Here is a 53688-nt window from a genome sequence, read left to right as displayed (position 1 = left end):
CGCCGCTCGTGCGGTGTTCTCTGAGCGGAGCCGTCGCGCGAGCTCGCAACTTTTCGCCAACTAATCCCAACGAAAGGACCGCGTTATGATCAATCGACGACACATTCTGGCAACGACGCTGTCGCTTGCGACGGCCCTAGCTGCACCCGCGCGCGCCGAGGACAAGCCGGCGGAAATCCGCATCGGCACGCAGAAGGGCGGCTTTTTCCCGGCGGTGCGCCAGCGCCAGACACTGGAAAACGCCTTCAAGCCGCTCGGCATCGAGATCAAGTGGATCGACTTCCAGTTCGGTCCGCCGCTGCTGGAGGCCATCAATGTCGGCAGCGTCGATTTCGGCTATGTCGGCGACTCCCCGCCGATCTTCGCGCAGGCCGGCGGCGCCAGGATCCGCTACGTTGCCGCGGTGAAATCGGACGGCAACACCCAGACGATCATCGTACCGAAGGATTCGGCCATCAAGACGCTCGCCGATCTCAAGGGTAAGCGCGTCGCCTTCGGCAAGGGATCTAGCGCGCATAATCTGCTGGTCGCTGCGCTCGAGAAGGCCGGCCTGTCCTGGTCCGACATCACGCCGGCACCGCTTGCCCCGGCGGATGCGACGGCCGCCTTCATCAAGGGCTCGGTCGACGCCTGGTCGATCTGGGATCCGTATCTGGCGCTCGCCGAGCTGAAGGAGAACGCCCGCGTCATCGCTTTCGACAAGGACGTGCACAGGCCGAATGCGTTCTACATCGCCAACACGGATTTCGTTGATAAATATCCTTCGCTGGTGGCGAAGCTCAACACCACCTTCGCCTCCGAAGGGGTCTGGGCCAACGAACACCACGAGGACGTCGCCAAAGCGCAGGCAGACGCGACCGGCGTCGACATCGAGGCGGTCAGGCGTTTCGTGGATCGCTCCAACTTCCGCGTGGTGCCGCTCGACGCCGAGGTGGTCAGGAGCCAGCAGGCGGTCGCCGATCGTTTCGCAAAGTTGGGCCTGATCCCGAAGCCCGTCAACGTCTCCGACATCGTCTGGAAGTGGACGCCCGGTTCTTGAACCGGCGCGACTGATCAGCTCCGGCGGCGCGCGCGGGTGCGTGCCGCCTTCTTGGCAGCAGCGGAGCGAACCTTGGCGCCCTTGGTGTGGCTTGCCTTTCGCGCGGCGGCCGAGCGGGATGCTGCGGTTCGACGGCTTGCAGCACGCTTGGCCTGTTTCGACAGCGCGCCGCGCGATGCGGTGGAGCGCGGCTCCTTCTTCAGGACGTTCGTGACGGCGCGCGACACTTTTGGCCGACGCTTCGGCGTGCGCTTGCCCTGACCGACTTCGTAAGCGTATTTGGCGCTGCGGCGTGTCGATTTCTTGGTTCGACCTTTGCGCGGCGGCGGCAGATCGACGCCGGCGCGGCGCGCCTCCGAGAGGCCGATGGCAATGGCCTGCTTGGTCGAGCGTGCGCCGTGCTTTCCTTTCCTGATCTTGTCGATCTGGTCCTTGACGAATTCGCCGGCCTGCGTGCTCGCAGATTTTCCGGCGCGCTTGTCCTGCTTCGCTTTGCGGATGACTTCTTGACTTGGCATGCGGCGAGTTCCCTCAAGATGCAGGGATGTCTCACGGCAACGCGCAAAATGATCGATTGATCCTTTTCAGTTCCTTAAAGCCGCCAGCAGTTCATCAGGGCGCTCAGCCATGATCATGTGCCCGGCGCCCCGCACTACGACAGTCTTCGCATGCGGAATGGCGGCCGCAAGCGCCTTGCCGGCCTTGGCCGGTGTCATCATGTCCCGTTCGCCAAGAATGAGCGTGGTCGGCACCTTCACGCTCGCGGCAGCGGTCAGCGCGTTCGCATAGGCATTGCAGGCGGACAGATCCCTAAAGAGCACGCCCGGCTCGCAAGCCTTCAGCACGGCCTGCGCGCCGCCATGCATCCACAGGCCCGGCGCGAGGCTGCCGCCGAGTTCGGCGTTGAAGCCGAGGCCCCAGATCGAGACCATGTCGTTGGCATCCTGCGAGTTGGCCTCGGCGGCCTTCAAAAGATCCGGGCCGACCGTCATGGTCGCGGCGGTGCCGATCAGGCTCAGCGCGGAGACCTTGCCGGGATGGCGGGCTGCCGTTTCCAGTGATATCAGCGATCCCATGGAATGGCCGATCAGATGCGCCCTTGCGCTTCCCGCCGCATCCAGCAGCGCGGCGGTCCAGTCGGCCATCTCGGCGATATCAGACAGCGACGGTCCGGCCGAGCGGCCATGGCCGGGCAGATCAGGCGCCAGCACGCCAAAGCCGTGATGGGCGAACCAGCGCGTGTGCAGCGCCCAGGTCGAATGATCGAAGCCGGCGCCGTGGATGAAGACGACCGTGGGCAGGGACTTGTCGAACTCGCGGCCGCCGGTTGCGGCGAACACCTCGGTGCCGTTGACGGAGAGCTTCATGGCTTAAACCTTCTGCGAGATGCGGAGCGCCTGGGCGAGATCGTCGATGATGTCGCTTGCCGTCTCGATGCCGACCGAGAGCCGCACCAGCTCCTCGCCGATGCCGGCGGCCTTGAGCTGCTCGGCATCCATCTGCTGATGCGTGGTCGAGGCGGGGTGGATCACCAGCGACTTGGCGTCGCCGACATTGGCGAGATGGCTGATCATGCGCAGCTGCTCGATAAATTTGCGGCCCGCGGGCCGGCCGCCCTTGATGCCGAAGGAGACGATGGAGCCGGCGCCGCGCGGCAGCAGCGTCTTGGCAAGCTGATAGTCCGTGTGATTTTCCAGCGAGGGATGCAGCACCCAGTCGACGGCCTTGTTGGCCTTGAGGGCCTCCAGTACGAGATGCGTGTTCTGCATATGCCGGTCCATGCGCACGCCGAGCGTCTCGACGCCTTGCAGCAGCTGAAATGCATTGGTCGGCGACAGGCAGGCGCCGAAATCGCGCAGGCCTTCGGTGCGGGCGCGCATGATGAAAGCCGCGGTACCGAATTGCTCGTCGAAGACGATGCCGTGATAGCCGCCATAGGGCTCGGTCAGCACGCCGAATTTGCCGGACCCGCGCCAGTCGAACCGGCCGCCGTCGATGATGGCGCCGCCGATCGCGATGCCGTGGCCGCCGATCCATTTGGTCGCCGAATGCATGACGATGTCGGCCCCGAGCTCGATCGGGCGGCTGAGATAGGGCGTGGCGAAGGTGTTGTCGATCAGCAGCGGTATCTTCGCCTCATGCGCGATCGCCGCGACCTTGGGAATGTCGAGGACTTCCAGCCCGGGATTGCCGATGGTCTCGCCGATCACGAGCCTGGTGTTCGGCTTGATCGCGCTGCGGAACGCGTCGAGGTCGCGCGGCTTGACGAAGCTCGTGGTGATGCCGAAGCGCGGCAGCGTGTGCGCCAGGAGGTTGATGGTGCCGCCATAGAGCGAGCTCGACGCGACGATGTGGTCGCCGGCATTGAGCAGCGTCGCGATGGCCAGATGCAGCGCGGCCATGCCGCTGGCGGTGCAGATCGCGCCGACGCCGCCTTCCAGCGCCGCAAGCCGCTCCTCCAGCACACCCGTGGTCGGATTGGAGATGCGCGTATAGATATGGCCAGCGCGCTCCAAATTGAACAGCGCCGCGGCGTGATCGGAATCCTGGAACACGTAGGAGGTGGTCTGGAAGATCGGCACCGCCCGGGCGCCGGTTGCGGGATCTGGATGCTGGCCCGCATGCAGGCTCAGGGTCTCGAAGGCAGGCGGTTTCGGCGCGGGCATGCGTGGCCTCGTTGGTCGATCGGTGGAGGTGGTTCTTGTGCCACAAAATGGCATGCGGCGTCAGCCCATTGACAGCGCCGCCTAACCTCGGATCGCCTGCTCGATGATCCCAGCCTCGCGCAGCAATATCTCCGCGACCTCCTGCTCGCGGCGGGGGCCGAGCCTGGTGCGAACGGCGGAGACCGTCATCGCGGCGGCCGGCCGGCCGTCCGGCGTCTTGATCCAGGTCGAGATCGATTTCGTGCCCTGCACGAGGCCGATCTCCCGCTTGCCGTAGCCCAGCCGTCTTGCGGCCGTCACCTCGCCCATCACCGTCGCCACATCGGTCCGGTAGGCTTCGAATCGCTTCTCGTTGGCTGCGACGATTTTGCGCGCGTCCTGTGCCGGCATCGCGGCGAGGATCGCGACGCCGGCGCTTGAGACGCCGAGCGGCCGGCGCGCGCCGACCTCGATCGACAGCACCTGGATCGGATAGACGCCGATCCTGCGGTCGACGCACAGCGTGTCGTTGCCGGTGCGCACCGTCAGGAACAGCGTGTCGCCGATCTCGGTCGAGGCGCGTCGCAGCGACGGATTGGCGGCAACCAGGAGCCGCGACGGCCGGGGACGCGCGAGCGCCAGCTCCGGCACCTGGTTGCCGATCGCGTAGCGGCCAGTCCGCTCGTGCCGCTCGACGATGCCTTCCTCGATCAGCACGTGGACGATGCGATGCACGGTCGGGCGGGTGAGGCCCGTGGCCCTAACCACCTCGGCCAGCGGGACGCCGTCTTCGCGCCCTGCGGCCAGAATGCGCAGCACGGCGAGCGCGCGGCGGATCGCCTGCGCGCCCTCGCGCGGTTCCGTTGCATTGCGAGCGAGTGCCGTTCTGTCCATAATATGGACAAGAACGCCACAATTCCCTCGACAGAACAAGCACGCATTTGAAGATTGCGCCGAGGTCGGATTGCCCCGCACGACGTCAGGGCACCGAAGGAATTTAGAAGCGCTGCTGGGAGGTTAACATGAGAATAATCTGGATTGGCATTGCCGCCGTGGCGGCGATGCTGGCGGGGCCCGCCTCTGGGCAGGAATGGCCCGCGCGCAACGTCAAGCTGATCGTGCCGTATCCGGCCGGCGGCAATGTCGACAGCGCCGCGCGCATCATCGCCGACAAGCTCCAGGAAAAGCTCGGCCAGCCCTTCGTCATCGAGAACAAGGCCGGCGCCGGCGGCATGATCGCGGGCGAGGCCTTCGCGAAATCCGCGCCCGACGGCTACACGCTGTTCGTCGGCGCCAACGGCCCGGTGCTGTTCGCGACCGAGATCAACAAGCGCGAGGCCTATAATTGGAAGAAGGACTTCCTGCCGATCTCGACCATCTCGATGACGCCGCTGGTGCTCGAGGTGCATCCCTCGGTACAGGCGACGAGCTTCAAGGAGTTCATCGACCTCGCCAAGCGCGAGCCCGGCAAGCTGACCATGGCCTCGCCCGGCCCCGGCACCACCAACCACCTGCTCAGCGAGCTGATGCAGTCGAACCTCGAGCTGCAATGGGTCACGGCGCATTACCGCGGCAACGCGCCGGCGATCAACGATCTGCTCGGCGGCCAGGTGCAGTTCGCATTCGACCAGCTCACGGTCAGCCTCCAGCACATCAAGGCCGGCCTGTTCCGCCCGCTCGCGGTCACCAGCCCGCACCGCCTGAAGTCGCTGCCTGATGTGCCGACCTTCGCCGAGCTCGGCTACAAGGATTTCGACGGCCAGACCTTCACCGGCCTGTTCGCGCCCGCGGGCACGCCGGCACCAATCGTCGAGAAGCTGCACACGACGCTGGTCGCGATCTTGAAGGACCCGGCCATCGCCGACAAGTTCGAGAAGCTCGGCGGCGAAGCGACCGCGATGACGCCCGACGAGTTCAAGGCCTATCTCGTGCGCGAGGACGCCAAATGGATTCCGGTCGTGCGCAAGGCCAACATCAGGGCTGATTGATCGATGCGGATCGACCCCACCGAGCTCGGCGCGGAGCGCATCTACCGGCTGATGACCGGCATCGTGGTGCCGCGCCCGATCGCTTGGGTCACCAGCCTGTCGCGCAGCGGCGTGCTCAACCTCGCGCCGTTCAGCGCCTTCACCTTCGTCTCGCAGAAGCCGCCGATGCTGGCCATCAGCGTCGGCCGCAAGGGCGCCGACTACAAGGACACCGCGCACAACATCCTCGATACCGAGGAATATGTGATCCACATCGCCGATACGCCGCTGATGAATGCGGTGCACGACTCATCGGTCGAGCATCCGCCTGAAATCAGCGAGGTCGAGCATCTCGGTCTGGAGACGATGCCCTGCGAGCGCATCAAGGTGCCCAGGCTCGCCGCAGCTCCCGTTGCGATGGAGTGCCGCTTCCGGCAGTGCCTCGAATTCGGCGATGCCAAGAGCCGGCTCATCGTCGGCGAGGTCGTGATGTTCCACCTGCGCGACGGGCTCGTCAATGACGGCAAGGTCGAGACCAAGGCGCTCGATCCGATCGCGCGCATCGGCGGCCCGCGCTACGCCCGGCTCGGCGACATCGTGACGCTCAACACCGTGTTCCAGACGCCCAAATCAAAAGACTGAGTGCGCGGGCCGGTCATCCCGCCCAGCCGCCTCGAGATCATCGGAGGAAATGACAATGCGAGTGCTGAGCTATCTCCTGGACGGAGAGCCGCGCTACGGCGCGGCCGTCGACGGCGGCGTGGTCGATCTGACCGGGCGCATCGGCCGCGACTATTCCGATGTGAAGGCGCTGATTGCGGCCAACGCCCTCGCCGACGCGCAGGAAGCGGTCGCCGGGCAAAAGCCGGACCACGCGCTCGACGAGCTCGTCCTGCTGCCGCCGGTGCTGGCGCCGGAAAAGCTCTGGTGCATCGGCGTCAACTACGCCGAGCGCAATGCGGAATACAAAGACGATTCGGACCTGCCCAAATATCCCAGCCTGTTCGTGCGCAGCATGTCCTCGATGACCGGCTCCGGCCAGCCGCTCGAGAAGCCCAAGGTTTCCGACCAGCTCGACTACGAAGGCGAGCTCGTCATCGTGATCGGGCAGGGCGGCCGCCACATTCCGCGCGACAAGGCGTGGTCGCACATCTTCGGCATGACGCTGTGCAATGAGGGCACGATCCGCGACTGGCTGCGCCACGGCAAGTTCAACGTCACGCAGGGCAAGAATTTCGACCGCTCCGGCAGCATCGGCCCGTGGATCGTCACGTCGGACGAGCTCGATCCGCGCGGTCCGCACGACATCGTCACGCGCGTCAACGGCGAGGTGCGGCAGCAGGACACCACCGAGCGGCTGATGTTTCCGTTCGATTTCCTGATCTCCTATCTCTCCACTTTCGCGACGCTGAAGCCCGGCGACATGATCGTGACGGGCACGCCGACGGGCGCGGGTGCGCGCTTCGATCCGCCGCGCTGGCTCAAGGCGGGTGACGTCGTCGAGGTCGAGTCGAGCCGCATCGGCGTGCTGCGCAACACCGTGGCCGCGGAGCAATAGACGATGCTGGATGCCGCCACGATCGAACGCCTCGCCGCGCGCCTCGACGAGGCCGAGCGCACCAAATCGCTGATCCCGATGTTCACGAAGGAATATCCCGACTTCGGCATCGAGGATGCCTATGCAATCCAGCGCGCCTGGACCAAGCTTCAGCTCGGGCGCGGCCGCGTCATCAAGGGCCACAAGATCGGCCTGACCTCGAAGGCGATGCAGAACGCGGTCGGCATCAACGAGCCCGATTACGGCGTGCTGTTCGCCGACATGTTCTACGCCGACGCGACGCCGATCCCGTTCGACCGCTTCCACGCACCGCGGATCGAGGTCGAGCTCGCCTTCGTGCTGAAGGCGCCGCTGCGCGGGCCCGACTGCACCATCTTCGACGTGCTCAACGCCACCGACTACGTCACGCCCGCACTCGAAATCCTGGAGACGCGCATGCATCGCGTCGACCCCGAGACGGGCAAGACGCGCAAGGTGATGGACACGATCTCGGACAATGCCGCGAATGCGGCGCTGGTGCTCGGCGGAAGGCCGTTCCGCCCCCTGGATGCGGATCTGCGCTGGATCGGCGCGCTGCTGTTCCGCAACGGCGAGGTTGAGGAAACCGGGCTTGCCGCGGGCGTGCTCAATCACCCGGCGAGCGGCATCGCCTGGCTCGCCAACCGCCTCGCGCCGCATGACGAACATCTCGCGGCCGGCGAGGTGGTGCTGGCGGGCTCGTTCACGCGCCCGGTCGACATCCGTCGCGGCGACACCTTCCATGCCGATTACGGCGCGTTCGGCTCGGTGTCGTGCCGGTTCGTTTGAAGCAATAACAAGCAGGGAGCGCACCATGACGGGTCACCAGCGGCGCAGGAGCATCCACATCGGCGGCTTCAAGCACGTCAACCCCATTCCGAACGCCTGCCGCATCGGCAATCTCGTGATGTCGGGCGTCATCCTCGGCCGCGATCCCGCGACCAATGCGATGCCCGAGAGCCTCGACGCCCAATGCGCCAACATGTTCGCGCATATGAAGGCGACGGTGGAGGCCGCCGGCGGCACCACCGACGACATCATCAAGATGACGGTGTGGCTGAAGGACCGCTCGCAGCGCGGGCCCGTCAATGTCGAGTGGCTGAAGATGTTTCCGGACGAGCATTCCCGGCCCGCGCGTCACGCGCTGCCGATGGACAACATGGACGGCGGCGCGCTGGTGCAGTGCGACTTCACCGCCGTGATCGACTGAAGGAGCGCCTGCATGCCGACCTATCTGCCGTTCGATCCCAATCCGCGCCGCCCGGTCAAGGCTCCGCCGCCGAAGACCATCGACAGCCAGTTTCACGTGCTGGGCCCGATCGAGAAATATCCGGAGCGGCCCGGTGCGGCCTATCGGATGCCGACCGCGACCTGGGAAGCGGCGCTGCGCATGCACAAGCAGCTCGGCATCGAGCGCGGCATCATCGTGCAAACCACCACTTACGGCGCCGACCATGCCGTCGTGCTCGACGGACTCAAAGCGATGGGCCCGAACTATCGCGGCTGCGCCAACGCGCTGGTGTTCGCCGAGGCGAACGATTCTTATCTCGCCAGGCTGCATGACGCCGGCGTCCGCGGCGCCCGCTTCAGCTTCCGCCAGGAGCTCGGCGCGGTGCTGTCGGACGCCGATTTTGCGCGCGCCATCGCCCGCATCCGCGAGCTCGGCTGGTACGCCAAGATCCAGCCGGAGAAGGACGGCATCATGTCCAGCGTCGCCAAGTACGAGAACCTGGACGTGCCCGTGCTGATCGACCACATGGCGCGCCCTGATCCGGAAGCCGGCAAGGCCGATCCGAATCTGCGCAAGATGCTGGAGCTGCTCGCCAAGGGCAATTTCTGGGTCATGCTGTCGCTCGGCGAGAAAACCTCAAAAGCCGGCGCTCCTTACGACGACGTCATCCCGATCGCGCGCGCCTATATCGAGGCCGCGCCCGACCGCTGCGTCTGGGCCAGCGACTGGCCGCATCCGGTCTCGGTGAAGCAGCCGCCGAACGATGCCGATCTGCTCGAGCTGATGTACCGCTACGCGCCCGACCAGGCCGAGCTGGAGAAGATTCTGGTGCACAATCCGGCCAGGCTGTTCGGGTTTACGGATTAGACGGCCCCGCCGTCATTGCGAAGAGCGAAGCGACGAAGCAATCCAGACTGTTTCCGCGGAGGCAGCCTGGATTGCTTCGCTTCGCTCGTAATGACAAGCACGATCCCGCTCACACCGCCGGCTGTTTCGCCAACCTCTCCCGCACCTCCGCCGCGATCTCGAACGAGCGCAGTCGCGCGGAATGGTCGTAGATCTGCCCCGTCGTCATCAGCTCGTCCGCTCCGGTCTCGGCAATCAGCGCCTTCAGCCTCTCTTCCACCGCGGCGGGCGAGCCCACCGCCGAGCACGATAGCGACTGCGCAACGCCAGCCTTCTCCGCCGGCGACCACAGCGTGTCCATGTCGTCGACCGGCGGCGGCAGCGGGCCGGGCGTGCCGCGGCGCAAATTGATGAACTGCTGCTGCAGCGATGAGAACATCCGCCGCGCCTCTTCGTCGCTGTCGGCCGCGAACACGTTGACGCCGATCATCGCATAGGGCTTGTCGAGCTGCGCCGATGGCTCGAAGCGCGCGCGATATTCGCGTAGCGCCGGCATCATCATCTGCGGCGCGAAATGCGAGGCGAAGGCGAAGGGCAGTCCGAGCATCGCCGCAAGCTGCGCGCCAAACGTGCTCGATCCCAGGATCCACAGCGGCACCTTGGTGCCCATGCCTGGCACGGCGCGGATGGCCTGATTAGGCTGCACGTCGCCGAGCAGCGCCTGCAATTCCAGCACGTCATGCGGAAAATTCTCGGACGTGGTGGCGAGGTCGCGCCGCAATGCACGCGCCGTGAACTGGTCGGTGCCCGGCGCGCGGCCGAGCCCGAGATCGATCCGCCCGGGATAGAGCGATTCCAGCGTGCCGAACTGCTCGGCGATGACCAGCGGCGAATGGTTCGGCAGCATGATCCCGCCGGAGCCGACGCGGATCGTCTTGGTCCCGCCCGCGACATGCCCGATCACCACCGACGTCGCCGCGCTCGCGATCCCCGTCATGTTGTGATGCTCGGCAAGCCAGAACCGCTTGTAGCCCCATTTCTCCGCATGCTGGGCGAGATCGAGCGAGTTGCGAAACGCCTGCGACGCGTCGCCGCCCTGGCGAATGGGCGCGAGGTCGAGCACGGAAAAGGGGATCATGTGGGAAACCTGACGTGAGGGGATCTGCGCGGCGAGGCGCGTAAGGACACATGTAGTGTCAGGAAGACACTCTCGCTTGAAGGTTCGGACAGCCCCCGTCCCCGTTCACAACACTGTTATTGCGACCCTTGGCGCCCTTCGTCGCAACTGGGCGTTTTGCGCCTGTTGTTGTAGCCTGCGGAGGCAGCCGCAGGGGTGCCAGGAGGAACCGACATGACCACGGTATTCAACCGCCGCAATCTCCTCGTCGCCGGCGGCTCCGTCCTCGCAACCGGCGTCTTGGCATCCGCCGTTCCCGGCCTCTTGTTGCCCGCCCGTGCGGCAGGCCTCGCGCCGACCGAAACGATGTCGGGTGGAGCGAACAACTATCGAAAGGGCGCGGCGATCGTGGAGCGGATCGGCAAGGGCGGCTTCTGGATGAGCGGCACCGTCCGCCGTGCCGGCGATGGCGCGCCGCTCTCCGGCCAGCGCATCCAGATCTGGGCGCACACGGTGGAAGGGCAGGAGCACGAGCCGCAGAGCCACGGCGCCACGCTCACCGACAAGGACGGCAAGTTCCGGCTCGAAATGCCGCAGATCATTCCCATCTTCGGCCAGCCGCACGGCCACCTCGCCTATGACAGCGGCGAGTTCAAGACGGTGTTCCTGCGGCCGGTGATGCGCAGCGCAAAGGAAACCAGCCTCGAGGCGCACTTCGTGCTGCAGCCGGCCTGATCGGGCCAGCGAATGACGGGGTGGAGTTCGGCGCGGGGGATCCTGATCTGGGTCGCCCTTGCCTTGGCCATCGGCGTGCCGGTCGCGCTGGCTGCGACCAGCGAGCAGCTCGCTTGGCGCGGTCCGGTCTACATCCTCGCCGGCTTCGCCGGGATCATCGCCCTCGGTCTCGTGCTGATGCAGCCGCTGCTGATCGGCGGATATCTGCCGGGCCTGTCGGCCTATCGCGGCCGGCGCGCCCATCACTGGATCGGCGGCACGCTGGTGCTGGCTGTGGTGATCCACGTCGCCGGCCTCTGGATCACCAGCCCGCCCGACATGATCGATGCGCTGACCTATGCATCGCCGACCCCGTTCTCCCCCTTCGGCGTCACCGCGATGTGGGCCATCTTCATCGTCGCGCTTCTGGCGCTCCTGCGCCGGCGATTGGGCCTGCGGCTGCGAACCTGGCGCATCATCCATATTCCGCTTGCCATCGTCATCGTCGCAGGCAGCGTGGTCCATTGCCTCTTGATCGAGGGGACGATGGAGACGATCTCGAAAGCGGCACTGTGCGTGCTGGTGGTTATGGCGGCCGCAAAGGTGATGGCCGATCTTTGGCGGAGGCGGACGCTCCGCGGCGAGGGTGTCGCACGGCAGTAGAGTAGGCCAATGCGGGCCAAGGTCCACCAGACACTTTCCCGATCCCAACCTTTGTGCGCAGAATGAGCGCGTCAAGGATCGTCATCGGGCCGGGAGGATCTCGACATGGCAGAGCAGACAATTCGTTTCGACGACGGTGCCGCCTACGAGCAGATGATGGGAATTTGGAGCCGCTTCGCCGGCAATATATTCCTTGACTGGCTGGCACCTCCCGCGGGCTTGCGGTGGATCGACATCGGTTGCGGCAACGGGGCCTTTACTGAGCTGTTGGTCGAGCGATGCAGTCCCGCCGAAGTCCAGGGTATCGATCCCTCGGCGGAGCAACTCGCTTTTGCACGTACTCGGCCCGGCGCGCGCGTGGCAAATTTTAGCCAGGGCGATGCCATGGCCCTCCCTTTCGCCGATGGCAGCTTCGATGCGGCTGTGATGGCGCTGGTTCTCGTGTTCGTTCCGGATCCCGCCAAGGGTATCAGCGAAATGGTGCGAGTCGTTGCTCCCGGCGGCGTCGTCGCGACGTATATGTGGGACATGTTGGGCGGCGGCTTTCCGCTTGATCCGATCTACGAGCAGATAAAGGCCATGGGTCTTGAGGCGACCCGTCCGCCGCGGATGGACGCGTCCCGGATGCAAGCGTTGCAAGACCTGTGGATCGGAGCAGGTCTGGAGGAGGTGCAAACGCGAGAGATCACCGTGCACCGGACTTTCGCAGATTTCGATGATTTCTGGATCACAGGCCTGAAGTCTCCCGCGCTTCGGCCTACCGTCGCCGCGATGAAGCCCGGCGAGGTCGAGATGCTCATCTCACGCGTCCGTGCGAACCTGCCGGCGGGGGCCGATGGCCGCATCACCTGTAGTGCGCGCGCGCACGCGATCAAGGGGCGCAAGCCCGGATAGCTCGCAGCGCGGAGGATGGTCATGGCTGTCAGCGCTCCCGACCTGAAAGCGTTCCTGCTCGCGACGCCATTCTTCGGCGGCCTTTCGGACGGAAGCCTCGATCTCCTCATCTCGATGCTGGTCGAGCGCCGCTTCGATGCCGGCGCGAGCGTCGTCGCGGAAGGCGAGCCGGGCCGTTCGATGTTCATCGTCAGGTCCGGTCGGCTGGCGGTGAGCAAGCGGACGCAGGCGGGAAGCGTCATCCGCATGTCCGTTCTGGAGCGAGGCGATTTCTTCGGCGAGATGACGCTGATCGAAATGCAGAACCGCTCCGCCACCGTAATCGCGGAAAGTGCGACGGTGCTGTACGAGCTGACCGCGCAGAATCTCTACGCCTGCTACAAGGCCGACGTCCACGCCTATGTGATCGTCCTGCAGAACATCAACCGCGAGCTAAGCCGGCGGCTGCGCCGGGCGGATGAGCGGTTCACCGCGCGTCAGGTGCACGGCGACGATTGACGATGCGTAGGATGGGTAGAGCGCTGGCGAAACCCATCGTTTTTGGTCGCGCTGTAAGGAGGTGATGGGTTTCGCTGCGCTCTACCCATCCTACGAGCTGCGCTCCGGCGCATAAATTGCTCGCACTCATCCGGCGCGCCGGCGCCTCGATACGGCTACAGCAACGCCATCGAATGCAGCGAGTTCCGATGAAAGCCGAAGGCAACAATGCCGGAAAGAAGCAACGCGGTCCCAATCACGATCAGGCAAAACGCAAGCACTATCGGAGCCCCCTGGTTCGTCATGAATGACAAAGACGATAATGGATAAAATTTTACCGACAATCGAAAGGAAGTATTAACCTTACCTGCGCCGGCCGATCGCGACCCGTCGGGCAAAACACCTAGGGCCCCGTCAAGTCCCCGCCTCAAAATATTCTACTTTACCGAAATTCGGTTTTGGCGTGTGTATCGCCCATCCCGGCCCACCAAGAGGGGCGATCTCGAGGTCGTCTTGATCGCGAGCCGGGCTTGCGGTGGACGCGGCAGCGTCGGCATGAGATTGGGGCGGGCAGGGCGGGTAGTCCCTGTGAGCCCGACACCCGCGTGCGGACGAGCGGCGCTGTTCAGTTCGTCGCGCCGACATTTCGATGGCGATGTGCACAATGCCGTCGAACCCTGTGGCGCCGACGAATGCGCGTACGGCAAAACCGTGTGGTCCTGGCCGTCGTTGCTACGGTCAAGCCTTTCGCGGAGATGCGAGCGAGCCCAACCGGGCAGACTGCATCAAATCGCGGGGCGAGGGAGGCCAGAAGGAACTCGGCTCCCGGGAGAGCACGGCATAAGCCGTCCGACCATCGCGCAGGGAAGGCCGAGTGATCGGCACCACCTGTATGCTGCTGTGCGGTTCTTCCTGCGTGTGCATTTCGCGCAGCAGACCGCGGGTGCCTGTCGGCACCCGGCCTTCCCTGCGCCCTCTTCAAGGAAGAGGGTCAAGGAAACGGGCAAAACTCGGGCGCTTCCAGCCGCGAGAACGCTGCGTCATGTGTGGACATCAGAATGACCGAGCGCTTGCGCCTCGCCTCGTGCGCTTTCTCAGCGACGCGCCGCAATCGCAGTCAGCTCCAGCTTGACGCCCGGGCCGAGATCCGCAACGCCGAGCGCGGCGCGCGCCGGCAGATGGTCCGCGGTGAAATAGCGCTTCCACACCTGGTTGAGCGCGGCCTTGTCGGCGAGATCGGTCACGAAGATCGTCACCTGGAGAACGCAGGAGAGATCGGAGCCGGCCCCTTCGAGCAAGGTCTTCAACTGGCGCAGCACGTCGTCGGCTTGGCCCGCCATGTCGAGGGCGGTATCCTCGGGAACGATGCCGCCGAGATAGAGCACGCCATTGTGCTCGACGATCTCGTGGAGCAGTCCTTCATAGGGCAGGGAACGTTTGATCACGATGGCATCCGTACGGTGTTGCGCACGCTTCAATGGGGGGAAAGCTGGTGCTGCCGGACAGGATTGAACTGTCGACCTCTCCCTTACCAAGGGAGTGCTCTACCACTGAGCTACGGCAGCAAATGCTGGCACAGAATCGGGCCGCGACCGGGCCCGCCAAGCGGGGCGATGGATGCCACAAGGCCCCCTCATGTGCAAGCTTGGCGGCCCCGTCAAATCGAGAAAATCGGCGGCGTTGCGGCCGGAATCGGCCTGTTTGCCCCGAAATGACCGATTTTGGACGATTTTGGTCCCGCTGATGTCCCAGCCAACTGGTCAGTTGGCCGTGCCGGCGGATTTGGCCCATTTTGAAGTTCGCACGATCAGCTTCGCAGGCCTCCTGAGCTGTCGTATTCCTTGGGCATGCTACATGACGATCTGGATGAGCCCAGAGATGACCGACGACACCGATAAAGCCGCGGCACGCGGCCAGGACGGGCGGCAGGACCGGCTGAAATCGGCCCTGCGCGAAAACCTGAAGCGGCGGAAGCTGCAGGCGCGCGAGCGCGCCGCAATGACAGGCCCCTCGCAGAACGACGATGGTTCCCTAGATGAGGGGGCCGCCGGCAAGACCGGGAATTGAAGTCCGGCAATCGAAGCTCGGCGATCGGGGCCGGCTCGAATTTTTTTGGAGTGCATGACAGTGGCCATGGGGCAGGACGAACAGCAACGAACCGACCGCGACGCGCAGATGGCGCGGTTCACCCGCCCCGAGCAGACCTTTCCGGCGCTGACGCCGGCCGAGATCGAGCGCATCAGGCATTTCGGCGAGGTCCGCAGCTACCAGGACGGCGAGTTCCTGTTCGAGACCGGCAAGCCCGGTCCCGGCATGTTCGTCGTGCTGAAAGGCCATGTCGCCATCACTCAGCGCGACGGGCTCGGTCATGTTACCCCGGTGATCGACCAGGGGCCGGGACAATTCCTGGCCGAGCTCAGCCAGCTCTCCGGACAGCCGGCGCTGGTCGACGGCCGCGCCGAGGGCGATGTCGAGACGTTGGTGCTGCCGCCGGACCGGCTGCGCGCGCTGCTGGTGGCCGAGGCCGAGCTCGGCGAGCGCATCATGCGCGCGCTGATCCTGCGCCGGGTCAATCTGATTCAGGGCGGCGTCGGCGGCCCGGTGCTGATCGGCCCGTCGCATTCGGCCGGCGTGGTGCGCCTGCAGGGCTTTCTCACCCGCAACGGTCAGCCGCATCATCTGCTCGATCCCGAGCATGACACCGACGCCGCCGAATTGATCGCGCGCTATTCGCCGAAGCCGGAAGACTGGCCGCTGGTCGTCGCCGCCGACGGCACGGTGCTGCGCAATCCCAACGAGACCGCGCTTGCCCGTGCCATCGGCATGATCGGCGGGGCGAAGGGGGATCGCATCTACGATGTTGCCGTCGTCGGCTGCGGTCCGGCCGGGCTCGCCACCGCCGTGTACGCGGCGTCCGAAGGTCTGTCCGTCGCCGTGCTCGACATCCGCGCCTTCGGAGGCCAGGCCGGCGCCAGCGCACGCATCGAGAACTATCTGGGCTTTCCGACTGGCATTTCCGGTCAGGCCCTGACCGCGCGCGCCTTCACCCAGGCGCAGAAGTTCGGCGCCGACATCATGATCCCCGTCACGGTGAAGTCACTCGATTGCACGCGCAAGGACGGCGCATTTTCGGTGGCGCTCGACGGCAGCGATCCCTTGCGCTCGCGCGCGGTGGTGGTCGCGAGCGGCGCGCGTTATCGCCGGCCTGAGATCGAGAACCTCGACAAGTTCGAGGGACGCGGCGTCTGGTACTGGGCCTCGCCGGTCGAGGCACGGCTCTGCGCCGGCGAGGAGGTGGCTCTGGTCGGTGCCGGCAATTCGGCCGGGCAGGCGGCCGTGTTTCTCTCGGGCCATGCCAAAAAAGTGCTGATGATCATCCGCGGCGGCGGCTTAGGGGCCAGCATGTCGCGCTATCTCATCGAGCGCATCGAAGCGACGCCGAACATCGAATTGATGTTCAACACCGAGATCACGGCGCTCGAAGGCGATGAGGCCTCGCTGCTGCGGCGCATCCGGTGGAAGAGCCGGCTGTCGTCGGATGAGGACGCTGCCGACATCCGCAATCTCTTCCTGTTCGTCGGCGCCGATCCCGCCACCGCCTGGCTCGACGGCTGCGGCGTCACGCTCGATCGCGGCGGCTTCGTCGTGACGGGCGCGCAGTCCGAGCAGAACCAGGGGCGGCTCGTGGCGCCGCTCGAGACCTCCGTGCCCGGCGTCTACGCCGTCGGCGACGTCCGCTCCGGCTCCGTCAAGCGCGTCGGCGGCGCCATCGGCGAAGGGGCGCAGGTCGTGGCGTCCCTGCACGGCTATCTCGGCGACGCCGCAAAACCGGCGCTTTAGGCAAGGACAAGACAAGCGAATGGCAAGCGGAATCCGGCTTGCCATACGCGCCGTATCCTGGAGACTATCGCCTCGTCGCGAGGCTAATGGCGCGTCGAAGAACAAAGATTCACACGGGAGGACCAAATGGCCGAAATCGTCGTGCTCTACAAGACGCCCAAGGATGCTGCCGCCTTCGACAAATATTATGCCGAGACCCACATTCCCCTCGCCAAGAAACTTCCCGGCCTGAAGAAATATGCCGTTAGCAAGGGACCGGTCGCCTCCCCCGCTGGTCCCTCCGGAATCCACCTCGTCGCGATTCTCACCTTCGACAGCGTCGCCGACATCCAGGCGGCGTTCGGCAGCCCGGAAGGCAAGGCGACCGGCGCCGACGTGCCGAAATTCGCCAGCGGCGGTGCCGATCTGCTGATCTTCGACACCAAGGAAGTTTGAAGCAACGATTCAACTTTCGTCGAAAGCCTGAGCGCTCGTAGCCCGGATGGAGCGAAGCGTAATCCGGGACAGTACGATCCAAGCGCGAGAACCCGGATTTCGCTGCGCTCCATCCGGGGTACAATCTGCTGTCGATCCATGACAGCACTGCAAAAATCCGGGCAGGCGTTGTCAATTCGCACGACCGCGCATGGCTTGTTGCGCTCATGCGGCGATAGCGCATGTGGCAATCCGATGAGGACCGTAATACTACTCTCGTCATCTCAATGCTGAGAGTAGGAGAGATGCCATGATGCTTGGATTGAGCCTGCAAGCCCTGACGCTGATCCATGTCATCATCAGCCTGATCGCCATCGCTGCTGGCCTCGTGGTGATGTTCGGCCTGCTCGGCTCGAAGCCGATGCCGGCCCTCACCGCGACCTTCCTGCTGTTCACCATTCTCACCAGCGCCACCGGCTTCCTGTTTCCGTTCAAGGAGCTGTTGCCCTCGCACGTCATCGGCATCATCTCCCTGGTGCTGCTCGCCATCGCCTGCTTCTCGCTCTACAGCATGAAGCTCAAAGGTGTCTGGCGTCCGGTCTACATCGTGACCGCGATGATCTCGCTCTATTTCAACGTGTTCGTGCTGGTGATCCAGTCGTTCCTGAAGGTGCCGGCGCTCGCCGCGCTCGCACCCGCCGTGCCACCGGCGCCGCCATCGGGCCCGGTCTTCGCCGTGGTGCAGGGCATCGTGCTGGTGTTCTTCGTCGTGCTCACCATCGGCGCCTGGCGCCGCTACAAGCCGATGGCGTTTGCCTGATCGCCCAATCTCTCGTCATTCCGGGGCATCGCGCAGCGATGAGCCCTGGTGCGCAATCGCGCACCTGAGAATCTCGATCAGCAATCTCCAGATTCCGGGTTCGCGCTGGTGCGCGCCCCGGAATGACCTTATCTATTCAAAGGAGTCCACAATGCCCACCATCACCACCAAAGACGGCGTCGAGATCTTCTACAAGGATTGGGGCTCGGGCCAGCCGATCGTGTTCAGCCATGGCTGGCCGCTGTCGTCGGACGATTGGGACGCGCAGATGCTGTATTTCGTCGCGCGCGGCTATCGCGTGATCGCCCATGACCGCCGCGGCCATGGCCGCTCGGCGCAGGTCGCCGATGGCCACGACATGGACCATTATGCCGACGACCTCGCCGCGCTCACCGCGCATCTCGACCTCAAGAACGCCATTCACGTCGGCCACTCCACCGGCGGCGGCGAGGTCGTGCACTACATCGCGCGTCACGGTGAGAGCCGGGTGGCGAAGGCCGCGATCCTCTCGGCGGTGCCGCCGCTGATGGTGCAGACCGCAGCCAATCCGGGCGGCCTGCCGAAGAGCGTGTTCGACGATCTCCAGAAACAACTCGCCGCGAGCCGCACGCAATTTTACCGCGACCTCCCCGCCGGCCCGTTCTACGGCTACAACCGTCCCGGCGCAAAACCGTCGGAAGCCGTGATTCAGAACTGGTGGCGCCAGGGCATGATGGGCGGCGCCAAGGCGCACTACGACGGCATCGTCGCGTTCTCTCAGACCGATTTCACCGAGGATCTGAAGAAGATCAACGTGCCCGTGCTGGTGATGCATGGCGACGACGATCAGATCGTGCCTTACGCCGATTCCGCGCCGCTGTCGGCCAAGCTGCTGAAGCAGGGCACGCTGAAAACCTACAAGGGCTTCCCGCACGGCATGCCGACCACGCACGCTGAGATCATCAACGCGGACCTGCTGGCATTTTTCCAGGCGTAAAGCTTCGAGAAGATGGGGCTCGCGGTCGGAGCTGCGAGCCCCATGAGACCGTTCCGATGAAAGTCATCGTCTTCGGCGCGACGGGTATGGTCGGGCAGGGCGTCTTGCGCGAATGCCTGGTTGATCGCGGCATCGACCGCGTGCTCGTGGTCGGACGCAGCCCGACCGGCGTGCGCAACGCCAAGTTGGCCGAGATCACCCACGACGATTTCACGGACTATTCGGCGATCGAGGCGGAGCTCACGGGCTTCGATGCCTGCTTTTTCTGCCTCGGCGTCTCCTCGATCGGCATGAGCGAGCAGCGCTACCGTCACCTGACCTATGATCTCACGCTCGCCGCTGCGACAGCGCTGGCGAAGCTCAATCCGCAGATGACGTTCGTCTATGTCACCGGCGCCGGCACCGATTCCAGCGAGCAGAGTTCGCGGATGTGGGCGCGGATCAAGGGCAAGACCGAGAACGATCTGTTCAAGCTGCCGTTCAGGGCCGCCTACATGTTCCGGCCCGGTGCGATCCAGCCCCTGCACGGCGCCCGGTCCAAAACCGCCTGGGTGCAGGCCGTGTATACCGCAACCTGGCCACTCTGGTCGGTGCTGCGCCGGATCGCGCCGTCGCTCGTGACCTCGACCGAGCAGATCGGCCGCGCCATGATCCGCGTCGCCCGGGAGGGATATAAGCGGAAAGTCCTGGAGATGGAGGATATCAATGGCCTCTAGGCCGCTGCCTCGTTAGCTTGTCGCGGAAATTTCGGCGCCCGCGTGCGTTGAGTCCCCCCATCCTGAAGGAGGAGCGCCGGCGATGTCTCCCCAGCTCAAACTGATTGCACTGGACGCCGACGATCTCGCGGTCATCTCGACCCATGTGCAGGACGCCCGTGTCCAGGCCTCCGACATCATCTGGCGGCAGAACGAGAAGCGGCTCGTCGTCGGCATGAGCCGGCTGGACTGGGAGCAGACGCTGGAAGGCGAGACCGAGCCGCGCCGCCTGGTTGCCGCGCTCCGCTTCGACCGCGTGCTCGCCTGCAAGTCGCGCAATATCGACCTCGCCGCGCCAGACAAGCTTCTGGACCTCGTCGGCATCGAATTTCACCCCCGGGACGGCCGCAACGAGGAGCCTGGCGGCAGTGCCCTGCTCTTGTTTGCCCAGGGCGGCGCCATCCGCCTCGACGTCGAATGCCTGGAATGCGAGCTGACCGACCTCGGGGCGGACGCGCTGGGAACGGGCGTGGGGATCGAGGGGGAGGGGTGAGGTGGACCCCAGCGCCGGGGCGACAGCAGTGGAAGGGTTGACGGCGGGTGGCCGTCGCGCCATTGAGCAGGGGGGCGGGTCAGCCAGCCCGCTCTCCAAAAGCCCAGCCAAAAGACCATCATAAAATGCCCGTTCGTCTCGACCGCAGCAGCGCCGATTTTGACCAGCGATTCTCGGCCTTCCTCGCCGCCAAGCGCGAGGTCTCGGCCGATGTGGAGGCCGCCGCGCGCGCGATCGTTGACGACGTTGCCAAGCGCGGCGATGCGGCCCTGCTCGAGGCCACGCAGAAATTCGACCGGCTGACGCTGGATGCGGCGTCCCTGCGCGTCACCGCCGCCGAGATCGATGCTGCGACGAAGGCCTGCGATGCCGCGACGCTGGGCGCGCTCCAGCTCGCGCGCGACCGCATCGAGACCTATCACCGGCGTCAGCTTCCGGCGGACGAGCGCTTCACTGACCCGCTCGGCGTCGAGCTCGGCTGGCGCTATACCGCGATCGAATCCGCCGGCCTGTATGTGCCCGGCGGCACCGCGGCCTATCCGTCCTCGGTGCTGATGAACGCCGTGCCCGCCAAGGTCGCCGGCGTCGCGCGCCTGGTCATGGTGGTGCCTTCGCCTGACGGCAAGCTCAACCCGCTGGTGCTGGCGGCCGCCCATCTCGGCGGCGTCACCGAGATCTATCGCGTCGGTGGTGCGCAGGCCGTGGCCGCGCTCGCGCACGGCACCGCGACCATCGCGCCGGTCGCCAAGATCGTCGGCCCCGGCAATGCCTATGTCGCCGCCGCCAAGCGGCTGGTATTCGGCAAGGTCGGCATCGACATGATCGCCGGCCCCTCCGAGGTGCTCGTCATCGCCGACGACACCGGCAATGCCGACTGGATCGCGGCAGACTTGCTGGCGCAGGCCGAGCATGACGCGAGCGCGCAGTCGATCCTGATCACCGATTCCGCACGGCTTGCCGCCGACGTCGAGAAGGCGGTCGCGGCGCAGCTCAAGACGCTGCCGCGCGCCGCGATCGCCGGCGCCTCGTGGAACGATTTCGGCGCCATCATCATGGTGAGAAATCTGACCGATGCCATCCCGCTCGCGGACGCCATCGCCGCCGAGCATCTCGAGATCATGACTGTCGATCCCGACGCGCTCGCTACAAAGATCCGCAACGCCGGTGCGGTGTTCCTCGGCGCTCATACGCCGGAGGCCATCGGCGACTATGTCGGCGGCTCCAACCACGTGCTGCCGACCGCGCGCTCGGCGCGATTCTCCTCAGGCCTATCGGTACACGACTTCATGAAGCGCACCTCGATCCTGAAATGCGGCCCGGACCAGCTGCGTGCGCTCGGCCCTGCCGCGATGACGCTCGGACAAGCGGAGGGGCTGGATGCCCATTCGCGCTCGATTGGATTGCGCCTCAATCTGTCATGACAAAGCCGCCCGAACAGGACGACTCGACCAATCGCATCGTCGGCGTCACGCTCGACGAGGACTCGATCGGCCGTTCCGGCCCGGACATCGAGCATGAGCGCGCGATTGCGATCTACGACCTGATCGAGCAGAACCTGTTCGCGCCCGACGGCGCGGAGGGGCAGGGCCCGTTCACGCTGCATATCGGCATCACGGGCAACCGCCTGATGTTCGACATCCGCCGCGAGGACGGCACGCCCGTCGTCGCGCATCTGTTGTCGCTGACGCCGTTCCGGCGGATCGTGAAGGACTATTTCATGATCTGCGACAGCTATTATCAGGCGATCCGCACCGCGACGCCGGACAAGATCGAGGCCATCGACATGGGTCGCCGCGGCATCCATGACGAGGGATCGCGCACGCTGCAGGAGCGTCTGAAGGGCAAGGTGCGGGTCGATTTCGAGACCTCGCGCCGGCTGTTCACGCTCATCACCGTCCTGCACTGGAAAGGCTAGTCGCGGATGGCTGCGCCCCCACGCGCAAGCAATCCGCAGTCCGTGCTGTTCGCCTGCGCGATGAACAGCGTGCGATCGCCGATGGCCGAGAGCCTGTTGCAGCACATGTTTCCGCAAGGGCTCTACGTCAAATCGGCCGGGACCAGAAAGGGCGAGCTCGATCCGTTTGCGGTGTCCGTGATGGCCGAGCTCGGCCAGGACATCTCCGCCCACAAGCCGCAGACCTTCGAGGAGCTGGAGGACTGGGAGGGGTTGAACTTCGACCTCATCATCACGCTGTCGCCTGAGGCGCACCACAAGGCCCTGGAGCTGACGCGGACCCTCGCGGCCGATGTCGAATATTGGCCGACCATGGATCCCACCACCATCGAAGGCAGCCGCGACCAGAAGCTCGCCGCCTATCGCGAGGTCTGCGATCAGCTGTTGATGCGCATCCGCCGGCGATTCGCGAAGGTGGGCGCGGCGAGCGGGTAGCAAGCGGCGTTCGTAACACCCGCGTCACAGACTAAGGGCACACGCGTGATGGCAAGCTCGAATCACCAAACCTTTAGGTTCCCGGGTTGTGAAATCAGCCCCCTTCCGATAGGTTCCGCGCGCAATTCACCCCGCTTCATCCCCCAAATCACCTGATGCTCGGCCGCCCCAAATTCGTACTTGCCTCCGGTTCGCCGCGTCGGCTGTCGCTGCTCAACCAGGCCGGCATCGAGCCGGACGCGCTCCGGCCGGCCGATGTCGACGAGACGCCGAGGCGGGGCGAGCTGCCGCGCGCCTGCGCCAACCGGCTCGCCCGGGCCAAGGCCGATGCGGCGCTCAAATCGGTGCAGCTGGATGACGAGCTGCGCGGCGCCTTCATCCTCTCCGCCGACACCGTTGTCGCGGTCGGCCGCCGCATCCTGCCCAAGGCGAACCTCGTCGACGAAGCGGCGCAGTGCCTGCGGCTGCTGTCGGGCCGCAACCACCGCGTCTACACCGCGATCTGCCTCGTCACGCCGCGCGAGGCCTTCCGCCAGCGCCTGGTCGAGACTCGCGTCCGCTTCAAGCGCCTCTCGGAGGACGACATCCAGGCCTATATCGGCTCCGGCGAATGGCGCGGCAAAGCCGGCGGTTACGCGGTGCAGGGCATCGCCGGCTCTTTCGTGGTGAAGATGGTGGGCTCCTACACCAACGTCGTCGGGCTGCCGCTCTACGAGACCGCCACGCTGCTCGGCGGCGAGGGCTTTCCGATCCGCTTCGGCTGGCTCAATGCCACCACCGCGGTGTGAGCCGGCAAGCCTGCGGCGCAAATCGCGAAAACAACCCCATTGCACCGTAGAATGGCGCTACCGCATGCCGGCGCGCTGGAGCGGGTGGAACCCGTTTGCCGGCACGCGCTTGAATCGCCCTACTCAATGTAAGCTGCAGCGACCATGAACGATCATGTCAAACCGCCCGCCGCCCCGCTCAAAACCTGCCCGATCTGCGGCAAGCCGCAGTCAGAGGCTACCCGTCCCTTTTGCTCGCCGCGCTGCCGCGACGTCGACCTGAACCGCTGGCTGAAAGGCTCCTACGTCATCCCCGGCCGCGACGATGAAGTGGACGACGTGGAATAGATGAATAATATCAATATTTTGTCTTAGCGAGCGCCTCTCCGCCCGCCAGCCGCGAAAACCCCGCCCGACCTTGTGCACAGCCGGGCCGCGCCCGGCGAAGCCTCTTGGCGAAGCCGGGTGGACAGGCCGCCCCGAGCCCACTATAAACCGCCCGCTCGATGGGCTTTGGCCCCTCTCTTCGAGCACGCCCAGGTAGCTCAGTTGGTAGAGCATGCGACTGAAAATCGCAGTGTCGGTGGTTCGATTCCGCCCCTGGGCACCATGCCCGTGACGTCGGACGTCCGTGAGATGTGGCTGCTCCTGAGGCACGACCCTCGTTCGCTATACGTGACCCGCGGCGGCTGATATGATCCTTGGACGGTAAACGGCAGCTCGCCACCATACTTTTCCTGCGATGCCGGCCTTCTGATCGAACCTCGATCCCGCTCGCGCCCTTTTGCCTCGATAGAACGCTGAACAAATCGTCAAGGCTGCCGCGTCCCCGCTCACATTGGGAGATGTGCCATGGCTGCGTCTGACTGGCGTCTCGAAGGCGAATGGTTGAAGAACTGCACCTGCGCGTTTGGCTGCCCCTGCGATTTCAATGCACGGCCGACCCAAGGCTATTGCAAGGGAATGGTCGCCATGCGGATCGCCAAGGGACATTTCGAAGGGACCAGGCTCGATGGTCTCTGCTTTGCGATCACGGTCGATTTCCCAGGGCCGCTGCATGAGGGCAATGGGACAATCCAGCCCATCATCGACGAACGCGCCACGGCGGAGCAGCGTCAGGCGTTGTTCGATATCTTTTCCGGCAAGCATTCGGCCGAAGGCACGCTTTTCCAGATCGTCAGCATGATCGTTACCAAGATCCACGATCCGGTGTTCGCACCGTTCGAGTTTTCCTTCGACAAAGCCGGACGCGTCGCAAAACTCGTTGCCAAGGGCGTGCTCGAGACTGAAGTCGAGCCGATCAAGAATCCGGTCACCGGTGATCCGCACCGCATTCAGGTGGTCATGCCGGAGGGATTCGAACATCGGGCGGCCGAGGTCGCATCCGCCAACATCCGCTCGACCGGCGCTATCCTGTTCGAGGCCCGGGGTACGCATAGCTCGCTCGCCAATGTCGTGCAGACGCCCGAGGGGGTTGCCGCATGATACGGCGCTGACACCGACACAAAACCTCGGTGTCAGCTCCTTATCGCTTGGACAAGTCGATGCACGGGCGCTCGATACTGGAACACCTGCTACACCGCGATCGGCTGATCGTCGCGATCGGGACCGTAACAGTGGTGGCGCTCGCCTGGGCCTATCTTGCCGCGGGCGCCGGCATGGACACCGAGATGATGGCCGACATGCCGGACATGGCGCCGATGCCGTGGACGCCGTTCTATGGCGTGCTGCTGTTCGTGATGTGGTGGGTGATGATGGTCGCGATGATGGCGCCGAGCGCGGCGCCCACCGTTCTCTTGTATGCGACCGCCAAGCGCAAGCAGGAGACGGCCTCCCGCGCCGCAATCGATAGCTGGATCTTTCTCGCCGGCTATCTCGTGACGTGGGCGGGGTTCAGTCTCGCTGCGGTCCTGGTGCAAGGAGCGTTTGAACACTTCGGATTGCTGTCGATGGCGATGGCAAGCACCAGCGCGCTTCTGGGCGGCTGCGTTCTGATTGCAGCAGGGCTTTATCAGTTCACGCCTTTCAAGCAGGCGTGCCTGCGCTACTGCGAGAGCCCGCTGTTGTTTCTCAGCCGACATTGGCGGCCCGGCACGCGCGGCGCATTGCGAATGGGACTTCGCCACGGCAGCTACTGCGTCGGCTGCTGCTGGTTTCTGATGCTATTGCTGTTCGTCGGTGGCGTGATGAACCTGGCCTGGATCATCGGCATCGCGCTCTATGTCGCCGGCGAGAAGCTGCTGCCGTTCGGCCGAAGATTGAGCTATGCGGCAGGGGGCATCCTCATCCTGTCCGGCGCGATTGTTCTTGCGCGCGCGGGATGAGGCCGCGCAACGGCCACGCGGGAAAAACAGTGCCTGCCCAATATGCAAATACCGCCCGGTTGCTCAATAGCGGGCTAACCTCCGTGATCATACGGGCGTCGCAAGCCCAAGAATTGAGCTTGATTCCAACCAAAACTTAAGGATGTCTTGACTAGCTTCGGGCCAGGGAGAGGCCCGCGTCCCGTTTCCGGCCGTGGCCGTCCCTGTGCAATCGAGACGGAGAGAGGCGGTGCTGTTTCCGGCAATGCGCATTGTACTTCCTCTGCGGTCGACGCGGGAGCGGGCATGATGGTGCTCGGGAGAGCAATCCGCAGGGCGGCGCAGACGATCTTGCGCAATGCCCCGCTGCAGGTCGCATTATTCTTCCTACCGCTGGTCTGGATCGGCTACTTCGCGATCACCTCATCAGAGCGGGCGGACGCAGTCGAGCAGGCGCGCTCGCACGGCGACAGCGTCGCCGAACTGTTCGAGGAAAACACCGAACGCATCTTCGAGCGCGTCGATCAGTCATTGCTGGTGGTACGAGCGCTCTACGCCCAGGATCCGCTCACCTTCAGCTTGAAGTCATGGTCGGACAAGGCCCGCATTGCGACCGGCGACGTGGTTCAGTTCGCGCTGATCGGATCGGACGGATACATGATCGAGACGACCGCGGGCTATTCCGGCCCGCCGCTTTATCTTGGCGACCGGGAGCACTTCATCAGTGTCACGGCGCAAGCGGACGATCGCCTCTACGTCGCCAAGCCGGTGCTGGGAAGGGCCTCGAACAAATGGACGATCCAGCTCGCAAGAAAGTTGTTCGACCTCGCGCGGAATCCGGCCGGGGTGGTCGTCGGCTCGATCAGCGTCGACGTGGTCGGCAAGTTCTACGACACGGCAAAGCTCGGCGTGGGAGGAACGCTGGTGCTCAGAAATGCCAACTACGTCGTGCTCGCCGCCCGGGGCGTGGACCAGGGCTCTGTGCTCGGACAACGCGCACCCAGCCGCGTTGAGCGCGAGCTCGGTGACGGCTTCTATGTGCAATATTGGAACGAGAACCGACCGAACCGCAGCGACCGGCTGATCACGGCGCGCAGGTCGCGCGCCTTTCCGCTCATCTTCACCGTCGGCATTTCGGAGCAGGAGATTTATTCTCGCTCCGCCTTTAGGCAGAAGGTCTATCTCGGCGGCGCGCTGCTGCTTACGTTCATTATCCTCGCCGCGACGACGTTCCATTGGCGACGGCAGCAAGCGCTGGATCGCGCTCACCGCGAACGGCGCGATCTTGCCAGCAAGTTCGAGGATGCGCTCAGGAATCTCCCCCAGGGCTTGAGCATGTTCGATGGCCGTGACCGCCTGATCGCATTCAACCGGCAATGGCTCGAACTCTATGGCCTCCTGCCGGAAGACATTCGGATCGGCATGCATTTCCGGGATGTATTCGCAAAACAGACCGCCGTGCTCGACGTCGAGGCCTATCTCGTCGATTTGAAGAACCGGCTCGCCGGGTCGGAGCAGATCTCGAACACCGTGCAGTTTCCCGATGGACGGGTCGTCTACATCTCCTACGGCCGGCGCGAGGGCGGCGGCTGGGTCGCTACTCATGAGGACATCACCGAGCGCAAGGCGTCGGCGGACCGCATCGAGCGGCTGGCGCATTACGACAGCCTGACCGGCCTTGCCAACCGCAACCTGTTCAAGGAGCGCATCGACGAGGCGCTGGCCCGCTTGCGCCGGCCGGAGCCTGCGTTCGCGGTACTCCTGCTCGACCTTGACAAGTTCAAGTCCGTCAATGATGCGCTCGGCCATCAATGCGGCGACGCGTTGCTGAAGCAGGTGGCCGACCGAATCAAGGCGCAGATTCGTGATGCCGACACGGCGGCGCGAATTGGCGGCGACGAGTTTGCCGTGATCGTGGCCGCGACGCGCGACGGCGCTGCAAGCCTAGCCGAGCGGCTGATCCAGGCCATTGCTGAGCCCTATGACATCGATGGCCATCCCGTCGTGATCGGCTGTAGCATTGGCCTTGCGCTCGTGCCCGAGCACGGTACCAGGGTCGATGAGATCCTTCGCAACGCCGATCTTGCGCTCTACAGGTCGAAGAATGCCGGCCGCAGCTGCTTCCACCTCTATTCAGCGGAGCTCAAGGCGGAAGCGGATCAGCGCAACGTGCTCGAGATCGAGCTGCGCGAAGCGATCTGGCGCGATGAGATGGAGGTGTTTTATCAGCCCGTGATCGAGCTCGGCACCGGCCGGGTAAAGTCGGTCGAAGCCCTGGCGCGCTGGCATCACCGCACCAGGGGCTACATTCCTCCGGCTGAGTTCATTGCGGTTGCGGAGGCGGGGGGCTTGATCGTCGAACTCGGCAATCAGGTGCTTGCCCGGGCCTGCCGCGATGCGATGAGCATGCCGGCCGACGTTAAGGTCGCTGTCAATCTCTCTGCCCTGCAATTTGCCAGCACCAATCTGGTCGACACCGTAGCGTTTGCGTTGGCGCAGAGCGGCCTTCCGCAAACCCGGCTCGAGCTCGAGATCACCGAGAGCGTATTCCTCGCCGACACCGAGGAGAACCTCAAGACGCTCCAGCGCCTCAAGGCGCTCGGCGTCTCAATTGCCCTCGACGATTTCGGTGTCGGATACTCGTCTTTGTCCTATTTGACGGCCTTTCCTTTCGACAAGGTCAAGATCGACAAATCGTTCATCGACAGGATCGATCGCTGCGAGACCGTCGCCGTGCTGAAGTCCATCGTGCAGCTCGCGAAGACCTTGAAGCTCTCGATCGTCGCCGAGGGGATCGAGGCCTCCGAGCAGGTTAAGCGGCTCCAGTCACTCGGCATCCCGCTCGGCCAGGGATTTCACTTCAGCAAGCCCGTGCCGCTCGCTGGCCTGTCGTGGCAAGCCCCCCCGGCGCGACGGAAACGGCGGGCGGCGTGAGCTGAATACCCTCCGGCGTTGTCATCATCGTCGCTGCCTAAGAGTAGGAAAGCCGAGCAGGTGAAGCCAACTTGGAAGCACGCAAGACGTGATGGTCCCCTGGCACGTTCAGCTTCCGCTGAGCGCCGAAGGGCCGCACCGTGCGGAGCGGATTCCGCCCCCAATCGCCCCGCCCTGTCTGGCACTCTGCTTGCTCAATCGTGACCAAAGCCGGGCTCAGTGGAGAGGCCCGTTTCAGATTGAGGCAAAGCGATGCAGGAAGTGTCCCGTTCTGGTGCTGTTGGCGAACTCAAACTCGATGCGTTGATCGCGGATCTGTGGTGGCGCGTCCGGCTCATCAACACCGACATTCTCGAGGAAGAAGCCCGAGCCGGGGTGTTCGACGCGAGTCAGCCGACATACCCGCTGCTCGCGCTGAACCTTCGCGCGCGACGCGACAATCTGGTGTCGACGATCGGCGTGCTCGAGCAGCGCGCGAGATCGATGTCGGAAGCGGCTTGAGAGCAGTCCTTGGTCGCGCCGGCATCGTCAGCCACGTCGCCGGTGATGCCGGATTGATCTGTCGCGGGACCAGAGTTGTCGGCTGGTTGTAGGAGATCCAACTTCAACTTTCATGCGAATGCGATATCCTCGTCATGGAGGGCGGAATGGACCGTCCTCTTGTTGGGAAGGACATCGTCATGACGTTTCCGTTACGCCTGATTGCGCGTCCCGCTCTCGCCGTCTCATCGATCACGCTGCTCGTGTGCTCCCTCGGTGGCACGGCAATGTCGCAACCGACGCCGGCAGGTGCCAACATCGAGCTTCCTGGCGTCACGGTCGAAGCGCCGAAGCACATCGCGAGGCCTCACAGGCCACTGCGTTCTGCGGTCGGCCGCAGTACCAAGTCTGCCGCAATCTCACCGACGCAGGCAACGGTCGCACCGCACTCCGAGGCCGCGAAGCTTGCCAAGCTCGCCGCCACCACGAACAATTGCGTCGGCGGCTGCCAGTCGAGCTTCAAGTCGGGCGACAAGCCATGGGTCGGCTGTAACGTATCGGGCGGCGTATACTCGGCAACATGCCGCAACGTCGGCAATTACAAGAGCTATGACGAGTGCAAGGAGGCGGGTCGGCTCACCGGCTGGCGGTCGGGCGAGACATCGGCGTATTGCAGCAGCGTGGCGATCGTGGCGGGCTGGCGTTGAAGTGGACGCGCGGAGCGCGGCTGAAAGCTAACGGATCGCGACGGAGCCGAACCAGGCTGGCTCGGCTCATCTTCGCCAGCTCCGCGACTCCGGCGCCCGTCTGCACGTAGCGCCTAAGCCCATTCGCAATTGTGAGACTCGCGCGTGAGCCGCAGACGCGCCTCCATGCTATGGCTGCTCTCGTAAGTCTTGCGCGAGGACATCCATGCTTCCCCTTCCTGCCGACATCTTCACCGAGCCCGAGCACGTCTCGCCCGACGGCCTTGCCAATCTCGGCCCGCTTCGCCCGCTGGCTGGCAGCTGGCAGGCGAACAAGGGTATCGACGTCAATCCGAAGGCGGCGGGACCGGAGCGGCGCACCTTCATCGAGCGTATCCGCATGGACCCGATCGATCCGCAGGCCAACGGGCCGCAGCTGTTCTACGGGCTGCGCTATCACATCCACATCAACACGCCCGAGGAGGACATCACCTTCCACGACCAGGTCGGCTATTGGCTGTGGGAGCCGGCGACCGGGCTGATCATGCAGACGCTGGCGATCCCGCGCGGGCAGGTGCTGCTCGCCTCGGGCAAGGCCGGACCGGACGACAGGAAGATCTCCGTCAGCGCGAAGCGCGGCGACACCGCTTACGGGATCTGCTCGACCGATTTCCTGGAGCAGGCCTTCCGCACCGATTCCTATCGCTGCGACATCAGCTTCAACGAGGACGGCAGCTGGACCTATCTGATCCAGACCGAGTTGTTCGTGCGCGGCGCGCCGTTCAATCACCGCGACACCAACACGCTCGAGCTGGTCGCGCCGCCAAAGCTCAATCCGCTGGCGGTGATCCTGAACGATCGCGCCAAGGCGGGTGGGTCGGCGGCTTGAGATTCGGAGAAGCACATGAAGCCTTACGTCGTTTGTCTCATGCATTCGAGCCTGGACGGCCGCACCCATCCGAGCCGCTGGCGGCCGAAGGGTGCGGGCACGGACTGGTTCGAGAAGATCCATGACGAACTCGGCGGCGATGCCTGGGTGATCGGCCGCGTCACTGGCTCGGAATTTGCCAAGGGCAAGCCGTACCCGACCGAAGCGCGCGAAAAATTCCGCGCGAAAACTGGTTGGTCCGACGCGATGCGAAAACCTATGGCGTCGTTCTCGATGCGCAGGGCAAGATCGGCTGGGGCCGCTCCGACATCGGCGGCGATCCGATCGTCGTGGTGCTCACCGAAAGCGTGCCGGATTCGCATCTCGCGGGGCTCCGCGGCGAAGGCGTGTCCTACATTTTCGCCGGCAAGTCCGAGATCGATCTGGCGCTCACGCTGGACATCCTCGGCCGCGAATTCGGCGTGAAGCGCCTGCTGGTGGAGGGCGGCGGCGTTGCCAATGGCGCGTTCCTGCGCGCCGGCCTCATCGATGAATTCAATCTGATCCTCAGCCCCGCCATCGACGGCGCGAAGGGTGCACCCTTCGTGTTCGACTCGACGGAAGCGGACAGCGACAAGCGTGCACCACTCGCGGCGATGACGCTGGAGAGCACGCGTCAGCTCGGCGGCGGTGTCCTCTTGCTGCGCTATCTGATCCAGAACGATCCGCAAGCCGGGGCCAGTTGAGCGCCGGCATGTCGCAACAATCGGAGCACATCGTCATCGTCGGCGCCGGCGCCGGCGCCGCCGGGCTGACGGCGGCGCGGGAGCTGGCGCGCGCGGGCCGGCGCGTGACCATCCTGGAAGCGCGCGAGCGCTGCGGCGGGCGCATCCATCCGCTGTCGGCCTCGCAGTTCGGCTACCCCGCCGATGGCGGCGCCGAGTTCGTCCATGGCGAGGCGCCGGTCACGCGGGCCTTGCTGCGCGAAGCCGGGTTGTCCCTCCGGGAGATCGCAGGCACGCAATGGAGCTTCGACGGCATGGGCCTTTCACGCGAAGACCGCCACGATCTGCATGGGGCGGAGCTGCAAGCCATGCTCAGGGTCTTGAAGGACGATCTCCCTGTGGCCGATTTCCTGCGCCGTCATTTTGCCGGAGCGGACTATGCACCGCTGCGCCAATCGATCGAGCGCATGGTCGAGGGCTATGACGCGGCAGACCCCGAGCGCGCCTCGACGTTGGCGCTGCGCGAGGAGTGGATGGATGGCGGTCACGCGCCGCAGGCCCGCATCGAGGGCGGCTATGGCGCGCTGATCGACGTTCTGGCGGCCGAATGCCGCTGCCTCGGCGTTGCGATCCGGCTCGGTTGCACGGTGTCGGCGATCGAGGAGGAGGGCGGTGCCGTGGCGATTCGCTGCGCCGGCGACGACGGGCTGGCCGGCGATCGCGCGATCCTCACCGTGCCCCTGCCTCTGTTGCGCGAGATCGCGCTGCCGCCGAGCGCGCGTGCGAGGGCCGCGGCCGCCGACGACATCGGCTTCGGCAACGTCATCAAGATCCTGCTCCGCTTCACGCGACCATGGTGGCGCGACCAAGGCGAATATCTCGCCGACATGACCTTCCTGCTCTCGGAGGAGACGATTCCAGTGTGGTGGACGCGATATCCGGACCAGCATCCGCTGCTCACCGGATGGTTCGGCGGCCCGCGGACGGCGGAGCTGTCGCGTCTTGATCCGCAAGGACTGATCGCGGCCGGGCTCGATTCGCTCGCCGCCATCTTCAAGCTACCGCGCGAGGTCATTGCACATGACCTCATGGCGTCGGCGGCGATCAATTGGACGCACGATCCCTTCGCCCGCGGCGCCTATTCCTGGGCAACACCACGTACGCGGCAGGCGCAGGCGGTTCTTGCGCGCGCCGACGGGATGATTCTGTTTTCCGGAGAAGCGCTCTATCGCGGCCGTGACATGGGCACGGTTGAAGCGGCGCTGGCGAGCGGCCTCGCGACGGCGGAAATGATGCTGAGGCGATGAGAAAAAGGCCCGCATCTCTGCGGGCCTCCTGTCTCTCGGCTGCGTCTGGCTTACCAGCGTCCGCCGCCGAAGCTGAACGTCACGCCGGGACCACCGCCGTAGTAACCGTACGGACCGCCGCCGTAATAACCGTGGTGCCGCGGGTAATACCCATAGCTCCGATAATAGGGCCGGTAGTGGCTGTGATGGTGCCGCCAATGATGGCGGTGACCATGCCAATGATGATGCCTGCGGTGTGCGCTGATGTCGGTCGTCTGGCTTTCCTGCGCGGTCTGCTTCGCGCTGGAACCACCGGCCGCGTTCGCCGCTGATCCGCCGGCGAGCGCCGCAGCACCGACGGCAAACGCGACAAAGAGATATTTCATGTCATCACTCCAGTTGAATGTCGTGTGACAACAGATGAGCATCCGGCGCGTTCCGGCCAGTGCGGGCGTCGAAACGACGCAGAGTGCGACGTTCATGTGAATGAACGGAGTCTCGCGGAGGTTTATTGCCGCATCCTGGCGTGTTGTCGCCATCACTTCGTCGCGAATGAGGCAACCATCTCGGGCATCCCTCACGGATGCGGATCGGGAAAGCCGTGGCGCTCGGAGAGCGCGGCGAGAATCGCATCCTTGTCGGCGATGAAGGCGCGGCCCTGATGGCTGCCGGTCTGGTACTGCGACGTCGCGCCATCCGCCAGCACGAGCAGCGGCAGTAATTGGTTCTGTTCGCCGACCAGTGCGATCACGGCTTGCCGCGGCCGCGCCCAGGCGATGCGTTCGACGTCGAGCTTGCTGCGAGCGACGGAAACGAGGCGAGCACGCCCTCCATCAGCGCGCAATGCCAGCAATAGAACCGTTGGCCCGGATAGGCGGGATCCTCGAAATCGGGGCGCAGCAGAAACAGGCGATCGCGCATCATGGTTGGTCCCGTGGCATCACCACGATCGTACACACTGATGCCGGCAGAGCATGCCGCTACTTGAAAGGATCCTGGATCGACGGCGCCGACTGGCGGATGCGGCGCACGCTCACGGGGGTGCCATCGGAGACGAACAGGAGCTCATATTTGCGGCCCTCGCTGTCGGTCGCCGAGCAGGTGACGTCGTTCACCTTCCTAGCGGCGAAATTACCGGTCTGGCGGCAGACCCCGGTGGAGGTCTGCTGCGCCGGTACCGGCAGACCGTCGACCTTGGGGCGGTCCTTGGAGTTGAGCAGCATGCGGTCGACCGGCAGCTCATAGGAATTGTCGTCGGCGCGCTTGCCGTTCTCGCCGGAGAACGACACCACGTGATTGGCGTCAGTGGGATCGTCGACCGCGACCGCGAAATTGACCCGGCCCTTATCGCCGTGGGCGTAGGCTACCGTCCTACACGCCAAGGTCCGCCCGGCGATCTTCAGCGTCTTGCAATGGCCGGACATCAGCGCCAGCAGGTCAATAAAGTCGTTCTGCTGCGCCGGCGGGTTGTTGACCGGGATGGGAGCAGAAGGCTCGGCAAAACAAGGGCTTGCCACGGCGAGAAGGGCAACACCAAGGACCGGCCAGCGGAGGCGCATCGGAGGGCTCACATGCCAGGGAACCATGGAAAAGTTCCGTTCGATAACGATCGAACCACAAATTGGTTGCGATCCCGTTTTTCTTGCTGAACCCGATTGGAATACCACCGCGCCACCTCAAAGCGATTTGCCGAAATCGCCCAGCCCCACCCGTCGTCACTTGCCGTCAGTCTGGTGTTTTTTTCGTGGCAGAGCCTAGCCCATCGCGGCCTGCCAGCGCCGATCGCGCAGGGAGGGCCGGCGATGCAGGCGGGCCTCCAGCAGGCCGCGAGCGCGAGGCAGCTCGCCGCTGCGCATGAGAGCGACGATATAGGTGTCCTCAATCAGCTCGCGCTGGGCATGACTGCCGCCGATGCGCACGACGTCGGTGAGAACCGGCGCGAGCACCTGCACGCAGGCCGCGTAGTCCTCATCCGCGAAGGCCAGAAGCGCGCGGCAGATCGCTGGCACCACCGGGCCGGCCGGCAGCTTGCCCTCCGCCAGCCGCTGTTCGATCACGGCAAGGCGCGCGGCTAGGGCTTCGTGGTTCTGCGTTGCCGCGGCAAACAGCGCCATGTGGACGTCGGCGAACGGCAAGCCGGATTTCGGGAATAGCTTTTGCGCAGCGGCGTCGGCATCGCGCCAGAGCGCGTCTGGCACGGCGTGGCCGTAGGCCAACAGGCGCCACAGCAGCGAGGCGCCGTCTGTGACCACATTGAGCGGCGGCGCCTGCGTGACTGACGGCTGGAGCACGTCGGCATAGATCGAAAGCGCCCGCGCCGCATCGCCCTGTTCGAGCGCGCCGAGGGCCTGGTGCCAGCGGATATGGCCGTGCAAAATTCCGGCGCGGTCGTAACCGGGGATCCAGTCGTCGACGAGGCGATCGGCCGCCTCGATCGAGCCGTCCTCGAACATCGCATGCAGCACGGCATGCGCGGCGTGGGCATTGGCGCGGCGCAGATTGAATCCGCGCTCGGTAACGCCACGGCCACGCGCAACATCGCCATTCTCAGTCATCGCCCAGCCATACATGGTGAGAAACCACCAGTCCTCGCCATAGTGCTGCGCGACGCGCTCGCACAGCTCGTGCCGCGCGCGGTCGTGATCGGCCATGCCGGAGAAGGCGAACAGGCCGAAGGCGCCGAGCGGCAGCGACAGCACCACTGCATCGCGCGGCCATGCCTCGACATGTTCGCGCATCGCCGCAATCGCCTCGGGCAGCCGCCCCTCGATCGCCAGCGCCAGCGTCTCGACATGCGAGCGCTCGCGCTCCGTGCCGCGCCGCGCGACGAGCTTGCGCGCGACCGCCGCCTTCTGCCGTGCGAGATCGCCCTGCTGGTAGAACGCGTGGACGCGAGCGCGGGCGATATGGGCCAGCGCGAAATCCGGATCGATTGCAATCGCGCGCTCCAGCGCTTCCGCCGTGCCGGTCCACCCCGCGAGCATGAGGTCGACGCCCTCGCGATAGCTGGATGCCGCCTCGTGCGCAGAGGTCGAGAGCGGAAGGCCCAAACGATCTTCCAGCGGCATGGCCGTCTCCTCGGTTCACGCCGTCCGCGCGCGGCGGCCTTCGATCGGGTAGGCAGGATCGTTGTAGCCCGGTGTCGAGGGATGGCCCGGCACGACCAGGCGATCGACCAGGCGTTCGTCATCCGCAGTGAAGCGGTAGTCGAGCGCGCGGATATAATCGTCCCACTGCTCTTCGGTGCGGGGGCCGGCGATGATGGAGGTCACGAACGCGGAGTTCAGCACCCAGGCGACCGCGAACTGGCCGGCGGTGATGCCTCTCTTCTCGGCGTGGGCTTTGATCTCCTGCGCGAGCTGAAGCGATTCCGGCCGCCATTCGGTCTGCATCATGCGAGTGTCGTTACGACCCGCGCGCGTCTCCTTGTCCGGCGCAGCATCGGGCTTGTACTTGCCGGTGAGGACGCCGCGCGCCAGCGGGCTGTAGGGCACGATACCGAGACCGTAGTAAGAGCAGGCCGGAAAATGCTCGACCTCGGGCATGCGGTTCATCGCGTTGTAATAAGGCTGGCTCACCGCGGGCCGGTCGATGCCGAGCCGGTCGCAGATGTTGCAGATCTCGGCGACGCGCCACGCGCGGTAGTTCGAGACGCCGAAATAGCGCACCTTGCCGGCGCGGATCAAATCACCCATCGCGCGCACCGTCTCTTCCAGCGGCGTCGCATGGTCTTCCTTGTGCAGATAGTAGACGTCGATGTGGTCGGTGCCGAGCCGCGTCAGGCTCTCGTCCGCGGCCTGCAACACCCAGCGCCGCGACAGCCCACCGCGATTGGGATCTTCACCCATGGGATTGGCGAGTTTTGTCGCGAGCACCCAGGCGTGGCGGTTGCTGGCGATGGCGCGACCGACGACCTCTTCGGACGCACCCTTCGAATAGGCATCCGCCGTGTCGATGAAATTGATGCCGGCATCGCGTGCCTTCGCGATGATGCGCCTGGAGCCGGCCTCATCGGTCGGCCCGCCGAACATCATGGTGCCCAGACAAATCGGCGACACTTTCAGGCCGCTGCGGCCGAGCTGGCGGTATTGCATGGGCTGTCCTTGCTGCTTCTGCTGACAACAGCATAGCTGTCTCACTCCGTCATTGCGAGCGCAGCGAAGCAATCCAGAGATGCATCCGCGGACAGATGCTGGATTGCTTCGCTGCGCTCGCAATGACGGTGAGGGTACGCTCGGGCCCATACTCGACGACAGCGGTGGGTGTGGTTGGCCGCGGCGGCAGCCAGACCGAGCGCCTATCCCGGCCCCTTCAGGATCTTGAACACGCCGTTCGCCATCACGATGCAGCGGTCGTCCACCGTCACTTCGGTGCTCATGAAGATCAGGCTGCGCGTCGAGCGCACCACGCGCGGGCGGGAGATCAGGATGTCGCCGATCTGTCCGGCCTCGACGAAATGGGTGTCGAGCTGCACCGTCGCCAAGTACTCCTTGCCGGAGACGTAGCGGGCGGACATGCCGCAGGTGCGATCGGCGAAGGTCATCATCACGCCGCCCTGGACCATGCCGCGGCGATTGTGGTGCTTGTCTTCGGTGGCAAGCGCGAACTCGTATTGGCCGCCGACCTTGCGCTCCCACAAGGGGCCGATCAGGTGCAGGAAGCCCGTGGTCTCCAGGATGCTCCAGCCCTCTGATTTCAGCCTTGCGGCGGTTTTGTTGGTCATCCCGTCGTCCATTGCTCTGCTTGCGAGCTCATTTCATCGAGGCCGGACGTGGTGTAGTCAAGCATCATGAGACCGTTCGAAGATGCCACACGGCGGAATATCGCTGATGCCTGCGCCGCCTTCGCGCGCCTGCCGGAGGGCAACGCGCCGTCGTACTTGAAGCGCGCCGCGGTGGCGGTCGCGCTGACGGCAGCAGACGAGGGCGATGACACTGCATTGCTGCTCACGCTACGCGCGTCGCACTTGCGCGCTCATCGCGGCCAATGGGCCTTGCCGGGCGGGCGCTGCGATGCTGGCGAGACGCCGATCGAGGCCGCGCTGCGCGAACTCGACGAGGAGCTCGGTCTTCGCCTCACCAGCGCCGACGTGCTCGGCACGCTCGACGATTATCCGACCCGCTCCGGCTATCTGATCACACCTGTCGTGGTCTGGGCCGCCGACAGCGCCGCGATCAGGTCGAACCCGGACGAAGTCGCCTCCGTCCATCGCATCGCGCTCACCACGATCGAGCGCGAGGACGCCTTCGACTTCATCGCGATCCCCGAGAGCGCGCGACGCGTGATCCGCTTCCATCACCAGACGAGCCTGATCCACGCGCCGACGGCGGCCCTGATCTACCAGTTCCGCGAGGTGCTGGCAGGGCGACACACCCGCGTGACCGAGCTGGAACAGCCGGTTTTCGCCTGGAAATGACATGGTAAACGGCACGTTAACGTGACGGTTACCGGATGCCTGCTAAGACGGCGGCATGCATCGTTCGATTCGACATCGCCTTGCGCTGGTTCCACTCGCGCTCGTCCTGCTCGCGCCTGCCGCGCGGGGCCGTGAGGCCGACGCGCTGCCGCCGGCCGTCCGCAATGCCAATGCCCAGCTGCTGTCGCAGTTCTTTGCGCAAGGCGGGGCCTCGCCCGCCGTGCTCGAATATCGCCGCAAGCTGGCGGAATATCAGGCGGCGCGCGCGGCCTTCGACGCCGAGGCCGGCGCCTATTGGAGCCAGATCTCCGAGAAGCGTCGCGGCCGCAACGCCAAGCGCCGCAGCGGGCAGCAGATCACCCTCGACGACTACGTGCTGGAGCATCCGCCGCTCTACAACGGGCCGAAGCGGCCGGTGAACCCGGAGCCGGAGGAAACGCCGGACCGTCCCGCGAGGAAACCGATCCCCGTCGTCGCCGATTTCCTGCGCGCGGCGCAGGAGCTCTACCAGTTCACGCCGCAGCGTCCCTCCAGCGAGCTAGAGTTCAAGCGCGCCTATGCGCGCTACGCGCTGGCCCATGGCCTGACGCGCGAGCAGGCGGTGCGGGTCTATTCGTTCGAGACCGGCGGCACGGGGACCTACGACGTCCAAGCGGGAATCGAGCACGGCGGCAAGCGCGCGATCTCCACCGCGATGGGTTACAATCAGCTTCTCACCACCAACAGCGTCGAGCTGCTCGCCGAGCAGGGCCATGAACTCATCCGCGCGCTCTCGGAGAAGGTGGCGCGGACGTCGGGGCCGGCGCGGCATGCGCTGGAGCACAAGCTCACTGTGTTGAAGAAGATGGTCGCACACGCCAAGTCGGTGCCCGATACCTGGTCGGATCACGAGAAGATGGGCGCCACCCCGCAGGGTTGGGCCATGCATGCGATGGTGCTCGACGTCGACATCGGCCCTATGCTGCAGACCCACAAGCTGCTGACCTCGGTGCTGTTCGCGCGCGCCAAGGGCTACACCCGCCCGCTCTCCGCCGCCGAGCTCGAGATGATGAATCTCACCGGCGACGGCACCGGCCTCGACATGGTGACGATGCCGCAGGCGATGCGCGAGCGGGTGCCGACCTCGAATTTCTTCCAGCGCGGCGGCTACGAGCGCAACCCGGTCGCGATCCGCCACAACACGGTGGCGAAGCTGCTCGCGGTGACGGATGAGCGGATGGACGTGAACAGCGGCAAGCCCGGCGCGAAGGAGCTGGCGGGCGCGTTCTAAGATCGCTCGCTCTTGCCGCATCTTCCGCTGTCATGCCCCGCGAAGGCGGGCATCCAGTACGCCGCGGGCTCTCGATTCATCACTGCGGCCTCTGGAATACTGGATCGTCCGCCTCCGCGGACGATGACACCGAGTAAGTGGCGACGCCGACGCTCGCCCTTACCGGCTACTGATCCGGTCCGAACTTGAACTTGCCGTCGCCTTCGAGATAAGGGCCCGTGCGCATATAGAGCTGGCCGTTGTGTCCGATGAAGAACAGCGTGCCCTTCGGCACTTTCTTGGCGCCCTTGAGCAGTTCGCCGGCATTGCTGGTGCCCATCTTGTAGGAGTAGGTCTTACCCTCCTTGTCATAGGCGTAGCCCATATCGGACTTGAGCTCCCACGGTGTTGCCGGGGCCTGCGCCAATGCGGGCGCGGCAAAGGTGCCGAGCGCGGCTGCGATTGCAAATGAATTGATTGAAAATGCCGTCATTCCCATCCTCCCACGGTCGGGACATCCAGGCTTGAACAAATCACGAACGGCGCTTCAAGGTCAATTCGCGAAAGCGCCGCAGCGCATCACAGCTTGCCCAGCAGTTTGTGATTTTCCCTTCGTTCCCTCGCGACTATGTTCCGCTTTCCGTCTAGAACGCAACTCCACAAAATTTTGGTTAGGGATGATTCGGATGCGCCATGTGATCAAACTCTGCTGGGCTGCTGCATTGTCGCTGACTGCGCTGGCGCCGGCTGCGCGTGCCGATGATTACCAGCTCAGCCACAATCAACGCATCTCGTGCAGCCGCGGCCTTGCTCCGGGCAAGCTGAACACCGCGACTTGCAAGTCCTACACCTATCTTTTCAACACCAAGACCTCTGAATATTTCCGCTGCCAGGTCTCGCTGGCGCTGACCCGCGACAACAAGGAAGTCATCAACGTCCAGACCGACGGCGGCTGCACCAGGAAGCCGCGCATCTTCGAGACCGACGGCAAATATGATTTCGACGCCACCGAGACCGAGCCGCCGAACACCAACTCGTTCTTCGGCCCCGGCGGCTATTCGGTCTGGGCCGCCGACGTGGGCGCGCAGAAGGTGCGCGGCTGCATCATCATCTCCTCGGGCCTTGGCTCCGACATCTCCAAATGCCTGGACATGACGTTCCAGTGAGGGGAGCGCGCGCCCGGACGTGATGGACTGGGCGTGCGGCGCGACCGCCGCGCTACCCTCGCCGCACCGTCCGGTTCCCAAAAATCGGCTGATCGATCGCTGGTTTCAATGGACGCCGCGGCGTCCGCCGTTGCCGGAGGTCGTGCTCGGCAATTCGGGCGCGGCGGGGGAGTGGCGGCTGTGCCATGATGGACAGTGCCGGACGCTGTCGGAGATTGTCGGGCATCGGATCGGTGCTAACGTCACCACGATGAAAGTTTGCGACAATCCGTAGCCCGCATGAGCGGAGCGACATGCGGGCTACAAGAACAACAACAAGGAGAACACGGGATGGATCGGCTCAAGGGCAAGGTTGCGATGGTGGTGGGGGCCGGCTCGATCGGTCCGGGCTGGGGCAACGGCAAGGCCACCGCGGTGACCTTCGCGCGCGAGGGCGCGCAGGTGTTCTGCGTCGATCGCAATGGCGCGGCGGCGGAGGAGACCGCCAAGATCATCGCCGGCGAAGGCGGCAAGGCGACCGCGTTCACGGCCGACGTCTCGCGGCCGACCGAGATCGAGGCGATGATCGCATCATGTCTGAAAGCTTATGGCCGCATCGACGTGCTCGACAACAATGTCGGCATCGCCGAAATGGGCAGCGTGGTCGATGTCGCCGAGGAGAGCTGGGACCGCGTCTTCACCGTCAATCTCAAGAGCGCTTATCTCGCCATGAAGCATGTCATCCCCGTGATGGTGAAGCAGGGCGGCGGCTCGATCATCAACATCTCCTCGATCGCCTCGATTCGCCACGTCGGGATTTCCTATGTCAGCTATAACGCCAGCAAAGCGGCGATGAACCAGTTGACGCGCTCCACCGCGATCGAATTCGCGAAGAGCCATGTGCGGGTGAACGCCATCCTGCCCGGCCTGATGAAGACGCCGATGGTCGAGCATTCCGCAGGGCTGGCCAACAGCTACGCCAAGGGCGATGTCGAAGCGATGTGGCGCGCCCGCGACGCGCAGGTGCCGATGGGCCATATGGGCGATGCCTTCGACGTCGCCAACGCCGCGCTGTTCCTGGCCTCGGACGAGTCGAAGTATGTGACGGGGATCGAACTGGTGGTCGACGGCGGGATCACCTGCAAGGCGGGGGCGTAGGCGTCGCCTCACTCTCCGCCGTCGTCCCGGGGCGCGCAAAGCGCGACCCGGGACCCATAACCACAGCGAGCAGTTTTTTGCCGCCTGGTAGCTCCGAGTCTTCGCCCAACCGTGGGCAGTGGCTATGGTCCCGGATCGGCGCGCGCTTGCGGCGCGCTTGTCCGGGACGACACCGAGAGTTACTGCGCCAGAGCCAATATCCCGCCGGCAAACGTATGCCACGCCGCCGTCTCGCTGACCGGCCAGTTCAGCACCTTCAGCGCCAGCAGCGCGAGCGTGCCGTAGATGTAGACCGGATGCACGCGGCCTTCGCTGCGCCAGTCGCGCACCATGGCGACGACGAGCAGTAGGGAGGCGACGACGGCGGGAGCGATGGTGACCGGCACCGGGGGCGGGCCCGGCGGTCCTGGAGGCGCGAGGAAGGTGAGAAACCAGCGCGCGATGGCGGCGTCGAGAATCGAGATCGCGGCGAGCAGCATCAGGCGCTTGTGGATCTCCGGCCTGCGCGTGCTCACGATCGCGAGCGCGAACACGACCGCGAAGAACGCGATTCCGCTCATCGGTACGATCGAGAAGGTGATGCCCGCTTCCTTCTGGCCGAGCGCGGCGGCATGCTTCATCAGGTGCACGGAGGTGAGGAATCCGAAGATTGTCATCGCGGTTGCCAGCGAGACGCCGGCGATGCCGAGCGAACGATGATTGACTACGCGGCCGGAGGCGGCGAGCCAGCTCTGGAGCACGAAATAGAGCGACCAGGTGAAGAACAACAATCCGTGAAAATGAACCACCGGGCTGGCCGAAAGTGTCCGGTTGGCGAGGGGGATCCAATAGGTCGGTGCGAAGCCGAGGAACGCGGTGGCAGCGCAGGCCAGCGACATGTGGAGGTAGAAATATCGTGCAGGCGACGCATCACGCGCGCGAACACGACGGTCGTCGATCAGAGTCGTCATCTGGAGTGTGTCTGGGGAGGAACGGTTTGGTTCAAGCTCCACTGTCGACTTCGAAGCGGCTGCTCACATCATCCTCCCGCGCTCAACTCTGCGCGATCGAGCTCTTCCTCGAGCCGATGAAACGCATCGTCGCCGATCACCTCGGTGGCGCGGAGATCGAAGATGGATTTGCGGGCGGCCTCGATGGCGCGGCGGCGCAGGGGATCGGCGGGCAGTTCGCCATTGGCAATGCCGCCGTTGGGATCGTTCTCGGTCTGCATGAGGATGGCGCGATATTCGAGCCGCAGGATTTCCGCTTCCTCCGACGGATCGCTTTCGATGACATCGAGCGCCGCGCGATAGGCGACCGCGCGTCCACGCGCGACCTCGGTGCCGACCGGATCGTCGTCCTGGAGGCGAAAGGCCAGGATCAGCGGCCGCAGCGTCAGGCCCTGGATCACCAGTGATCCCAGCACCACCGCAAAGGCGATGAAGACGATGAAGTCGCGATAGGGGAAGTTTTCCGGCAGGGCGAAGGCGGCCGCAAGCGTGACGAGGCCGCGCATGCCGCACCAGGAGATGATGAGCCCGCCTTTGACTGAAGCGACCTGCTTCGGATCCTTCGGATGATAGATGCCTTGGGCGACCAGCGCCCGCAGCGTCGTGCGGTAGAACGTCACCCAGAACAGGCGGACCAGGACGACGGTGAGCAGGATCCAGGCGGCGGCGACGCAGTATTCCCAGCGCACTTCGGCATCGAGCCGCGTCCAGATCGGCCGCATCTGCATGCCGATCAGCATGAAGGCGAGCACATTGAGCACGAACACCATCGTCTCCCAGACCGCATAGGACGGCACCCGCAGCCGTGCCGGGATGCGCGCTGGCGCTGTGCGCGCAACCGTGATGCCATAGACCACGATGGTGAGGATGCCGGAGAGGCCGAGATGCTCGGCCGCGATCCAGACCAGGAAGGTGGTGGCGAACTGCAAGATGATGGCGCTCGGCGCTTCCTTCACCCGCTCCATGAACAACGGAATGATGCGGCCTGCAGCGAGTCCTGCGACGACGCTGCCGACTAGCGCGAGGGCCATGGTCGGTGCGACCTGGCTCCATGTCAGGTGCTCGGTGGCAACCGCGCCAACCGCGATGCGATAGATCAGCAGCGCGGTGGCGTCGTTGAGCAGGCTCTCGCCCTCCAGGACCTTGACCATGCGATGCGGCAGCTTCACCTGGCTCAGGATCGCGACCGCCGCCGCCGCATCCGGCGGTGCCACGATGGCCCCGAGCGCGATCGCAGCGGCCCAGGGCATGTCGGGCATCAGCCGGTGCGCGACGAAGGCGACGCCCGCTGTGGTCAACCCGACCGCGGCGACGACCAGGGTGGAGACCGGAACCCAATTGTTGCGCAGGTCCCGCAGCGAGGTGTCGAAGGCGGCGTCGAGCAGCACCGGTGCGACAAAAAGCGCCAATGCCAGGTCCGGCTCCAACGTCCAGGACGGGCTCGACGGCACGAAGGCGATCAGGGCGCCTCCGATGGCGAGGAAGGTCGGGTAGGGGACCTTGATCCGCCGCGCCAGCGCCGATAAGCCAACCGCGCCGAGCAGAAGCACGATGATCCATTCGAATGTCGACACGATGATCCCCGAAACCGATGTGAGCGGCGCCACAAGCTAGCACCAATCCGGCCGTATTGTTCGATCATGCGGCCGCAAAGCAAGGTTGAAGGCGAGACTGGCGGAAACCTGACGACGACGCTGAAGGCAAGATCTCCGACTGCAACGAGCATGCGTTCCTTTCTCATTCGCCTCTCAGGTGCCGGACTCATTTGCGTGCTCTCGCTCGCCGAGGCCCATGCCAGGACGGGCGGTGAGCCGGTCGCGGTGCCGCAGATCGACCTCGCGCCATGCCTTGCGGCAGCCGCAGCCGACGACATGGACAAGGCGGCGCCGGCCTGCGCGGCGGTGATCGAGAACGAGAAGACCGCGAAGGAAGATCTGATCAAGGCGCTCATCGCGCGCGGCGCGCTCTATGCGCGGCGCGGCCAGATCGACCGCGCGATCGCCGACGACAGCCGCGCGCTTCTGCTCGATCCGGGCCTCGCCGATGTCTTCAATGCACGCGGCGAGCTGTGGCTGAAGAAGGGCGACAAGCCCAAGGCGGTGCAGGATTTCGGCGCGGCGCTCAAGATCGATCCGAATCACGAAAAGGCCAAGGCCAATCACAAGGCGATGGCGCGTGAGCTCGAGCGGCTCGGGGCGCAGATGGCGCTGGCCGGCAAGCCCAGCTTCAATTGCGCGCGAGCGCGCAAGACGGTGGAAAGGGCGATCTGCGGCAATCGTGAGCTCGCCGATCTCGACCGGGAGATATTTGCAGCGAATGCCCGCGTGATCCGCGAGGCGCGAAATCCTGCCGGGGCGAAAGCGCTTCAGCGCGAGCAGGACGATTTCATTGCACGCCGCAATGCAGAATTCGGGCGGCCGGGCTATGATCTAAGGAAGGCGATGCAGGAGCGCTTGCAGAGGATCAACGGGGTGGATGGGTATTGAGGCGGTCTTCGCCTCGTGAGAGGTCGTCATGCCCGGGCTTGTCCCGGGCATCCACGTTCTTTGGTCCGCGGCCAAGGCGTGGATCGGGACAAGCCCGGCCATGACGGCGCCGACAGCCACCGATTTGAACCCATCCCTTGCCAGCCGCGACAATGGTGAGAACCCGACGCCCCGGAGACCTACGCCATGTGCGGCACGCATTCTTCCGCGCAAATGCCCGCGTTTGCCAAAATCTCGCTTCGCGCCTTCCTCCTCGGCGCCGCCATGAGCGTGGCCCTCATCGGCCCGGCTTTCGCCGACGCTGATTGCGTCCTGAACAGCAAAGCTGCTCCCGCAGACCTGATCTCCGCATGCAGCGTCATCATCGACCAGACGACAAATTCCGCGTCTGAACGTTCCCTGGCGCTCGTTGCGCGCGCCGAAGCCAATGCGCGAACCTCCGGAGGCCTGTCGCAGGCGCTGCGCGACCTGGACCGCGCCATCGCGCTTGACGGCAGGAACGCAAAGGCCTGGCGCGTGCGCGGTGACCTCCTGCGCGAGGCGGGCGGCGACCTCAATCGTGCCGCGGCGGATCTGACCAAGGCGATCGAGCTCGACCCAAAGGATGCGGAAGCTTACGAGCTGCGCGGCGTGGTCTACACCAATCAGCGCCGGCTCGACCGCGCGCTCGCTGATTACGACCAGGCAATCAAGCTGAAGCCGGACGATGCGCAGGCCTGGTCCGATCGCGGCGTGGCCTATTATCTCGGCGGCGACAACGAGAAGGCGGTCAAGAATTTCGACGAGGCATTGCGCCTCGATCCCAACCGCGCGCGCACCTACACCAATCGTGGGGCGGCCTACAAGAAGCTCGGCCAGCTCGACAAGGCGGTCGCCGATGACGGCGAGGCGATCAGGCTCGATCCGAAGGTTCCGGAGTATTACGACAATCGCGGCCTGACCTATGCCGCGATGGGCGAGTACGACAAGGCGATTGCCGATTACGACCAGGCGATCCGGCGCGAGCAGCGCGCCAACTTCCTGACCAACCGCGGCGATTCCTATCAGTTCAAGGGCGAGCTCGGGGCGGCGCTGAGCGACTACGAGGCCGCGCTGAAGCTCGATCCGAATTTCGCGAAGACCTACAACAACCGCGCCGTGCTCTACAAGAAGATGGGGGAGCGCAAGAAAGCGCTGGCCGACTACGAGACCGCGCTGAAGCTCGATCCCGGTAACGAGAATGCCGCGAACGGCCGCCGTGCAATGATCGCCGAGATCGCGAAGTTTGGCGCCGAGCCGCCGCGTGCCCTGAATGCGGAGGCGGGTAACGGCCCGTCCTTCAACTGTGCCACCGCCAGGCGCGAGGTCGAGAAGGTGATCTGTGCCGATGCGCAGCTCGGCGTGCTCGACCGCCAGATCGCCGAGACTTATGAACGCGTGCTGAGGGCTTCGAAGGGACGTTCCGCCAGCGACCTGCGCAAGACCCAGCGCGAGTTCCTCATGACGCGCAATGCGAGCTTCCGCCGCCCCGGCTACGATCTGAAGAAGATCATGCAGGACCGCTTGCAGCGGCTGAATGCGATGGAGAGCTAGAAGGACACGAAGTCGCGCCGACTGCTCGGTCACCTCTCCCGCTTGCGGGGGAGGTCTACGCGCTCGTAGAGCGCGGCGGGTGGGGGCTCTCTCCTCTCGGGGACTTTCTCTATGACACTCGCGCAATCCCGACGCGGACACAGCCCTCTCCCCACCCCTCTCCCGCAAGCGGGAGAGGGAGCGCACCGCCGACGCGGCCGCGACCGTCTCTCTCCCAAGAGACCATCCTTTTCAGCTTGAACCGCGGCCCGTTCCCGGGAGAATACTCTCCAAACGAGGCCGGCGATTGATCCTGGTCATGGCGGGACGCCCGTCCTGTCGTCAGGTCAGGGCCAGGCGCACAAAGGAACGGGAGCGCGGGCATGAACGTCCAGGGCAAGAGCATCTATCACGAGGTCCACGCGCGCTCGCTGGCGGATCCGGAAGGATTCTGGGCCGAGGCGGCCAAGGACATCGACTGGATCGAGCCGCCGAAGTCCATCTTCGATGCCAGCCGAGGAACCTATGGCCGCTGGTTCGCCGGCGGTGTGGTCAACACCTGCTACAATGCGCTCGATCGCCATGTCGAACGTGGCCGCGCCGACCAGGTCGCGCTGATCCATGATTCTCCGCTGACCAGCAGCGTCACCAGATTCACCTACGCCGAACTCCTGAAGGAAGTGCAGGCGCTCGCCGCCATCATGCAGGATTTCGGCGTCGCCAAGGGCGAACGCGTCATCCTCTATATGCCGATGGTGCCCGAGGCCGTGGTCGCGATGCTCGCCTGTGCGCGCATCGGCGCGGTGCATTCCGTGGTGTTCGGCGGCTTCGCCGCCAAGGAGCTCGCCACCCGCATCGACGACGCCGAGCCGAAGCTCATTCTCTCCGCGAGCTGCGGCATCGAGCCCGGTCGCATCGTGCAATACAAGCCGCTGCTCGACGAGGCGATCAGGCTCGCGGGCACGAAGCCGAAGGCCTGCATCGTGCTGCAGCGTCCGCAGCACACCTGCGACCTGACGCCGGGGCGCGACTACGATTGGGCGAGCCTGCGCCGCAAGGCGCTGAATGACGGCAAGGCGGCTCCTTGTGTACCCGTCGCCGCCACCGATCCGCTCTACATCCTCTACACGTCGGGCACCACGGGCATTCCCAAGGGCGTGGTGCGCGACAATGGCGGGCACCTCGTCGCGGTGAAATGGTCGATGTTCAACCTCTATGGCGTCAAGCCGGGCGAGGTCTGGTGGTGCGGCTCCGACATCGGCTGGGTGGTCGGCCACAGCTATATCGTCTACGGCCCGCTGCTGCATGGTGCGACCTCGATCATGTATGAGGGCAAGCCGGTCGGCACGCCCGACGCCGGCGCGTTCTGGCGCGTCATCAGCGAGCACAAGGCGGTGGCTTTCTTCACTGCCCCGACCGCATTCCGCGCGATCCGCAAGGAAGACCCGGAAGGAAAATTCATCCGGAAATACGATCTCTCCAAATTCCGCACGCTGTTCCTCGCCGGCGAGCGCGCCGATCCGCCGACGGTGGAATGGGCGGAGCAGCAGCTGAAGGTGCCGGTGATCGACCATTGGTGGCAGACCGAGACGGGCTGGTGCATCGCCGGCAATCCGGTCGGGCTCGGCATGCTGCCGGTGAAGCACGGCTCGCCGACGGTGCCGATGCCGGGCTATCAGGTCGACATCGTCGACGAAGCGGCAAAGCCGGTCGGCCCCAACACCATGGGGTCGATCGTCATCAAGCTGCCGATGCCGCCGGGCTGCCTGCCGACGCTATGGAATCAGGATACGCGCTTCAAGGAAGCGTATCTGAGCGAATTCCCCGGCTATTACAAAACCTCCGACGCCGGCTACAAGGACGAGGACGGCTATGTCTTCGTCATGGGGCGCACCGACGACATCATCAACGTCGCCGGCCATCGCCTCTCCACCGGCGGCATGGAGGAGATTCTGGCTTCGCATCCGGATGTGGCCGAATGCGCCGTGCTCGGCGTCAAGGACGCGATCAAGGGCGAGGTGCCCTGCGGCTTCCTGGTGCTGAAAGCCGGCGTGACGCGCGCGCCCGCCGAAATCGAGAAGGAGATCGTCGCGCTGGTGCGCGACAAGCTCGGCCCGGTCGCCGCCTTCAAGCTCGCGATCACCGTCGGCCGCCTGCCCAAGACGCGATCGGGAAAAATCCTGCGCGGCACCATCAAGAAGATCGCCGATGGCGAAGCCTGGACCATGCCGGCGACGATCGAGGATCCCAAGGCGCTGGACGAGATCGGCGAGGCGCTGAAGGGGCGGGTGTGAGGTTTGCTCTTCCGTCAGGCCCGGGCTTGCCGTCGTCGCATCTGCTTCGCCGGCCCCGAACTGAATTGCCCGGCATGGCCTTGGCGCGCCGGGACCCGGGCATCCATCAATGAGCAAGCAAATGCCTTGATTTCGATGGATTGCCGGGTCAAGCCCGGCAATGACCATGAGACAGGACCGATCAATGTCAGCCAACCTCGTGCGGTACGGCGCCATCTCGCTGCTCGCCATCGCTCTCTCCGCCTGCTCCTCGCGCTACCAGACGCCGGTTGCGGTGGGCGGCGACGACGATGACGCCGTGTGCCAGAGCCGCGGCTATGCGCAGGGCTCGGCGGAATATGCGGCCTGCCGCAAGGACCGCGACGTCCAGCGCAATGCCGCCACCGCCCGCGCCGACCGCCGTCAGCGCGATCTCGGCGAATACATGCTGAACAATCCGGTGCGGCCGTGATGTGCGGTTCGGCACTATCGTGCCGCAGCGCTGGCCTGTGATTGCGTTTTCTGTTGCGAGAAGAGTTGGTTGAAGGAGGGCGCAGACTAGCTCGCGTGCACTGTCCGCGGATGCCGCTCATGCAGCAGCTTCGCCAGAGCGTCACGATCGCCGGGGCGGTCCTTGACGGCGATTTCGAACAAGGCTTCCTGGATATCTCGGGGCATGTCGCCCCACGCTGCCAGAACGGCGCGTCCCAGCATCGGAGCAAAATGGTCTTCGTCGTGCTGCATCGCTGATCCTCCGCGCTGAAAACAATGCAGGCTCGGCTACATCGTTCCTGCTCGCGGCATCGCAAAAGCTGCGCTCGCAAACAAAAACGCGGCGGATCGCTCCGCCGCGTTCGAACCGATGTCCGTGCAGGGAGGAAAATTACTCCTCCTCGTCCTCCTGCTTCTTGCCGCCGAGCGTCTTCAGCTTGGCGAACACGGCGTCGACATTGAGGTCGTCGCTGGATTTCTCCGCGGGCTCGTACTCGTCCTTGCGGGTGGTCTCGGAGGCCGGCAGCAGGGTGGCGCCGCCATAGGCTGCGTCGATCGGCTTTTCCTTGGCCGCGCGCTGCACCTCGAAATCGAGCTCGATCTGCGAGCACAGGCCGAGGGTGACGGGGTCGATCGGGGTCAGGGACGACGTGTTCCAATGGGTGCGGTCGCGCACGCTGGCGATCGTGCTCTTGGTGGTGCCGACCAGGCGCATGATCTGGGCGTCCTTGAGCTCGGCATGGTTGCGCAGCAGCCAGAGGATGGCGCTCGGGCGCTCGTGGCGGCGCGAGACGGGGGTGTAGCGCGGGCCCTTGCGCTTGGGCTGGGGCGGCAGCACCACCTTGCTCTCCTGGAGGCGGAGCCGATAATCCGGGTTGTTCTCGCCCTTTTCGATCTCCTCGCGGGTCAGCTGGCCATTGGAGAGCGGATCCATGCCCTTGATGCCCTGGGCAGCGTCGCCGTCGGCGATCGCGCGCACCTCGAGGGGATGCATCTTGGTGAAATCGGCGACCTGGTCGAAGGTCAGCGCGGTGTTGTCGAGCAGCCAAACGGCGGTCGCCTTGGGCATCAGAGGTGCGTTGCTCATGGCAAATCTCCTTTGTGCTTCGCCCACCCCTCTGGAGGCGAAACCGGTGGTCATCAGCGATGACAGGGAATTCGCGCTATATAAGCCCGGAGGGGGTGGACACGCAATGGTTCTGCTATAGATAGTGCCTTGACAGCGCCCGAAAGGGGGGCCCAATTCCTTTGAACCGCCGTACGGTTCGAGCCGACCCTTTCAAGCCAATTCCATCCATCGACCGCCCCCGCCAGAAGGCGAAACGGGTGATTCGGTCCCGAGATCGCTCAATGTCAGCCAAACCAGACCTCAAGATCGTGCTTTGTTCTCCCCGCGGCTTCTGTGCCGGCGTGGTCCGGGCGATCGACACCGTGGAACGGGCGCTCGATAAATACGGCGCCCCCGTCTATGTTCGCCACGAGATTGTGCACAACAAATACGTCGTCGACGGGTTGAAGAAGAAGGGTGCCATCTTCGTCGAAGAGCTGGCCGAAATCCCCGAAAACACCACCGCCCCCGTGGTGTTCTCGGCCCATGGCGTGCCGAAATCGGTTCCGTCCGATGCCCAGTCGCGCAATCTGTTCTCGCTGGATGCGACCTGCCCGCTGGTGACCAAGGTGCACCGCGAGGCCGCGATCCACTTCAAGCGCGGCCGCGAGATCTTCCTGATCGGCCATTCGCACCACCCCGAAGTGGTCGGCACGCTCGGCCAGCTTCCGGTCGGCGCCGTGACCCTGATCGAGACCGCCGAGGACGCCAAGACCATCACGCCGAAGAACCCCGACAACCTCGCCTTCGTGACCCAGACCACGCTGTCGATCGACGACACCGCGGAGATCGTGGCGTTGCTCAAGGAACGCTTCCCGAACATCAACGGTCCGCACAAGGAAGACATCTGCTACGCCACCACCAACCGCCAGCTCGCGGTGAAGAAGGTGGCGCCGGTGGTGGACGCGCTGATCGTTGTCGGTGCTCCCAATTCGTCGAACTCGCAGCGCCTGCGCGAGGTCGCCGAGCGCGAGGGCTGCAAGATCGCGGTGCTGGCGCAGCGCGCCACCGACATCGACTGGGACAAGTTCGGCAACATCACCAGCCTCGGCATCACCGCGGGCGCATCCGCGCCCGAAGTGATCGTCGAGGAGATCATGGACGCGTTCGCCGAGCGCTACACCCTGCATGTGGAGACGGTCTCGGCCGCGGAAGAGAACGAGTTCTTCCCGCTGCCCCGTCAGGTGCGCCCCGAAGCCGCCGCCGAGTAGACCTTTATGGCGGTCTACACCGACGTTGCCGCCGACGAGCTTGCGGATTTTCTGAAGCAATATGATCTCGGCGAATTGCTCTCCTACAAGGGCATCGCCGAGGGCGTCGAGAATTCCAACTTCCTGCTGCACACGAGCGCGGGTTCGTTCATCCTCACGCTCTATGAGAAGCGCGTGGCGAAGAACGATTTGCCGTTCTTCCTCGCGCTGATGACGCATCTGGCCGAGCACGGCATCAACTGCCCCCTGCCGGTGAAGGCGAGGGACGGCGAGGCGCTGCGCGAGCTGTCGGGCCGCCCGGCCGCGATCATCACCTTTCTCGAAGGCATGTGGCCGCGCAAGCCGAACGTGAGCCATTGCGCCGGCGTCGGCGAGGCGCTGGCGAAGATGCATCTGGCCGGCGCCAACTTCACGATCAAGCGCGCCAATGCGCTCTCCGTCTCCGGCTGGCGGCCGCTGTTCGATGCGGCTGCGAGCCGTGCCGACGAGGTGCAACCAGGCCTGCGCGGTTTTCTGGCCGCCGAGCTCGATCATCTCTCGAGCGGGGTCTGGCCCACCGATCTGCCGGAGGGCGTGATCCACGCCGATCTCTTCAACGACAACGTCTTCTTTCTCGGCGACCGGCTCTCGGGCATCATCGACTTCACCTTCGCCTGCAACGACATGCTGGCCTATGACGTCGCGATCTGCCTCAACGCCTGGTGCTTCGAGCCGGATCATTCCTTCAACGTCACCAAGGCGCGCGCCTTCCTCAACGCCTATGGCCGGGTGCGAAAGCTGACGGCGTCGGAAGAGGCGGCGCTGCCGCTGCTCGCGCGCGGCGCCGCGATCCGTTTCCTGCTGACGCGGCTGGTGGACTGGCTTAACGTTCCGCCCGGGGCGCTGGTGAAGCCGAAGGATCCCCTGGAATATGTCCGCAAGCTGCGCTTCCACCAGAGCGTGACGAGCGCACGCGATTACGGGCTGATGCCGTCAGGACTGGTGGCGTGAGCGAGCTTCCCAACGTCACGATCTATACCGACGGTGCCTGCTCGGGAAATCCCGGGCCCGGCGGCTGGGGCGCGATCCTGAAGTTCGGCGACAAGGAGAAGGAGCTGAACGGCGGCCAGCCGCACACCACCAACAATCAGATGGAATTGATGGCGGCGATCTCCGCGCTCGAAGCGCTGAAGCGGCCGTGCACGGTCGATCTCTACACCGACAGCCAGTATGTCCGGCAGGGCATCACCGGCTGGATCTTCGGCTGGAAGCGCAACGGCTGGCGCACCGCCGACAAGAAGCCGGTGAAGAACGTCGAGTTATGGCAACGCCTCGACGCTGCGCTGAAGCAGCACGAGGTCCGCTGGCATTGGGTCAAGGGCCATGCCGGTCACCCCGAGAACGAGCGCGCCGATCAGCTGGCGCGCGACGGGATCGTGAAGGCAAGGCTGCAGACCCGGATCAGCGAGTAGCGAGGGGGCTGGCTCTCTCCATTCGTCATGGCCGGGCTTGACTCGGCCATCCAAGCCTTGCCGCGCGGAGCCAAGAACGTGGATGCCCGGGACAAGCCCGGGCATGACGTCGTCCTTGGATAGAGCGTGCCTAAAGCTGTCGTCCGTTAAGAAGCCGGATTGATCGAGGCTGGCCGGGCGAGCGTGCGCCATAGCTGGGCCAGGAACAGGCACAAGAGATATCTCAGCCAGGCGAGGATGCGGCGGAAGTTGTG

58 protein-coding genes, 2 tRNA genes and 3 pseudogenes (1 of these 63 only partly in view) are annotated in these 53688 nt (G+C 64.9%); 45 read left to right on the top strand and 18 right to left on the bottom strand.

Features of this window, described 5'->3' with window-relative positions; genetic code table 11:
• Both RCO31_RS26080 and RCO31_RS26075 read left to right on the top strand, forming a co-directional pair.
• A protein-coding gene (locus tag RCO31_RS26080; protein ID WP_145640366.1) for a hypothetical protein crosses the window boundary here: on the top strand, positions 1 to 64 show its 3' portion. Its footprint begins 170 nt before the window's first position; the window shows 64 of its 234 coding nt (coding positions 171–234); the start codon falls outside the window, past its left edge; the stop codon is at positions 62 to 64.
• A gap of 21 nt (positions 65 to 85) precedes the next feature.
• Entirely contained in the window at positions 86 to 1039 is a 954-nt protein-coding gene (locus RCO31_RS26075) for an aliphatic sulfonate ABC transporter substrate-binding protein (RefSeq protein ID WP_145640364.1), read from the top strand.
• A 14-nt stretch (positions 1040 to 1053) separates the two neighbouring features.
• Here RCO31_RS26075 and RCO31_RS26070 read toward each other — a convergent pair whose 3' ends face one another.
• From RCO31_RS26070 to RCO31_RS26055, 4 genes are all read right to left on the bottom strand, one after another.
• Positions 1054 to 1557: a DUF6496 domain-containing protein gene (locus tag RCO31_RS26070; RefSeq protein WP_145640362.1), complete on the bottom strand. Its 504-nt coding sequence runs from the start codon at positions 1555 to 1557 to the stop codon at positions 1054 to 1056.
• Between the two features lie 66 nt (positions 1558 to 1623).
• Entirely contained in the window at positions 1624 to 2406 is a 783-nt protein-coding gene (locus RCO31_RS26065; protein ID WP_145640360.1) for an alpha/beta fold hydrolase, read from the bottom strand.
• A gap of 3 nt (positions 2407 to 2409) precedes the next feature.
• On the bottom strand, positions 2410 to 3705 hold the full coding sequence (locus tag RCO31_RS26060) for an O-acetylhomoserine aminocarboxypropyltransferase (RefSeq protein WP_145640357.1): 1296 nt from the start codon (positions 3703 to 3705) through the stop codon (positions 2410 to 2412).
• An 81-nt stretch (positions 3706 to 3786) separates the two neighbouring features.
• The gene (locus tag RCO31_RS26055; protein ID WP_145640355.1) at positions 3787 to 4578 is read right to left on the bottom strand and encodes an IclR family transcriptional regulator; all 792 of its coding nucleotides are present in this window, start codon (positions 4576 to 4578) and stop codon (positions 3787 to 3789) included.
• A gap of 128 nt (positions 4579 to 4706) precedes the next feature.
• Here RCO31_RS26055 and RCO31_RS26050 point away from each other — a divergent pair, with 128 nt between their 5' ends.
• Genes RCO31_RS26050 through RCO31_RS26025 form a run of 6 tightly spaced genes read left to right on the top strand, consistent with a single transcriptional unit; the run spans position 4707 to position 9325 of the window.
• Positions 4707 to 5672: a tripartite tricarboxylate transporter substrate binding protein gene (locus RCO31_RS26050; RefSeq protein WP_145640352.1), complete on the top strand. Its 966-nt coding sequence runs from the start codon at positions 4707 to 4709 to the stop codon at positions 5670 to 5672.
• Between the two features lie 3 nt (positions 5673 to 5675).
• Entirely contained in the window at positions 5676 to 6293 is a 618-nt protein-coding gene (locus RCO31_RS26045) for a flavin reductase family protein (RefSeq protein WP_145640350.1), read from the top strand.
• A 55-nt stretch (positions 6294 to 6348) separates the two neighbouring features.
• Entirely contained in the window at positions 6349 to 7209 is an 861-nt protein-coding gene (locus RCO31_RS26040; protein WP_145640347.1) for a fumarylacetoacetate hydrolase family protein, read from the top strand.
• Positions 7210 to 7212: 3 nt separating this feature from the next.
• Positions 7213 to 8016: a 2-oxo-hept-4-ene-1,7-dioate hydratase gene (hpaH, locus tag RCO31_RS26035; protein WP_145640344.1), complete on the top strand. Its 804-nt coding sequence runs from the start codon at positions 7213 to 7215 to the stop codon at positions 8014 to 8016.
• A 25-nt stretch (positions 8017 to 8041) separates the two neighbouring features.
• A complete protein-coding gene (locus RCO31_RS26030; RefSeq protein WP_145640341.1) occupies positions 8042 to 8437 on the top strand; it encodes a RidA family protein in 396 nt (131 codons plus the stop codon).
• A 12-nt stretch (positions 8438 to 8449) separates the two neighbouring features.
• Entirely contained in the window at positions 8450 to 9325 is an 876-nt protein-coding gene (locus RCO31_RS26025) for an amidohydrolase (RefSeq protein ID WP_145640339.1), read from the top strand.
• 109 nt (positions 9326 to 9434) lie between these two features.
• On the opposite strand, the gene RCO31_RS26020 is transcribed toward RCO31_RS26025, so the two are convergent.
• The gene (locus tag RCO31_RS26020) at positions 9435 to 10442 is read right to left on the bottom strand and encodes an LLM class flavin-dependent oxidoreductase (RefSeq protein WP_145640337.1); all 1008 of its coding nucleotides are present in this window, start codon (positions 10440 to 10442) and stop codon (positions 9435 to 9437) included.
• A gap of 213 nt (positions 10443 to 10655) precedes the next feature.
• On the opposite strand from RCO31_RS26020, the gene RCO31_RS26015 reads away from it, so the two are divergent.
• The 4 genes from RCO31_RS26015 (at position 10656) to RCO31_RS26000 (ending at position 13190) form a co-directional block, all read left to right on the top strand.
• Entirely contained in the window at positions 10656 to 11156 is a 501-nt protein-coding gene (locus RCO31_RS26015; RefSeq protein WP_145640334.1) for a Twin-arginine translocation pathway signal, read from the top strand.
• A gap of 12 nt (positions 11157 to 11168) precedes the next feature.
• On the top strand, positions 11169 to 11798 hold the full coding sequence (locus RCO31_RS26010) for a ferric reductase-like transmembrane domain-containing protein (RefSeq protein WP_145640332.1): 630 nt from the start codon (positions 11169 to 11171) through the stop codon (positions 11796 to 11798).
• Positions 11799 to 11903: 105 nt separating this feature from the next.
• Positions 11904 to 12692, top strand: a complete 789-nt coding sequence (locus tag RCO31_RS26005; RefSeq protein WP_145640329.1) for a class I SAM-dependent methyltransferase — start codon at positions 11904 to 11906, stop codon at positions 12690 to 12692.
• 21 nt (positions 12693 to 12713) lie between these two features.
• Positions 12714 to 13190: a cyclic nucleotide-binding domain-containing protein gene (locus RCO31_RS26000; protein WP_145640327.1), complete on the top strand. Its 477-nt coding sequence runs from the start codon at positions 12714 to 12716 to the stop codon at positions 13188 to 13190.
• Positions 13191 to 14263: 1073 nt separating this feature from the next.
• Here the strand turns inward: RCO31_RS26000 and RCO31_RS25995 are convergent.
• Positions 14264 to 14614: a RidA family protein gene (locus RCO31_RS25995; RefSeq protein ID WP_145640325.1), complete on the bottom strand. Its 351-nt coding sequence runs from the start codon at positions 14612 to 14614 to the stop codon at positions 14264 to 14266.
• 45 nt (positions 14615 to 14659) lie between these two features.
• Positions 14660 to 14734, bottom strand: a tRNA-Thr gene (locus RCO31_RS25990).
• Between the two features lie 313 nt (positions 14735 to 15047).
• Here RCO31_RS25990 and RCO31_RS25985 point away from each other — a divergent pair.
• From RCO31_RS25985 to RCO31_RS25885, 21 genes and pseudogenes are all read left to right on the top strand, one after another.
• Positions 15048 to 15236: a hypothetical protein gene (locus RCO31_RS25985; protein WP_145640323.1), complete on the top strand. Its 189-nt coding sequence runs from the start codon at positions 15048 to 15050 to the stop codon at positions 15234 to 15236.
• A 66-nt stretch (positions 15237 to 15302) separates the two neighbouring features.
• Positions 15303 to 17009 carry a cyclic nucleotide-binding domain-containing thioredoxin-disulfide reductase gene (locus RCO31_RS25980; protein ID WP_145640508.1) on the top strand — a complete coding sequence of 569 codons (1707 nt, stop codon included), beginning with the start codon at positions 15303 to 15305 and terminating at the stop codon, positions 17007 to 17009.
• Between the two features lie 126 nt (positions 17010 to 17135).
• Positions 17136 to 17444: an EthD family reductase gene (locus RCO31_RS25975; protein WP_145640321.1), complete on the top strand. Its 309-nt coding sequence runs from the start codon at positions 17136 to 17138 to the stop codon at positions 17442 to 17444.
• 289 nt (positions 17445 to 17733) lie between these two features.
• Positions 17734 to 18243: a hypothetical protein gene (locus tag RCO31_RS25970; protein WP_145640319.1), complete on the top strand. Its 510-nt coding sequence runs from the start codon at positions 17734 to 17736 to the stop codon at positions 18241 to 18243.
• A gap of 151 nt (positions 18244 to 18394) precedes the next feature.
• Positions 18395 to 19219 (top strand): alpha/beta fold hydrolase, encoded by an 825-nt coding sequence (locus RCO31_RS25965; protein ID WP_145640317.1) that lies wholly within the window; start codon positions 18395 to 18397, stop codon positions 19217 to 19219.
• A 56-nt stretch (positions 19220 to 19275) separates the two neighbouring features.
• Complete coding sequence (locus RCO31_RS25960) at positions 19276 to 19935, top strand: NAD(P)H-binding protein (RefSeq protein ID WP_145640315.1); 660 nt, start codon at positions 19276 to 19278, stop codon at positions 19933 to 19935.
• Positions 19936 to 20017: 82 nt separating this feature from the next.
• Positions 20018 to 20467: a DUF2948 family protein gene (locus RCO31_RS25955; protein WP_145640313.1), complete on the top strand. Its 450-nt coding sequence runs from the start codon at positions 20018 to 20020 to the stop codon at positions 20465 to 20467.
• 125 nt (positions 20468 to 20592) lie between these two features.
• The gene (gene hisD / locus RCO31_RS25950; RefSeq protein WP_145640311.1) at positions 20593 to 21888 is read left to right on the top strand and encodes a histidinol dehydrogenase; all 1296 of its coding nucleotides are present in this window, start codon (positions 20593 to 20595) and stop codon (positions 21886 to 21888) included.
• Positions 21885 to 22382: a UPF0262 family protein gene (locus tag RCO31_RS25945; protein ID WP_008543010.1), complete on the top strand. Its 498-nt coding sequence runs from the start codon at positions 21885 to 21887 to the stop codon at positions 22380 to 22382. Before hisD ends, RCO31_RS25945 begins: the two co-directional genes overlap by 4 nt.
• A gap of 6 nt (positions 22383 to 22388) precedes the next feature.
• Positions 22389 to 22856, top strand: a complete 468-nt coding sequence (locus tag RCO31_RS25940) for a low molecular weight phosphatase family protein (RefSeq protein WP_060734707.1) — start codon at positions 22389 to 22391, stop codon at positions 22854 to 22856.
• Positions 22857 to 23011: 155 nt separating this feature from the next.
• Positions 23012 to 23644, top strand: a complete 633-nt coding sequence (locus RCO31_RS25935) for a Maf-like protein (RefSeq protein ID WP_145640309.1) — start codon at positions 23012 to 23014, stop codon at positions 23642 to 23644.
• Positions 23645 to 23788: 144 nt separating this feature from the next.
• On the top strand, positions 23789 to 23971 hold the full coding sequence (gene yacG / locus RCO31_RS25930; RefSeq protein WP_145640307.1) for a DNA gyrase inhibitor YacG: 183 nt from the start codon (positions 23789 to 23791) through the stop codon (positions 23969 to 23971).
• A 186-nt stretch (positions 23972 to 24157) separates the two neighbouring features.
• A tRNA-Phe gene (locus RCO31_RS25925) sits at positions 24158 to 24233 on the top strand.
• A gap of 242 nt (positions 24234 to 24475) precedes the next feature.
• The gene (locus RCO31_RS25920; RefSeq protein ID WP_145640305.1) at positions 24476 to 25108 is read left to right on the top strand and encodes a DUF1326 domain-containing protein; all 633 of its coding nucleotides are present in this window, start codon (positions 24476 to 24478) and stop codon (positions 25106 to 25108) included.
• Between the two features lie 59 nt (positions 25109 to 25167).
• Complete coding sequence (locus RCO31_RS25915; RefSeq protein WP_231088594.1) at positions 25168 to 25947, top strand: DUF2182 domain-containing protein; 780 nt, start codon at positions 25168 to 25170, stop codon at positions 25945 to 25947.
• 285 nt (positions 25948 to 26232) lie between these two features.
• The gene (locus RCO31_RS25910; RefSeq protein WP_145640303.1) at positions 26233 to 28860 is read left to right on the top strand and encodes an EAL domain-containing protein; all 2628 of its coding nucleotides are present in this window, start codon (positions 26233 to 26235) and stop codon (positions 28858 to 28860) included.
• A gap of 252 nt (positions 28861 to 29112) precedes the next feature.
• The gene (locus RCO31_RS25905; RefSeq protein ID WP_145640301.1) at positions 29113 to 29361 is read left to right on the top strand and encodes a hypothetical protein; all 249 of its coding nucleotides are present in this window, start codon (positions 29113 to 29115) and stop codon (positions 29359 to 29361) included.
• A gap of 146 nt (positions 29362 to 29507) precedes the next feature.
• On the top strand, positions 29508 to 30047 hold the full coding sequence (locus RCO31_RS25900; RefSeq protein ID WP_167520692.1) for a hypothetical protein: 540 nt from the start codon (positions 29508 to 29510) through the stop codon (positions 30045 to 30047).
• Positions 30048 to 30252: 205 nt separating this feature from the next.
• Positions 30253 to 30915: an FABP family protein gene (locus tag RCO31_RS25895; RefSeq protein ID WP_145640299.1), complete on the top strand. Its 663-nt coding sequence runs from the start codon at positions 30253 to 30255 to the stop codon at positions 30913 to 30915.
• Positions 30916 to 30930: 15 nt separating this feature from the next.
• Positions 30931 to 31640, top strand: a pseudogene (locus tag RCO31_RS25890) (RibD family protein).
• Between the two features lie 8 nt (positions 31641 to 31648).
• A complete protein-coding gene (locus RCO31_RS25885; protein WP_145640297.1) occupies positions 31649 to 32926 on the top strand; it encodes an NAD(P)/FAD-dependent oxidoreductase in 1278 nt (425 codons plus the stop codon).
• Positions 32927 to 32976: 50 nt separating this feature from the next.
• Here the strand turns inward: RCO31_RS25885 and RCO31_RS25880 are convergent, their stop codons facing one another.
• From RCO31_RS25880 to RCO31_RS25855, 6 genes and pseudogenes are all read right to left on the bottom strand, one after another.
• Positions 32977 to 33291 (bottom strand): hypothetical protein, encoded by a 315-nt coding sequence (locus RCO31_RS25880; protein WP_167520701.1) that lies wholly within the window; start codon positions 33289 to 33291, stop codon positions 32977 to 32979.
• A gap of 191 nt (positions 33292 to 33482) precedes the next feature.
• Positions 33483 to 33829: pseudogene (locus tag RCO31_RS25875) on the bottom strand (DUF3088 domain-containing protein).
• A gap of 56 nt (positions 33830 to 33885) precedes the next feature.
• The gene (locus tag RCO31_RS25870; RefSeq protein ID WP_145640295.1) at positions 33886 to 34464 is read right to left on the bottom strand and encodes a hypothetical protein; all 579 of its coding nucleotides are present in this window, start codon (positions 34462 to 34464) and stop codon (positions 33886 to 33888) included.
• A 195-nt stretch (positions 34465 to 34659) separates the two neighbouring features.
• Positions 34660 to 35973 carry a tetratricopeptide repeat protein gene (locus tag RCO31_RS25865; RefSeq protein ID WP_145640293.1) on the bottom strand — a complete coding sequence of 438 codons (1314 nt, stop codon included), beginning with the start codon at positions 35971 to 35973 and terminating at the stop codon, positions 34660 to 34662.
• A gap of 15 nt (positions 35974 to 35988) precedes the next feature.
• Complete coding sequence (locus tag RCO31_RS25860) at positions 35989 to 36999, bottom strand: aldo/keto reductase (protein ID WP_145640291.1); 1011 nt, start codon at positions 36997 to 36999, stop codon at positions 35989 to 35991.
• Positions 37000 to 37202: 203 nt separating this feature from the next.
• The gene (locus RCO31_RS25855) at positions 37203 to 37628 is read right to left on the bottom strand and encodes a PaaI family thioesterase (RefSeq protein WP_167520691.1); all 426 of its coding nucleotides are present in this window, start codon (positions 37626 to 37628) and stop codon (positions 37203 to 37205) included.
• Positions 37629 to 37691: 63 nt separating this feature from the next.
• Here RCO31_RS25855 and RCO31_RS25850 point away from each other — a divergent pair, with 63 nt between their 5' ends.
• Complete coding sequence (locus tag RCO31_RS25850) at positions 37692 to 38321, top strand: CoA pyrophosphatase (protein WP_145640285.1); 630 nt, start codon at positions 37692 to 37694, stop codon at positions 38319 to 38321.
• Between the two features lie 55 nt (positions 38322 to 38376).
• On the top strand, positions 38377 to 39591 hold the full coding sequence (locus tag RCO31_RS25845; protein WP_145640282.1) for a hypothetical protein: 1215 nt from the start codon (positions 38377 to 38379) through the stop codon (positions 39589 to 39591).
• 166 nt (positions 39592 to 39757) lie between these two features.
• On the opposite strand, the gene RCO31_RS25840 is transcribed toward RCO31_RS25845, so the two are convergent.
• A complete protein-coding gene (locus tag RCO31_RS25840) occupies positions 39758 to 40063 on the bottom strand; it encodes a hypothetical protein (protein ID WP_145640279.1) in 306 nt (101 codons plus the stop codon).
• 193 nt (positions 40064 to 40256) lie between these two features.
• Here RCO31_RS25840 and RCO31_RS25835 point away from each other — a divergent pair, with 193 nt between their 5' ends.
• The 3 genes and pseudogenes from RCO31_RS25835 to RCO31_RS25825 all read left to right on the top strand — a co-directional run bounded on the left by RCO31_RS25835 (position 40257) and on the right by RCO31_RS25825 (position 41873).
• Positions 40257 to 40736, top strand: a complete 480-nt coding sequence (locus tag RCO31_RS25835; RefSeq protein ID WP_167520689.1) for a hypothetical protein — start codon at positions 40257 to 40259, stop codon at positions 40734 to 40736.
• Positions 40737 to 40806: 70 nt separating this feature from the next.
• Positions 40807 to 41010 (top strand): annotated as a pseudogene (locus RCO31_RS25830) (DUF1850 domain-containing protein); the annotation flags it as partial.
• 56 nt (positions 41011 to 41066) lie between these two features.
• The gene (locus RCO31_RS25825) at positions 41067 to 41873 is read left to right on the top strand and encodes an SDR family NAD(P)-dependent oxidoreductase (protein WP_145640276.1); all 807 of its coding nucleotides are present in this window, start codon (positions 41067 to 41069) and stop codon (positions 41871 to 41873) included.
• Between the two features lie 179 nt (positions 41874 to 42052).
• On the opposite strand, the gene RCO31_RS25820 is transcribed toward RCO31_RS25825, so the two are convergent.
• Together RCO31_RS25820 and RCO31_RS25815 are read right to left on the bottom strand one after the other, a co-directional pair.
• Entirely contained in the window at positions 42053 to 42823 is a 771-nt protein-coding gene (locus RCO31_RS25820; protein ID WP_145640273.1) for a hypothetical protein, read from the bottom strand.
• Positions 42824 to 42891: 68 nt separating this feature from the next.
• Positions 42892 to 44469: a sodium:proton antiporter gene (locus RCO31_RS25815; protein WP_145640271.1), complete on the bottom strand. Its 1578-nt coding sequence runs from the start codon at positions 44467 to 44469 to the stop codon at positions 42892 to 42894.
• Between the two features lie 117 nt (positions 44470 to 44586).
• On the opposite strand from RCO31_RS25815, the gene RCO31_RS25810 reads away from it, so the two are divergent.
• The 4 genes from RCO31_RS25810 to RCO31_RS25795 all read left to right on the top strand — a co-directional run bounded on the left by RCO31_RS25810 (position 44587) and on the right by RCO31_RS25795 (position 49644).
• The gene (locus RCO31_RS25810; protein WP_145640269.1) at positions 44587 to 45348 is read left to right on the top strand and encodes a tetratricopeptide repeat protein; all 762 of its coding nucleotides are present in this window, start codon (positions 44587 to 44589) and stop codon (positions 45346 to 45348) included.
• A gap of 186 nt (positions 45349 to 45534) precedes the next feature.
• Positions 45535 to 46920 (top strand): tetratricopeptide repeat protein, encoded by a 1386-nt coding sequence (locus tag RCO31_RS25805; RefSeq protein WP_145640267.1) that lies wholly within the window; start codon positions 45535 to 45537, stop codon positions 46918 to 46920.
• Positions 46921 to 47282: 362 nt separating this feature from the next.
• On the top strand, positions 47283 to 49193 hold the full coding sequence (locus RCO31_RS25800) for a propionyl-CoA synthetase (RefSeq protein WP_145640265.1): 1911 nt from the start codon (positions 47283 to 47285) through the stop codon (positions 49191 to 49193).
• Positions 49194 to 49377: 184 nt separating this feature from the next.
• The gene (locus tag RCO31_RS25795; RefSeq protein WP_145640263.1) at positions 49378 to 49644 is read left to right on the top strand and encodes a hypothetical protein; all 267 of its coding nucleotides are present in this window, start codon (positions 49378 to 49380) and stop codon (positions 49642 to 49644) included.
• Positions 49645 to 49730: 86 nt separating this feature from the next.
• Here the strand turns inward: RCO31_RS25795 and RCO31_RS25790 are convergent, their stop codons facing one another.
• Positions 49731 to 49916: a hypothetical protein gene (locus tag RCO31_RS25790; RefSeq protein WP_060734723.1), complete on the bottom strand. Its 186-nt coding sequence runs from the start codon at positions 49914 to 49916 to the stop codon at positions 49731 to 49733.
• A gap of 139 nt (positions 49917 to 50055) precedes the next feature.
• On the bottom strand, positions 50056 to 50751 hold the full coding sequence (locus RCO31_RS25785) for a DUF1013 domain-containing protein (protein ID WP_008543124.1): 696 nt from the start codon (positions 50749 to 50751) through the stop codon (positions 50056 to 50058).
• A 263-nt stretch (positions 50752 to 51014) separates the two neighbouring features.
• Between RCO31_RS25785 and ispH the strand changes: the two genes are divergently transcribed.
• Genes ispH through rnhA form a run of 3 tightly spaced genes read left to right on the top strand, consistent with a single transcriptional unit; the run spans position 51015 to position 53434 of the window.
• Positions 51015 to 51983 carry a 4-hydroxy-3-methylbut-2-enyl diphosphate reductase gene (gene ispH / locus RCO31_RS25780; RefSeq protein ID WP_008543125.1) on the top strand — a complete coding sequence of 323 codons (969 nt, stop codon included), beginning with the start codon at positions 51015 to 51017 and terminating at the stop codon, positions 51981 to 51983.
• A gap of 6 nt (positions 51984 to 51989) precedes the next feature.
• Positions 51990 to 52973, top strand: coding sequence for a homoserine kinase (locus tag RCO31_RS25775; protein WP_145640261.1), 984 nt, complete (start codon positions 51990 to 51992; stop codon positions 52971 to 52973).
• Positions 52970 to 53434 (top strand): ribonuclease HI, encoded by a 465-nt coding sequence (rnhA, locus tag RCO31_RS25770; protein ID WP_145640259.1) that lies wholly within the window; start codon positions 52970 to 52972, stop codon positions 53432 to 53434. The genes RCO31_RS25775 and rnhA overlap by 4 nt, the downstream gene beginning before the upstream one ends.
• The last annotated feature ends 254 nt before the right edge of the window (positions 53435 to 53688 follow it).

The organism is Bradyrhizobium sp. LHD-71 (assembly GCF_031157255.1).
Classification (GTDB): domain Bacteria; phylum Pseudomonadota; class Alphaproteobacteria; order Rhizobiales; family Xanthobacteraceae; genus P52-10.
This window is presented reverse-complemented; position numbering and strand designations above follow the sequence as displayed.

What these genes read in the sequence shown, in the direction of transcription:
- RCO31_RS26075 (WP_145640364.1), top strand. Translation starts at nt 86, where the DNA reads ATGATCAATCGACGACACATTCTGGCAACGACGCTGTCGCTTGCGACG.
- RCO31_RS26070 (WP_145640362.1), bottom strand. Translation starts at nt 1,557, where the DNA reads ATGCCAAGTCAAGAAGTCATCCGCAAAGCGAAGCAGGACAAGCGCGCC.
- RCO31_RS26065 (WP_145640360.1), bottom strand. Translation starts at nt 2,406, where the DNA reads ATGAAGCTCTCCGTCAACGGCACCGAGGTGTTCGCCGCAACCGGCGGC.
- RCO31_RS26060 (WP_145640357.1), bottom strand. Translation starts at nt 3,705, where the DNA reads ATGCCCGCGCCGAAACCGCCTGCCTTCGAGACCCTGAGCCTGCATGCG.
- RCO31_RS26055 (WP_145640355.1), bottom strand. Translation starts at nt 4,578, where the DNA reads ATGGACAGAACGGCACTCGCTCGCAATGCAACGGAACCGCGCGAGGGC.
- RCO31_RS26050 (WP_145640352.1), top strand. Translation starts at nt 4,707, where the DNA reads ATGAGAATAATCTGGATTGGCATTGCCGCCGTGGCGGCGATGCTGGCG.
- RCO31_RS26045 (WP_145640350.1), top strand. Translation starts at nt 5,676, where the DNA reads ATGCGGATCGACCCCACCGAGCTCGGCGCGGAGCGCATCTACCGGCTG.
- RCO31_RS26040 (WP_145640347.1), top strand. Translation starts at nt 6,349, where the DNA reads ATGCGAGTGCTGAGCTATCTCCTGGACGGAGAGCCGCGCTACGGCGCG.
- hpaH (WP_145640344.1), top strand. Translation starts at nt 7,213, where the DNA reads ATGCTGGATGCCGCCACGATCGAACGCCTCGCCGCGCGCCTCGACGAG.
- RCO31_RS26030 (WP_145640341.1), top strand. Translation starts at nt 8,042, where the DNA reads ATGACGGGTCACCAGCGGCGCAGGAGCATCCACATCGGCGGCTTCAAG.
- RCO31_RS26025 (WP_145640339.1), top strand. Translation starts at nt 8,450, where the DNA reads ATGCCGACCTATCTGCCGTTCGATCCCAATCCGCGCCGCCCGGTCAAG.
- RCO31_RS26020 (WP_145640337.1), bottom strand. Translation starts at nt 10,442, where the DNA reads ATGATCCCCTTTTCCGTGCTCGACCTCGCGCCCATTCGCCAGGGCGGC.
- RCO31_RS26015 (WP_145640334.1), top strand. Translation starts at nt 10,656, where the DNA reads ATGACCACGGTATTCAACCGCCGCAATCTCCTCGTCGCCGGCGGCTCC.
- RCO31_RS26010 (WP_145640332.1), top strand. Translation starts at nt 11,169, where the DNA reads ATGACGGGGTGGAGTTCGGCGCGGGGGATCCTGATCTGGGTCGCCCTT.
- RCO31_RS26005 (WP_145640329.1), top strand. Translation starts at nt 11,904, where the DNA reads ATGGCAGAGCAGACAATTCGTTTCGACGACGGTGCCGCCTACGAGCAG.
- RCO31_RS26000 (WP_145640327.1), top strand. Translation starts at nt 12,714, where the DNA reads ATGGCTGTCAGCGCTCCCGACCTGAAAGCGTTCCTGCTCGCGACGCCA.
- RCO31_RS25985 (WP_145640323.1), top strand. Translation starts at nt 15,048, where the DNA reads ATGACCGACGACACCGATAAAGCCGCGGCACGCGGCCAGGACGGGCGG.
- RCO31_RS25980 (WP_145640508.1), top strand. Translation starts at nt 15,303, where the DNA reads ATGGGGCAGGACGAACAGCAACGAACCGACCGCGACGCGCAGATGGCG.
- RCO31_RS25975 (WP_145640321.1), top strand. Translation starts at nt 17,136, where the DNA reads ATGGCCGAAATCGTCGTGCTCTACAAGACGCCCAAGGATGCTGCCGCC.
- RCO31_RS25970 (WP_145640319.1), top strand. Translation starts at nt 17,734, where the DNA reads ATGATGCTTGGATTGAGCCTGCAAGCCCTGACGCTGATCCATGTCATC.
- RCO31_RS25965 (WP_145640317.1), top strand. Translation starts at nt 18,395, where the DNA reads ATGCCCACCATCACCACCAAAGACGGCGTCGAGATCTTCTACAAGGAT.
- RCO31_RS25960 (WP_145640315.1), top strand. Translation starts at nt 19,276, where the DNA reads ATGAAAGTCATCGTCTTCGGCGCGACGGGTATGGTCGGGCAGGGCGTC.
- RCO31_RS25955 (WP_145640313.1), top strand. Translation starts at nt 20,018, where the DNA reads ATGTCTCCCCAGCTCAAACTGATTGCACTGGACGCCGACGATCTCGCG.
- hisD (WP_145640311.1), top strand. Translation starts at nt 20,593, where the DNA reads ATGCCCGTTCGTCTCGACCGCAGCAGCGCCGATTTTGACCAGCGATTC.
- RCO31_RS25945 (WP_008543010.1), top strand. Translation starts at nt 21,885, where the DNA reads ATGACAAAGCCGCCCGAACAGGACGACTCGACCAATCGCATCGTCGGC.
- RCO31_RS25940 (WP_060734707.1), top strand. Translation starts at nt 22,389, where the DNA reads ATGGCTGCGCCCCCACGCGCAAGCAATCCGCAGTCCGTGCTGTTCGCC.
- RCO31_RS25935 (WP_145640309.1), top strand. Translation starts at nt 23,012, where the DNA reads ATGCTCGGCCGCCCCAAATTCGTACTTGCCTCCGGTTCGCCGCGTCGG.
- yacG (WP_145640307.1), top strand. Translation starts at nt 23,789, where the DNA reads ATGAACGATCATGTCAAACCGCCCGCCGCCCCGCTCAAAACCTGCCCG.
- RCO31_RS25920 (WP_145640305.1), top strand. Translation starts at nt 24,476, where the DNA reads ATGGCTGCGTCTGACTGGCGTCTCGAAGGCGAATGGTTGAAGAACTGC.
- RCO31_RS25915 (WP_231088594.1), top strand. Translation starts at nt 25,168, where the DNA reads ATGCACGGGCGCTCGATACTGGAACACCTGCTACACCGCGATCGGCTG.
- RCO31_RS25910 (WP_145640303.1), top strand. Translation starts at nt 26,233, where the DNA reads ATGATGGTGCTCGGGAGAGCAATCCGCAGGGCGGCGCAGACGATCTTG.
- RCO31_RS25905 (WP_145640301.1), top strand. Translation starts at nt 29,113, where the DNA reads ATGCAGGAAGTGTCCCGTTCTGGTGCTGTTGGCGAACTCAAACTCGAT.
- RCO31_RS25900 (WP_167520692.1), top strand. Translation starts at nt 29,508, where the DNA reads ATGGACCGTCCTCTTGTTGGGAAGGACATCGTCATGACGTTTCCGTTA.
- RCO31_RS25895 (WP_145640299.1), top strand. Translation starts at nt 30,253, where the DNA reads ATGCTTCCCCTTCCTGCCGACATCTTCACCGAGCCCGAGCACGTCTCG.
- RCO31_RS25885 (WP_145640297.1), top strand. Translation starts at nt 31,649, where the DNA reads ATGTCGCAACAATCGGAGCACATCGTCATCGTCGGCGCCGGCGCCGGC.
- RCO31_RS25880 (WP_167520701.1), bottom strand. Translation starts at nt 33,291, where the DNA reads ATGAAATATCTCTTTGTCGCGTTTGCCGTCGGTGCTGCGGCGCTCGCC.
- RCO31_RS25870 (WP_145640295.1), bottom strand. Translation starts at nt 34,464, where the DNA reads ATGCGCCTCCGCTGGCCGGTCCTTGGTGTTGCCCTTCTCGCCGTGGCA.
- RCO31_RS25865 (WP_145640293.1), bottom strand. Translation starts at nt 35,973, where the DNA reads ATGCCGCTGGAAGATCGTTTGGGCCTTCCGCTCTCGACCTCTGCGCAC.
- RCO31_RS25860 (WP_145640291.1), bottom strand. Translation starts at nt 36,999, where the DNA reads ATGCAATACCGCCAGCTCGGCCGCAGCGGCCTGAAAGTGTCGCCGATT.
- RCO31_RS25855 (WP_167520691.1), bottom strand. Translation starts at nt 37,628, where the DNA reads ATGACCAACAAAACCGCCGCAAGGCTGAAATCAGAGGGCTGGAGCATC.
- RCO31_RS25845 (WP_145640282.1), top strand. Translation starts at nt 38,377, where the DNA reads ATGCATCGTTCGATTCGACATCGCCTTGCGCTGGTTCCACTCGCGCTC.
- RCO31_RS25840 (WP_145640279.1), bottom strand. Translation starts at nt 40,063, where the DNA reads ATGACGGCATTTTCAATCAATTCATTTGCAATCGCAGCCGCGCTCGGC.
- RCO31_RS25835 (WP_167520689.1), top strand. Translation starts at nt 40,257, where the DNA reads ATGCGCCATGTGATCAAACTCTGCTGGGCTGCTGCATTGTCGCTGACT.
- RCO31_RS25825 (WP_145640276.1), top strand. Translation starts at nt 41,067, where the DNA reads ATGGATCGGCTCAAGGGCAAGGTTGCGATGGTGGTGGGGGCCGGCTCG.
- RCO31_RS25820 (WP_145640273.1), bottom strand. Translation starts at nt 42,823, where the DNA reads ATGACGACTCTGATCGACGACCGTCGTGTTCGCGCGCGTGATGCGTCG.
- RCO31_RS25810 (WP_145640269.1), top strand. Translation starts at nt 44,587, where the DNA reads ATGCGTTCCTTTCTCATTCGCCTCTCAGGTGCCGGACTCATTTGCGTG.
- RCO31_RS25805 (WP_145640267.1), top strand. Translation starts at nt 45,535, where the DNA reads ATGTGCGGCACGCATTCTTCCGCGCAAATGCCCGCGTTTGCCAAAATC.
- RCO31_RS25800 (WP_145640265.1), top strand. Translation starts at nt 47,283, where the DNA reads ATGAACGTCCAGGGCAAGAGCATCTATCACGAGGTCCACGCGCGCTCG.
- RCO31_RS25795 (WP_145640263.1), top strand. Translation starts at nt 49,378, where the DNA reads ATGTCAGCCAACCTCGTGCGGTACGGCGCCATCTCGCTGCTCGCCATC.
- RCO31_RS25790 (WP_060734723.1), bottom strand. Translation starts at nt 49,916, where the DNA reads ATGCAGCACGACGAAGACCATTTTGCTCCGATGCTGGGACGCGCCGTT.
- RCO31_RS25785 (WP_008543124.1), bottom strand. Translation starts at nt 50,751, where the DNA reads ATGAGCAACGCACCTCTGATGCCCAAGGCGACCGCCGTTTGGCTGCTC.
- ispH (WP_008543125.1), top strand. Translation starts at nt 51,015, where the DNA reads ATGTCAGCCAAACCAGACCTCAAGATCGTGCTTTGTTCTCCCCGCGGC.
- RCO31_RS25775 (WP_145640261.1), top strand. Translation starts at nt 51,990, where the DNA reads ATGGCGGTCTACACCGACGTTGCCGCCGACGAGCTTGCGGATTTTCTG.